Below are 57671 nucleotides of genomic sequence, written 5' to 3'. Positions count from 1 at the left end.
TTGTGGAAGCTCTATCTCGCCACACCGCTTGGGCTTAGCCTCTATGCTGCCGGCGAGAATCCGGTCGGCGCCTATCGCTCCGGCGTGCCGGTCGATGGCGCGCGCATCGCCGCCTACGCGATCAGCGGTCTGCTTTCCACAGGTGCCGGCCTGTTCGTCGCCGCGCAGACCGGTTCGGGCGACCCGGTCATCGGGGCAGCCTTCACGCTGAACTCCATTGCCGCGGCCGTGCTCGGCGGCATCGGCTTCCTTGGCGGCCAGGGCACGATGCGCGGCGCGCTTGCCGGTAGCCTGCTGCTCAGCCTGATGATCAGTGTCATGTTCTTCCTCGGCTTCACGCCGGTCGCCCAGTATGTCGCCCAAGGCCTCATCATCATCGGGGCGGTCGCCATCCCGCAATTCCGCAAGGTGCAGCAATGACAGCATGGAAAGACAGCGCACGCGGCAAACGCGCCTTGATGATCCTGCGCAGTCGGCCGTTCCTCACCGTCGCCATCGTTGCCGCCGTCTGGATCGTGGCGAGCGTCGCGTCACGCGGCTTCGGCGCCTACGGCCATTTGCGTTACCTGGTCGAACTCGGCGCCGTCATCGGCCTGGTTGCCGCGGGTCAGACCTTCGTGGTGATCGCCGGCGGTATCGACCTTTCCGTCGCGGCGATCGTCACGGTGAGTGCCGTCAGCCTGCCGCTGCTGTCATGGCAGGCGGATCCGACCGGTCTCACCGCCATCCTTGCCGTTCTTGCGCTGACGACGGCAATCGGTCTGGTCAACGGATTGGGCGTGGCGCTGCTGCGCGTTCATCCCATGATCATGACGCTGGCCATGGCGACATTCCTGCAGGGTCTGCTGATCATCATCGCTGGCGGCAGCGCCGTGACCGCCGAGAACCCGCTGGTTCACTGGCTCGGCAACGCGCGGCCGGCCGGCATTCCGGCAGGCGTGCTTTTGTGGGTGATCGTCTCCGTCATCGTGTTGACGACGATGCATGCCACATCGCTCGGTGCCCGGATCTTCGCCATGGGCGCCAATCCGCTCGCCGCGGCCTTGTCCGGCGTTCCGGTCACCTCGACGACGCTCGCGGTCTACGGCATCAGCGGCTTCTGTTCGGGGCTTGCCGGCATTTTGGTTCTCGGTATGAACGGACAAGGCTATGTCGGGATCGGCGATCCCTATTTGCTCGCCTCGATAGCCGCCGTGGTCCTCGGCGGCACCTCGATCCTCGGCGGGCTCGGCACCTATGCCGGCACCATCCCCGGCGCCATCCTGCTGGTCACCATCACCGCGCTGATCACCGTCGTCAACGCATCGCCCGGCTGGCGCAGCATCCTGTTCGGCTCGCTGATCCTGGGCCTGCTGCTTCTCTCAGGCCGGGAGCAGGCGCGCCGATGACACATCGTCCAGCCGATAGATGCGCCTTGCGTTGCCGAAGAACAGCGCCGTCTGCTCGTCCAAGGAAAAGCCTGCAGCAATGGCCTTGAAGCTGTCATACACCGCATTGAATGATGCATGCAGACCGGCGACCGGGAAGTCGCTGCCGAACATCGCGCGCCCGGTGCCGAAACAGTCGATGCAATGCAGGACGACTGGCCTCAAACTGTCGAGTGTCCAGTCATGATCGTAGGCGACCAGATCCGAGATCTTGATGGCGACGTTGTCGCGCTGAGACAGAAGCCGCAGCCCGTCGCGCCACGCCTGCATACCTTCGGGGTCACGGTCGATCGGGCTGCCGCAATGGTTGAGCACGAACTGTTGATCGGGGAAGGCAGCGGCAAGCCGAGCCGCGCCGGCGAGTTGGCGCGGAAACACCATCAGGTCGAAGACAAGCCGATGCTGGGCAAGCAGGGCAAGGCCGGCACGCCATGCCGGATAGTCCATGATGCCGTCGTGGGTCGCGAAGCGGCGGGCAGGATCGGGATCCCAGCTCAATATGTCGCGCACGCCGACGACACGGCCGAACGCCGCCTGCGTCTCGATCAAGGCCTGCGCCTGGCGGTCGGCGAGCGGCACGTGGACGACATAGCGAGCGGCGATGCCGCGCGATTTGTCGAGTGTCTCCAGCCATCGCGTTTCGCCGACGCAGTCGTCGCTCGCCCAACCGGCTTCGACATGGACGGTGGCGACGACATTGTGCCTGCTGGCGTCGCGCGCATAATCCTGCGGAAGATAGTTTTGGCGCAACGGGCCAAGCTCGCCCAGGCCGCCACGTTCGCTGGCCGTGGCGGCGAGCCAGGGATGCCGGCCGAGGCCGAGATCCCAGAGATGATGGTGGGCATCGATGATCGGTCCGGGGTAAGGCTTTGGCACGCATCTCTCTCATGTTGTGACCGGCATCGGCAATTGATCCAGGCTTCGTCCTGCCACGGCAAAAGGGGTAGCATCGGATGACCGAAAACTCACCGGTGTTGGGGCTCGCGGTGCGAGAAAATTTTCTACTCGACGACCGCATTCGCGGCGTGCCTCCCGGTACAACCGGACTGGACAGCAGCCTTGTCGCGGCCGAGCGCTGGCATCCGGCCGAGGGACGCATGTCGTTGCCGGTGCTGACCCTCGACGAGGCAGCCTTCGCCGCCAACCGCGACCTGTTCCTGCGCTACGCGCGCGAACAAGGTGCTGCGATCGCCCCGCATGCCAAGACACCGATGGCGCCCGACCTTGCCCGATCGCTGGTCGAAGCCGGAGCGTGGGGCACGACGGTCGCCGATATCAGGCAGGCCACGGTGATGCTCAAGGCTGGCCTGACCCGGCTGATCATCGCGAACGAAGTTGGCGGAGCAGGTGGCGCGAACCGGTTGGCGGCGCTTGCCGGCGCCTGGCCGAACGCCGAACTCTATATTTTCGCCGACTCGGTCGACGCCGTAGACGCGCTTGCCGGGGCTTGGCGTACTAATGCGGCGTTGCCGCCCTTGCGCGTTCTTATCGAACTTGGCGCGGGCAGGGCGGGCGCCCGCACCACCACGCAAGCCGAGGCAATCGCTGATGCGATCACGGCTGCCGATGGGCGACTGCTGATCGCCGGCGTCGCGACCTATGAAGGTGCCGCGGCGCAACCCGAGCCCGGCCGCACCGACGAGGTGATATCCGCCTTGCTGGCGATGACCGCCGACATGTTCCTGCGGCTTCGCGCCCGCGTCGGCGGCGATGCACCGCTGATCGTCACCGCTGGCGGCTCGATCTTCTTCGACAAGGTGATTGCCACGCTGTCACCCATCGTCTCCAGCGACGGCAATGCGACGCTGGTGCTGCGCAGCGGCGCCATCTTCTTCCACGACCATGGCACCTACGACCGATCGCTCGGCGCACTCGATGCCCGCAGGGGTTTTGCGATCGGCGGTATCAGCGCTTCGGCGCGACATTCGTTTCAACCCGCACTGCGCCTGTGGGCCGAAGTGCTGTCGCGGCCGGAACCCGGCCTGGCGATCTGTGGCATGGGCATGCGCGACGTGTCATTCGATCAGGGCTTTCCAACCCTGCTTACGGTCTTCCGTGCCGGCAAGCCACTGCCGATGCCGGCGGCGCACACCGAGGTCATCAAGCTCAACGACCAGCATGCCTTCCTGTCGATTGCGCCGAGCGACGACATCGCCGTCGGCGACGTCGTCGAATTCGGCATCTCGCACCCCTGCACCTGTCTTGATCGCTATCGCGTGATCTTCGGCGTCGACGCGACCGGGCGTGTCCGCCACGCCTTTCCCACCTGGTTCGGCTGACCAGATTCCCCAAAAAAGAGAACCTCGAAAGGATCCGATATGATCAAGTATTTTCAGTCCGGCTCGCGCATGTCGCAGGCGGTGGTCTATGGCGGCCTCGTGCACATAGCAGGCCAGGTGGCCAACGACCGCAAGGCCGGCATAGAGAGCCAGACGAGCGACGTGCTCGCCAAGGTCGAGGCGCTGCTGGTCGAGGCCGGCAGCAGCAAGTCGAAGCTGGTGGCGGTCAACATCTTCCTGCCGCAGATCGGCGACTTCGACGCCATGAACAGTGTCTACGACGCCTGGGTCGACCCTGCCCGCCTGCCGGCGCGCGCCTGCGTCGAGGCGCGTTTGGCCGATCCTGATCTGCGCATCGAAATCACCGCGGTCGCGGCGGTCTGATCCATGCACACCGGCCTCAGCCATACGCTCGACTTCGACCGGGAAGGCAAGACGCTTAGCCATCTCAGCATTCCGTTCTCGATCGACCGTTCGCCCTATTTCCAGGTCAAGGTGCCGATCTGCCTCATCCACAACGGCGAAGGCCCGTCCCTGCTGTTAATGGCCGGCAATCACGGCGACGAATATGAGGGCGAGTTGTCGCTGGCAAAGCTGGTGCGACGGCTTGACCCAAAGCGGATCAAGGGCCGCATCACCATTCTGCCGATGGCGAACGCGCCGGCGGTGATGGCCGCCAAACGCTGCTCGCCGCTCGACAGCGGCAACCTCAACCGCGCCTTTCCCGGCGATCCGTCGGGTACGCCGACAGGCCGGCTTGCCAATTTCCTCGAGACGGAACTGTTTGCCCGTCACGATGTCGTCTTCGACATTCATTCGGGCGGCACGTCGATGGAACATCTGCCGACCGCGCTGGTCGAGCGCAATGCCGATCCCGAACGCCACGTGCGTGGGGTGGAACTGATGCGGACGCTCGGCATGCCTTATGGGTTCGTTGCCGATAACGGTCAGGCCTCGCCGACCTCCATGGGCGCGGCCCGCCGGGCCGGCGCCATCGGCGTCAGCGGCGAGTTCGGCGGCGGTGGTACTGCCACGGTCGATACGATGGCGGTCACCGCCCGCGCGCTCGACAGCCTGATGGTTGCGTTGGGCGTGGTCCAAGCGCCGGTGCTTGGTGCGGAGTCAAAGCCTTCGGCACCGACGCGGCTGCTGTCGCTGTCCCGGCACAGCCAGGGTCTCTACGCCACCCGCCGCGGCTGGTTCGAGCCCGCCGTGAGGTTGGGCGACAGCGTTGGCGTCGGACAATTAGCCGGCTGGTACCACGACCTCGAACGGCTCGACCTTGCCGAGGAACCCTTGCATTTCGAAGAGAGCGGCATCGTGCTGTCGCGCCGGCTGCACACGATGTGCGAGGCAGGAGATTGCCTGATGCAGGTCGCCGAGCCGGTCGAGGGCTGACCATGAAGCCATCTCCGGCCATGCGCCGACATTAGGATCAGGACTGAGGATATTCCATGCAACAACTATCCATGTGGACCTATCCCTGGGACATCCAGGATATCGGGCTGGAGACGGTCGAACGCGATATTGTCGAGCGCGCCGGGCTCAGCATGATCAGTCTGGCAACGTCGTACCATGCCGGGCGCTTCCTGCAGCCGCGCAGCCCGCGTCGGAAAGCCTACTTCCCGGAAGACGGTACCATCTATTTCAAGCCAACCGCGGCACGCTGGGCCAGCCTCGCCATCCAGCCCAAAGTGGCGGACGTGATCACCGAGGGCGGCAACGTGCTCGGCGAGCTTGTCCGCAGGCGCGACGCGGGCGGGCTCGGAGTCTCGTGCTGGACAGTCTGCCTGCACAATACCCGCCTTGGGATGCTGCATCCGCAGGCCGTCACCCGCAACGCCTTCGGCGATCCCAACTACTACAATCTGTGCCCGTCGCATCCGGATGCGCGCGCCTATGTTCGTGCGCTGGTCGCCGATATCTCTCACAGCTACAGGCCGGACAGGATCGAGCTTGAAAGTCCGTCCTTCATGGGCTTCGCCCACGAGTATCACCACGAGAAGGATGGTGTCGGCCTGACGCCGGAAGACGATTTTCTTTTGTCGCTGTGCTTCTGTCCGTCCTGCCTCGCGCGTGCGGCTCGCGCCGGCGATGATGGCGAGGCGGCGCGTAAGCTTGTCAGTCAATGGATCGTCGAGACCTGCGAGCGCGCCGTGCCCGAACGGCGCTTTCCCGACTTTCCCGCCAGCGGCCTCGACGCCTTTGCGCCCTGGCCGGAGCTCCATGCCTATCTGCTATGGCGGTTCGAGCCGGTGACCAGCCTGGTCGCCGAGCTGCGCGAAGTCGCCGACCCCAGAACGCGTATTGTCATCATCGACCTGAAAGACGGCTGGCTCGGCGGCTGCGATCTCGCGGCACTCGGCAAGGTCTGCGACGGAGCGATCCTGTGTGCCTACGACATGCAGGCCGGCGATGTCGCCAGCCTGATGGCGGCCGGCCGCGCAGCGCTCGGAACGGAGAAATTCCTCGGCACCGGTTACCGGCTGTTCTATCCGGAAATGGCAGGTCCCGAGATCCTCGCCGCCAAGGTCAAACCGGCGACGGTGCCGGGTGTCGATGGCATCAATTTTTACAATTACGGCCTTGTCCCCGCGACGCGGCTCGATTGGGTAGGCGCGGCGCTCGGGCATTAGTCCCAGGGCGAAATCCGCTGGCTGGAAAGGGGAGACAAATCAGTTCCGCTTCCCTATCAATGTCGCCGCAATCAGGAAGAAGACCTTGCGCAAGATTGGTATCGGCATCATCGGCTGCGGCAACATTTCGGATGCCTATCTGAAGGCATCGCCCAAATTTCCGGTGCTTGAGATCGTTGGCGTCGCCGATATCAATCCGGCGGCAGCCGAAGCCAAGGCGGTAGCCTACGGCTTGGTGGCGATGACAGTCGATGCGCTGCTGGCCGAGCCGCGCGTCGAGATCGTGCTCAACCTGACGACGCCGCAACATCATGTGCCGGTCGGTCTGAAGGCCGTGGCGCAAGGCAAGCACGTCTATTCGGAAAAGCCGCTGGCAACGACGCTTGCTGACGCGGAGCGGCTCGTCGCGGCAGCGCGCGAACGAGGCGTTCGCGTCGGCTGCGCGCCAGATACCTTCCTTGGCGGCGCCCACCAGACGGCGCGCCGGCTTGTCGATGAGGGGATCATCGGAACGATCGTCGCCGGCTCGGCCTTCATGCAGGTGCCGGGCCACGAGCTCTGGCATCCAAACCCGGACTTCTACTACCAAGCGGGCGGCGGCCCGATGCTCGACATGGGCCCCTATTACCTCACTTGCCTGGTCAATCTTCTGGGACCGGTGAAATCGGTGACCGGACAGGCAAAGGCATCCTACGCCACCCGCACCATCGGCTCCGGACCGCGTGAGGGCCAGACGATCGATGTCGAGGTGCCGACCCATATTTCCGGCCTGCTGGCGTTCGAGAATGGCGCTGCAGTCTCGATCACCACCAGCTTCGACGTGTGGAAGCACGATCACAATCACATCGAGCTCTACGGCACGTCGGGCTCGATGATCGTCTCCGATCCAAACCAATTTCAGGGCGACATCAGGACCAGCCTGCGCAAGGGCGACTGGACGCTGGCCGATCAGGTCCATCCCTATGGCGACGGCAACTACCGCATCCTCGGCCTTGCCGACATGGCACAGGCGATCGTGTCCGGCCGGGAGCACCGCGCCAGTCTCGACCTTTCCCTGCATGTCCTGGAAATCATGGAATCGATCGTCAGTTCAGCGCAGACCGGGCAGCGCATCGACCTGAAGCACGGCTGCGTCAGGCCGGCGCCGATGCGCTCCGACCTGCCCTTCGGAATTCTGGAATAGGAACGACATCATGGGCAAGACGGCACTGATTTTCTGGGGCGGTTGGGAAGGTCACACTCCAGCCCGCAGCGCCGGCATCGTCAAGGAGATCTTGACCGGCCACGGCTTCGACGTTCGCCTGGAGCAAGGGACCTCGGCACTTGCCGATCCGCAGCTATCGCAGCTCGATCTCATCATCCCCATAGTCACCATGTCGACGATCGAGAAGCCGGAGCTGGAAAACCTCACCAGTGCCGTCAGGGGCGGAACCGGCCTTGCCGGTTTTCACGGCTCGATGTGCGACAGCTTTCGCAACGAGACGGAATATCAGTTCATGACCGGTGGTCAGTGGGTCGCCCATCCCGGCAACATCATCGACTATCACGTCGACATCACCAGGCCAGACGATCCGATCATGCAGGGCGTCAATGGTTTCGCCTATCGTTCGGAGCAGTATTACATGCATGTCGACCCGACCAACGAGGTGCTGGCGACGACGACTTTTACCGGCGAGCATCTCGACTTCATCGATGGCGTTGTCATGCCTGTGGTCTGGAAACGCCGTTACGGCAAGGGCCGCGTTTTCTACAGCGCGCTCGGCCACACTGCCGATGAGTTCGCCGTGCCGCAGATGCGCACGATCTTCGAGCGCGGCGCGCTTTGGGCCAGCCGGATTGTTGTTTGAGGAAAGCGCCGTCATGATCGTCGACACCCATCTGCACCTGATCGATCTTGCGGCGCTGCGCTATCCCTGGCTCGCCGGCGTGCCAGTGCTCAACCGCGACTACTCCTACGACGAATATGCAATCCAGGCCCGCCGTGCCGGTATCGAGGCCGCCTTGCATATGGAAGTCGATGTCGATCCTGCCGACATCGAGGCTGAAACCAGCCATGTGAAGACGCAGTCGCAACAGAAGGGCAGCTTGCTGCGCGGCGCCATCGCCTCCTGCCGTCCGGAGGAGCCGGGCTTTGCCGCCTATCTCGAACGCCAGCGGGCCGATCCCTTCGTCAAGGGGTTTCGCCGCGTGCTCCACGTCATGCCGGACGGCCTTTCGGAAGCCGCGCTGTTTCGCGAAAACATCAAGCGCCTTGCCGGCACCGGCCTGACCTTCGATCTCGTCGTTCTCCCGCATCAGATCCCCGCGGCGATCGCACTCGCGGATCTCGCACCGGACGTTCAGTTCGTGCTCGACCATTGCGGCGTGCCCGACATCAAGGGCAGCAATGAGCATCCGTGGCGCGAGCATATGGCCGAGATCGCACGGCGTCCCAATGTCATCGGCAAGATCTCCGGTGTCGTCGCCTATGCGGATACCGGATCCTGGACCGTCGAAACCTTGCGCCCCTATGTCGAACACGCCATCCGATGTTTCGGCTGGGACCGCGTGGTGTGGGGCAGCGACTGGCCGGTCTGCACGCTTGGCGGCGGACTTGCGACCTGGGTGGCGGCGACATATGCGCTGCTTGACGGTGCAAGTGCCGACGAACGCACGAAATTGCTCTCTGCCAACGCCAAGCGGATGTGGAGTTTGTAAAGAGATCGAACAGCGATCTCTATTGTCTTGCGCCAGGCATGGGCGCTACTCGCAAAGCAAAATCAGATGTTCTATGCTGACCAGCGACACTGCGTTCGACCGCCGTGATCGGAACTGAGGTCTGTTGTCACAAGACGGGGGCATCCATGTTCGGGTTCGTCGGATTCGTTCGGCAGGAAAGATCGATTTCAAAGAGCTGGCGCATAGCGGCCATCGGTCTGGTCGTCGCTGTGTTCGGGCTGTCGTTGCTCGGACCGGAGGCGGCGAATGCACAGCCGAACTGGACGCTCGACCCGGCAAACTCGACCCTCACCTACCAATCGGTGAAGAAGAACACCATCGTAGAGACCAACAAGATCAGGAACCTCTCCGGCACCCTCACATCAGACGGCGCCGCCAAGGTCAGCTTCGATCTCAACTCGGTCGACACCGGCATCGATCTTCGCAATGTCCGCATGCGTTTTCTCTTCTTCGAGACGTTCAAATACCCGACGGCGGAAGTGACCGCGAAGGTGGATCCTGCAGCTTTCGCCGATCTTGCAACCAAGCGCCGGATGACCGCGCATATTCCATTCCGACTCAGCCTGCATGGTGTCGACAAGGACCTTGAGGCCAACGTCGTCGTGACCATGATTACAGATAGCATGGTGTCGATCGCTTCGGACGCCCCGGTCGCGGTGCATGTCGAGGACTTTGGCCTGCTTCCCAACGTTGAGAAGCTTCAGCAAGCCGCCAATGTCAGCAGCATCGTGCCCACCGCGTCGGTCTCCTTCGACTTCGTCTTTAACGCTGACGGCGCAAAAGTCGCTCCGCCGCCAGCCGTTGCGGCAGCCACTGGCGCTGCAGCCGACGTCGGACCAGTCGCCACCGATGCCGCGAAAACGGCCTTCAGCGCGGATGAGTGCATGAACAGGTTTGCGGTGCTTTCCCGCACCGGAGCCATCTATTTCCGCCCGGCAAGCGCGCGGCTCGACGAAAAAAGCCGCCCGCTGTTGGCCGAGGTGGTCGACGTCGTCGGCAAATGCCCGAAACTGAAGGTCGAAGTGTCTGGCCATACCGATTCGGACGGCTCGCCGACGGCGAACAGAATTCTGTCTGAGCGGCGGGCTGAAGCAGTCGCCGAAGCGATCCTCGCTGCGGGAATTCCCTCGGCACAGATCACGGTTTCCGGCTACGGCGAAGACCGGCCGGTCGCTCCGAACGATACGGCAAAGGACAAGGCGCTGAACCGGCGCATTGAGTTTTCCGCCACGCCGCTCGTCAACTGAACAGGGGAGCCGGTGCGTTTCGATCCGATTGCGAGTTGCGGCGGCCTCATGCGGGGCCTCGGTCTGGCCGTGCTTGCGCTGGTTTTGACGGTGACCGTTGCCAATGCCGAACGCCGCATCGCCCTGGTGCTCGGCAATTCTCACTACCAGAACGCGCCGGTGCTGCCCAATCCAGTGAGCGACGCCCAGGCGATGTCCGATCGCCTGGAGAAGTTGAACTTTGAAGTCATCTCCGGTTTCGATCTCACCAAAGCGCAAACGCAGGAGAAAATCGGCCAATTTGCAAAACAGGTGCGCGGCGCCGATATCGCGCTTTTCTTCTATGCGGGCCACGGATTGCAGGTCTCTGGAAACAACTACCTGCTTCCCGTCGATGCGGCGCTGGAGGACGAAACCTCCCTCGACTTCGAAGCCGTGCAGGTGGATTTCATTTTGCGACAGATGTCGCGCGAAACCAGCATCCGGCTGGTGTTCCTTGACGCATGCCGTGACAATCCTCTCGCCGATGCGCTGGCCAAGGAGAGCGGCGGCATCAGCACGGCAAGCAGCGGCCTGGCCGAAATCCAGATAGAAAACGGCGGCGCCGGCACGCTCGTCGCCTTCGCCGCCGGCCCCAATCAGGTGGCCTATGACGGATCAGGCGAGCATTCGCCCTTCACGACAGCCCTGCTTGCGCATATCGGCCAGGCCAACGTTTCGATCACCGAAGCGATGAACCGGGTCACATCAGATGTGTTCAAGGCGACCGCCGGCCGTCAGAGGCCGTGGGCCAATGTGTCCCTGACAACCGATGTCGTCCTTCACAAGGTCAATCTCAATGCGCCGCTGATCGTCGGCGACTCCGACGCCGCATCGATCGAAGGCAATTCGCAAGCGCGCAGCAATGCAGCCGGCGCGGCTACCCCACCTGGCTCCGATGCCGGTGCGCAGGCAGCGCTCGACCAGCTGCGCCAGAAAATTCCGAAGCTGGAATCGGACGCTCCTGTCCTTTTCGATATTCCAATCGACTTCGGCGATCCTGCGATCGACGGCAAGAGCATCGCCCAGCTCATCCAGGGAAAGCCGCGCTTCAGTCCGGTCGAAGGCCTAGACAAGTCGGTCTGGGACAACCACTGCAGCGGCTGCCATCAATGGACCGAGGAGCGGCTGTGCGATCAGGCGCAGAACTATGTCACCAGTGATATTTCCGTGTTGCGCCTGGAGCATCCGTTGGGCACGCGGTTCAAGGTGGCGTTGGGCAAATGGGCCAAGAACGGCTGCAAGTGACGCAAGATTTTCCGCATTTGGGATGGATCATGCTCTGCGCAGCGCTTCGATCTCGGCCAGCTGGATGCCCATTTCAACAAAAGCAGTGAGCACGGAGAAACGGTCCGCAAGAGCCACCCGCGCCAATCCGGCCAAAATCCCGGCGTTGACGGCATGGGCGGCGGACAGCGGCCGCGGGATTGACCCGTTTGCCCGGTCCCCAGCCGAACCATTGACATGCCAGCTTACAGCCAAAGCAATCCAGCCGGCCGGGGTCCTCTGTTGCGGCGTCGCTGCCTCGTCCACTGCTGCGTGGCGGCCTGGATTATGCGGTTCGCTGACCCAGTCCTGAACAAGCGCCAGAAGCGCGAGATCCTTCTCTTCGAGCAGTTCGGTCAGGTGGCCCAGGCATTCGTGGCCCCACCAGATCGCAGCGCGGTCAGGCAAAAGGTAGGCGCAGAAGGTAATCGCTTCCTCAGGTGTCCGTCCCGCCAGGAGCAGACGGCAAAACTCAAGCGAAGGCTGGTCAGTGGGAATGGCCGTCATGTCCCCCGCGGCGGAGGAGTTCGCAGCGAAGAGATCGCGTGCGGTTGTGAATCGGAGCCCATTGGCCATGGCTGATATTTTTCCTCCCTGGAGCACTCAAGCCTCCGGCGAGGCGCTGGTCAAGTCTCTGTTCATGGCAAGGGTGCAACTGCCGACCCCCGCCATATGCCGTGACGTTGTTCACAGACAATTGCTTCGGAATTTGGTATGATCCACGGCTGGACCATGATCCCGGAACCGAAGGGCAGCGGGCTTTTGCTTCGCTGACCGTTGGTTCGGAAAAGGTCATGGTCAAACACTGAGATAGAGATCCATCTCGATCTGGGGGATGGATCAAGCTCTTGCGAAACCGATGCTCAAACGGGAGTTGCCGTTATGCAGTGGGACAGTTCAGTCTTTGTGGTGGCGGCCGTGCTTTTGTCGACCCACGCTTCCGCCGATCCTCTTCAGAAATCAGAAGACATCGTGAAGTTTTTTGCCGGCGAGACCGATCATGGCCCGCCGCGCGGAATCTGCGTCGGCACCGAAGACGAGTGCAAGAGCAAGGCAGACTCCGCGCCACCCGAAAAATCGGGCCTCGACATGCTGATCAATTTCGGGCTGGATTCGGCCGAACTCGACACGACTGCGCGCGCCGAACTCGGCGAGTTCGCCAAAGCGCTGAAGGACGACCGGCTGAGCACGCTCGAATTCGTCGTCGAAGGTTACACCGACGCTTCCGGCTCGGCGAATTACAATGCGGGACTGTCGGAACGAAGAGCGCAATCGGTGACAGCCTTCCTGACTTCCAACGGCGTCGAGCCTGCCCGCATCAAGGCGATCGGCATGGGCGAAACCCATCCGCGCAACCCTGACCCGTACGATCCAACCAACCGCCGGGTGGAAATGCGGGTAAGGGCGCAATAGAGCCTGACCCATCCCGATGGAATCGGGATGGGGTCCATCTTCATCTTCTTATTTTCGAAATCGGTTCCCGATTTTCGCTCGCGGCGGACTTTCAGTTCGGGTCATGCGATCGGAAAGGTGTGTCAGTTCTTGAGCACGCCGCCCACCGCCACACCGGTCCCGAAGATCAGCGCCTTGGTCAGGAAGTCGTTGTTGTTGTTCTCAGGCGGCGGTGAGTCTTCCCGCCCGACCAAGGTATCGCGGTTGGTGCGCTTCTTCTGAACGACCTGCTGTTGTTTCTTGCGCGGCTTCTGCGCCACCGGTTTTTGTGTGCGGGCCTTCTGCACAACCGGCTTTTTCGGCTGCGCCGCACGGACCTGATCGGCGGCGTGTTTGGCGCGCACGTTTTCCATCATCGGATCTGTCTGGATCACAAGGAACGCCAGTTGCTCGCGCGTCAGATAGGTGGTCTGCGGCAGACCGTTCTTCTCTTGCCAGATGCCGATCGCCTGGCGGGTCTTCGGACCTATGTTTCCGTCAATGCGACCAAGTTCGTTGCCCAACGCTTCGACGCGCAACTGCAGATCGATGCGGCCCTCGCGATCGAGACCGATCGCACTTTCCGTCAACTCGGTGCCGGGCGTTTGCTTAACCTCGTCCGAAACGCCGACCGAAGTGCGCACGGCAGAGCCGGAATTGGCGTTCGCTTCATCCTCATCGAGTGCTGCGACCTGCCGGTTTTCGGCTTTCGGATCCTTTAACTGGTCGATGTTCAGCCGCGCCACCGTGGCGAAGCGGCCGCTCGGGAACTGCTCGAGATAGGCTTCGTAGAACGGAACGGAATTGCGCTTCGAAGCTTCGTCCCAAAGGCGCTGTTCGACTTCCCAGGAAGGCGCTTCACCAACCACCAGGGCGGGAGCGGTATCTTTCGAAGCGTCGGCGACAGGCTTTTCCGCAGGCGCCGGTTTGGCGGCGGGTTCTCCGAGGAAGACCTCGCGCCCCAGCGAGGCGTTGTGCCAAGGCCTCTGGCGGCCTTGCGTGGTTTCGGTCACTTCGCCGCGCACACGCGTCAGCGCGCTCTGGATTTCAACACCGGGTTCAGTCAGGTGCCTGGCCAGCGCCGTGGAGTAGGGACTGTTGACACCATTGCCGTCGAAAGCGATGGCGCCAGGATCCGTCGCATAGGCAATGAGGATGCCGCCGGTTCCAACGCCGTCCGATTTTGCCTCGACTGGCGCCAGGCCGGAGCCCAACGAGGTCGAGCGGCTCTTCGGCATCGCAGCGGCCAGCGTCCTTGCCAGCGGATTGTCGCGGCAGGCATCGAGGATGATCACGCCAACCGCAGGGTCGGGCGGCAACGCAGCCATGAAGTCGTCGATCTGAATGGTGCGGGTCTTGAGATAGGCGGGCGATGTCAACTCGGCATCGACCGGGATCAGGAAATTCTTGCCATCGACCTGCATGCCGTGGCCGGCATAGTAGATGACGGCGAGGTCGGCGTCGTAGGATTGCTCGGTAAACCGGCTGATGAGACTATGCATGCCTGCATTGTCTTGATCCACGCCCTCGATCACCTCGAAGCCGGCATTGCGCAGCGTGGATGCGAGGAGATGCGCATCGTTGGCGGGATTGGGCAAGGCAACGGCATGGACGTATTTGCTGTTGCCAATGACCAGCGCGACGCGTTTGGCGTCGGTCGTGGCAGCCTGGGCGCCAAGCGCGGCCAGGACGAACAGGATAAATCCGCTCACAAGGACGACGAACGCTTTCATGGACCGGCCCTCCGCCCCAGCGGGGCGCGCTATTGATGTCTGCGCATGCCAACTTTCACCAGCGACATAGTCGCTTCTGCCAAAATGGCTCTTGGGCGTATGTGATCTCGACCACAGTTTTGGTTCACAAAGGGCCCGAAAAAAGTTTGCCATAATAACACTTGCCGACCGGAAAACCAATTGGCCTGTCGGGAGAGCGGGTGGCGCGTCCGCAAGCAACCATGCTCAAATCGCGTTCTGCACCGAACTTACGATCGCTGTAATCGCCTGCTTGTATTTCTCAAACTCAGGCGATGTCTGGCGGACTTCCATCGTGGTCGATACCGGCTGGCCTGCGCCAGTCGCCGGCGGGCTCAGCTTTCGGCCCATTTTCCTTTCGGCCCAGTCCACGACATAGCTGGCGGTCTTGCCGGTGAGGAACGGGTTGGCTTGAATGACGGCCGACCCGAGCACGGCGCTCAATTGCGCCGAGCCCGGCGCCGACAACACCTGATGGGCGCCCTCCATTCCCAGGAAATGACAGAGATAGAGCCGGCCAGCTGTGATCTGGTGGCCGCGCGCCCGAAGATAGGCTTCACCCTCGCGTGCCAGATTGCGCACCATCTCGCGCGAGATCGTGTAGTCGTAGCGCAGAGCAAGCAGATCGGCGTTTGAAAGTGTCCGCGCCAGTTCGGGGCGGTAGGTGTTCATCATCCTGATCCAGGTCTTCGATATGAATTGGCCGGCGCCAGTTGCCGAAGAAAGCGGGTTCTTGGCACGCGCGCTGCCGCCACTTTCGACGTGAACGATACGATCGGTCAGCGTTTCGACGGCGGGATCGTTCGTTGCGACTGCGGTGGTGACCGTGCCCAGGGGATCGATCGCCGCGCCATTCTGATAGAGTTCGAAATGCAAATGCGGCCCCGTCGAAAGGCCGGTGGTGCCGATGTATCCAATGATGTCACCGGCCTTCACCTTGGTGCCGACACCGTCCTTGATCGCGAATTTCTGCATATGCGCATAGCGCGTCTCGCGACCGTCTCCGTGCGAAATCTTCACCAGATTGCCGTAGCCCCCACCGTCGCCCTGAAAGGTGATTTCGCCATCGAAGGCCGCTGTGATCGGCGTGCCAGCGGGTGCCGCCCAGTCCACGCCCTTGTGGATGCGAACGATCCCGAGAATGGGATGCTTGCGTGGGCCGAAAGTGGAGGTCATGACGCCGTTGACCGGCGTGACCATGCCGTTGGTGACCGTCAGCGAGCGAACCTGATCATCGCCGCCAACGCAGGCAAATTGGCCGTCGCTCTGCTGGAAGACGAAACAGTCGAGGCTTTTTTCGGTGCCCTGGACGCCCACATACAAGACCCGTCCCGCAGTCTCGTCCTTGCCGCGCGGCGTTTGCGAATAGATCAGCACGAGCCGCTGGTCCTCGCTGGCAAAGGCATCCAGATCCTGTCCTCTCGAAAGGTACATGATCGCTTCGCCGATCACGCCGGTGGGGACATTGTTGCGTGCAGCCGTCGAGTAGATTGCATCGAGCAGGCGGTACTGCCTTTTGTGCGTGCCTTCCTCCTGCGCGCCCGAATAGTTGAACAGATCTTCACGGACCCACGGGTCGACCCCGGATACGAACGCGCCGGCGGCGTTGCGCGTCAGCGTGCCGACAAACACGTTCTTGGCGTAGATCGAGACCTGCATGAGGGACATCGTTGTCGTTTCGCGCGTCGGCCTGAAACCGCGCATGGCGACGACATAACCCGGTGCCAGACTGTCCCGGTTGAAAAGCGCCTTCAGGGCTTCGCCTGCCAGCTTGGCATCCCCGTCGGAGAAATGCGCATCAAGGGCGACGCTGTCCAGACTGCGGTCGTTGAGGATCTTGACGAACGTGTCTTCGGTCGCCTCGAACCGCTGATATTCATTGGTGACGGTTGCGACGCTGGTGTTGTTTTCGATCTGGGTCTTCTGGAACGCAGGCAGGGCCGCCTCGCCGGCATCGATAGTTTCACCCCAGCCGGCTTCGGGATCGTCGGCTTCCACCTGCGCGTCCGGAGCCGCCGGCGCCTCGTCCGCAGTGGGCGATGGCTGAAGCTCGTTTTGCAGATCGCCGGACGGCGGTTCAGGCGGCGCAGCGGCGGTCTTTCGCTGCGCCTGGAAGAAGGCGAAATCTTCCTGCGTCGACGGGATCGTGGTCATGAATTTTTCGCTGGCGCTCAGCATCACGTCGGACAGGATTTCGATCTCGGGGGAAACGCCGGCCTGATCGAGCTCTGCCGGGCGCGGGATCGAGCGGCCCTTGGTGGCGGCGCCGGCGTTGGGTGCAAGGGTGATCCACATCGGGTCTCCTGCAAGATCGATAATGGCGGGCACATAGACCGATGCGTCGGCCGGAACATCGTCCGATCCTTCGACCGCGTGCAGATCCTCGTCTTCATCACCGAACGACCAGTAGTCGGCGGTGAGGTAGAAGCCGGCGGCGATCGAAAACAGCACAACCACGGCCAGACCGACAACCAGCCCACGCCAAAGATTGCGCCGGCGAAGGGCGGCGCGCGCCTGCTTTTTGGCCTTGAAGCTGGTGTCGATACTGTGCGTCACGGATTGCTTCCGGTCAGGAAAAAGGTCCACCGCACCTGTTCGAGCGTATCGACTTCGAGAAATCGTGCGGCGATATGGCCGCGCTGCCAGCATTCATCGATGCCGCGTATCGAAAAACGCCGCCGCTCGATGCACATGTCGGTCGACCCGGTCAGGATCGCGTGACCAAAAACGTCCGTCGCATAGATGTAGATGTAGCGGTTCGTCAGTTCCTCGCGGATGACGTTGACGCATTGATTGGCGCCGATGGTCCACCAGCCGTCGGTCTGGTCCGCATCGTCGATCTTCTGGCCGACGGCGAGATTGACGACGTCGAGCGTCTGATTGCAGACGGTGAATTCGGCGCGCGCTTCGCGCGATGACAGCAGCGCCAGCAGTGCCGCGCCTGCGATCACGACAAGCTTCATGCGAGCCACCAGGGCAAACAGGGCGTGAACCAGATCACGCTGCTTTTTGGGCGGGACTGCGGACGGGCAGGACGAGCGCGGGCGGCGGAGTTCCATCGGCGTCCATGCTATCCGCCGAGACGGAAATACTTGGCGGTCGCGGAGAAGCCGGATCCCTCCGCTCCGATCTCATCGAGGATTCTGGGCAGCAGCGCCGAGGCCCGCACAGGCGTGGAAAACGCCGCTGCCTGAACATCCCGAGGGCCGGTGATCACCAGTATGATCTGCGGTACGGCCTTGCCCGCTGCCCTGTCGGCGGCGCCGAGACCAATCGGGATGCTGAAGGTAGCCTTGTCCGCTTGTGCGACGACACGGTCATCGAGGTTGAATGCCATACCCTTGTGATCGATCAGGAGCACACTGGAAATGAGCCCGCCACGCGTCACCAGCGTGCCACCGATCGGCGAACCGTTTGGCACCGATGTTCGGTCGAGCTCAAGCTGCGGCCTGTCGGCCGCGCTCGTGCTCATGAAACGCAGAAAGTTGGTGACTTCGCATTGGGTTGGCTCGATGAGCCGGACACTGATGTCTGGCTCGACATGGAATCTTGCCTGGAAATCGCCCAGCAATTGCTGGAAAGGCTGGACTGCCGTTGCAAATCCTTCGATCGCAGCAGCCTTGTCGGTGGCCGACGTCACGGCTGCATAGAAACAGTCGCCGCCGCTGAAGTCGCGAACCCAGGCAACCCGTTGCGCGATATCGTCGACCGGACCTGCCGGCGGAGTTTCCGGCTTCGGCACATTCAAGGTGATGACGGTGTCGGCCGGTTTGCTCGCCGGCAGGTCTGTCTGCTGGCCCTGTCCGTTCTCGACATTGGGCTGGCTTGCCTGGGGGGCGGGCACCTGCGCGGTGGGTTCGGGCGTAGTCGCCTTGGCCTCTGGCGGCGGGATCGCCGGCTCCGGCTGCTTAGGCGGTTGGCTCTCGACGACGTCCGGTTGCGCCGCAGGCTGCGCTGGAGCTTTCTCGGCCGGCGCCTCGACGGCCTTCTCGACCGGCGGGGCAGGCTTTTGGTTGTCGCTGGTCGCCCTATCCGGCTGAATTGCCCGCGGAGCTTCCTCGGCTGGCGGCTGCGCCTCGACGGCCGACGGCTCAGGGGCTTTCTCAGGTGGCGGCGGGGCTTCGATGGGCTGGGTCGGCTCCGGCTTTTGATCGGCCGTGGCATTGGCCTGATTTTCAGCCGGTGGCTCAGTTGGCGGCTGCGCGGGGGGGGCCACCTTTGCCGGCGGGTTGTCCGGGGCATTGGCCTGATTTTCGGCCGCTGGCTCTGTTTGCGGCTGTGCGGGTGGGACAACCTTTGCCGGCGGATTGTCCGGGGCAACCTTATCCACGGCGGTCGGCTTTGACAGGTCGGGTTGCAGCGGCGGCGTCGTGCCAGAATCGGTGGCTGGAGGCGGACTTCCGAAATCCAGGAAACCAGCCGCATAGAGACCCGCACCGGATGCAACGACAACCGCTGTCAGCGCTGCAATCGTCAGGTTCCGGGTTGTTGCCGGAGGCTTCTTTGGCGGGGCCGCCCGAGTCGGGGCAACTGGCGGCGCTTTCGGCTGCGACAGGAGCGCCGGCCGGATGTGCGGGACGAAGCGCTGCTGACCCGGGTCCGTCACAGGTGGCACGCCGTGTCCCTGGACATTCGAAGGTTGGACCTTGGAACCGGGTGCTGCGGTTCCCCCCGTTCGCGGCAAGCCCTGCCGGTCGCGAGGTGCTAGGGATGCCGGGGCCAACGTCCCTTCCATGTCCGAGTCGTCGCGTGTCATCCTGGCGATGTCCGCCATGCTGATCGGCCGGTCCCGCGGATCCGGTTGCAGCATCGCTTCGACAATGTCCCTGAAATCGGCATCGATGTCGGACAGATCCGGTACCGTCCGGCGCTTTTCCACGATCTCGAATTGGGAGCCGCCCATATCGATGGGTTTCCCGCGCAGAGCCGCGGCCAGCACCAATCCCAGGCTGTAGATGTCGGACTGCTCGCTGACATCGCCGCCGTACAGCCCGAGTTGCTCGGGAGAAACGTAGTTGTATTTTCCCGCGAACTTTCCACCGATCAGGGTTTCCCCGCCCACGGTCGCCGATCGCGCGATACCGAAATCGATGATCTTTGCGCGCTCTACCTTGCCCCCTGGCAGGATGATGTTATCCGGGGAGAGGTCGCGATGTATTGCTCCCGCCTGGTGGACGGCGCTCAGGCCGGACGCGAGGCGGTGGCAAAGCTTGCGCACATCTTGCGTCGCCATCGCGCCGCGACGCATGACATCGTACAGGGACTCGCCATCCACGAATTCCATGGCGAGATAGGGTCGCCCAATCCCGGTATCGATGGTGAAGACGTGATACCGCACAACCGCGTCATGCGACAAATGGTTGAGGATCGACGCTTCCTTGCGGAACAGGGACAGAATTGTCTGATCGCGGGCGAATTCCGGCAGGACGATCTTGATCGCGACGTGATCGCCGGTCTGGATGTTGTGACCGCGATAAACCTCGCCCATTCCACCGGACGCGATACGTTCGTCGAGTTCGTAGATACCGCTGAGCTGGGTGCCGACGGTGGTGTCTGCCAGGTTGGGCAATATTCGTGTCTTGTCGTCAGCACTCATTGGCCCCGGCTTTCCGCTCTAGACAGGTCCAAACCACCATTCCCTCTGTCTCTGATCTTGACCAGCACGATGGTGACGTTGTCGGTTCCGCCACGCGCGAGAACCGTTGCCAAAAGGTTCTCGCATGCCGCCTGGGGTGCTGCCGAGACCACGGCTGCCGCGATCTCCGCATCGCTGACATGTGCTGTCAGACCGTCTGTGCTCAGGACAAAGATGTCTCCCGCCAGGATTTCCCCTTGTTGGAAATCTATGTCGATTTCGTCGCTGACGCCGATCGCACGCGTAATGACGTTGCGGCGCGGCCATGTTTGCGCTTCGGCCTCGCTGATCATGCCGCTGTCGAGAAGTTCCTGAACTTCGGTGTGGTCGCGCGAAATCTGCGAGATCACGGATTTGCGGACCAGATAGACGCGGCTGTCACCCGACCACAGGCAGGCAAACCTGCCGTCCATGGCCAGCAAAGCAGCAACGGTGGAGCCTATGGTCGCGCCGCGCGATTTGGAAATCCTGCGGATTTCGGCATGAGCCCGGCTTAGCCGATCTTCAAAGCGCGCACGAAGATCCGGTGCCGAACTGGCGATGCCGACCGTTGCCAGGTGCTCGACGATGCTTGCCGAAGCCACTTCTCCGGCCTCATGTCCGCCCATGCCGTCCGCGACGACCCAGAGACCGATTTGCGGCTCAAGCAAGTAATTGTCTTCATTGTGATCGCGCACGCAGCCCTTGTGGCTCACGCCGTAGCTTTCAAAGGCGGCATCGTTCACTTGCCTACTAGCGCTTTCCAAGCGCTCCTCCGCAACGCGTTGTTGAGCGTGCATGGGCAGTCTGCCACACGCTCACCCATTAGAATATCGAAATCTAAGCCGGCTGCGGCAGCAGGCGGGATGGTGCTGCTCGAGGCAGATCGGCTTATTTCCATGTGATCTCCACTAGAACGCCTTCGGGCAGCTGAACCCGGAGAGCGCCGGCAGCGTGAATGGATTGCTGTCTGCGTTGCTCTGGATTGTGTAGGCCACATCGCGTCCGCCGATGACGAAACGCACCTGGAGATTGGCGCCGTCGCCGGTAGTCGACCCCTTGTCCAGCAATCGTTTCAACGCCCAGGGGCCGTCGAATTTGAGTGCTGACTCGCGGCCGGGAAGTTCGGGCGTCAAGCTCAGACCGGCCGATCCCAAAGACGCTTGGCCCGGCCAGGTCACCATGCCCGGTGTGTTGCCGGCCTGGGTGGCCTGCAGAACCTGACCATCGATATCGAGCAGCGCCATGTCGGCGTCACCGTGCAGAGAAAGCGGCGTGAAGGTGATGTTCAGTGACGGAACCGGGCCGCCCAGCGGAAAGAAGGCGCCGCGAATTTGCGCCGCAAGCTGGAAGTTCTTCAATGTCGATTTCGAGAGGTTGCGGCCGAACCGGGTGTCCTGTTTCCAATCCCAATCCTGAGTGCTCATGTCGACCAGGGATGCGAGGTTTTGCGCAAAAAACCTGTCCAGCACTCCGCCCGGGGCGAACAGTCTGGCAAAGTCCGCGATCGGGACGTCATCGGTCGCGCCAGCGGCAAACGGAAAGCGGCCAGCAATGATCTCCTCACAGGGCAGGGTAACCGTCTTGTCGAGCGTTTCATTCAGATTTGCGATCGATGTTTCGGCGACATTGCCCTCAAAATCGTTCGCCGCGGCACTGACCATTCTGGCGAGCGCCTTCGGCAGGCGAGAGGCATTGGCGCGAAGGGTCGATATCTGCAGCTGCAGATTGGCGTTGACCTGTTCGGTCTGGGACGGAACATCGGCCGCCAGACGCACGCTTTGGTAGATTTCCCGGAAATTCTGGGTCAAGGCGTCAATCGGGCGTTGACCAGGGGGACCGGCCACCAAAGCCTGGAATGACCTGAATTGCGCTTCGATGCTCGCTCCCGGATCCTGGCCCGGAGCATTGACGAATGCCGCACCGGCTCGAGCCTGTGATTTGCGCCCTGCAAGCTCGATGCCGATGCGTGCGAGGCCCTTGGCGCGATCCGCCGCATCCTGCGCTCCACCAGCCCCAGGATTCTCGGAGTCCGGGTCACGCGTCAAAGCTGTTTCGCGGGCGATTGCCTCAAACAGCTGCATCATCGGCGAGGTTGGCGACCCGACCGCGGAAAGCGCGAGATATTGTGGCTTGTCTGCCGCCATCGCCTTGAACCTCAACTTGTCCAGAACCTCGTTCCACGCAGATGCAAAGCCCTTGCCGTAGCGATCGAGAAGCTCGGGACCGAGCTTGAGCAACTCCTGGTCGAAGCCGCCTTGCTCGCCACCACCCCCGACCACCCATTGGTCGTCGACAAGTGCCTGCGCAATCTTGGCGAGCTGCGCGAGATAGAAGTTGAAGCCGGCATATGTGTAAAAACCGGGGACGCGAAGGCTCGATAGATCGCTCCCATCGTTGGGCTCGAAGAGTAGCGATGCTTCCAGGCCTGCTCGCGCAGACACCGAAAAATCGCCAAGCTCCGCGGCATAGGTAGCTGACTTGATAAGCGCGGTTGCGCGATCGGCAAGCGTCATGCGTCCGAGCGAGCGCTGAGCGGATTCGACCAGCGTCCGGTTCAGCTCGAAAAGCGGATCATACGCGTCGTCGAGTGCGAGCATGGCGCGCAGGTGCTTCTCGAGTTCGGCACGCCCGTCGCGGTTGTGCGCCCCCGGATAGCGGTTTTGCTCCCAGTCCCGCTTCATCCAGGTGACGACCAGTTCGTCGTCCACCTTTGGTGCCTTGCCGCCAAGCATGAGGTAGATCTTCAACGGCTCGTAGAGCGCCATCGGATCAGCCATCTTGGCCTCGATTGTCCGTTCGAGCTGCAGCAGCAGACGCGAGCGGAACATGCGCTCCAGTGCCTGCCGGTATGCGGTCTCGGACGCTGAGAGTATCCTTTCCCGCTGACTGAGACCGAACGTAGCCTGGGCTGGCGTCGGTTGGTCCTTGGTTTCATAGCCTGCCGGCAAACCACGCAGCGCATCCAGCGCGCCAATGACGGTTTCGAGATCGACGTCGGACACCGTCGTGCTTTTGAGCAGCGGGGCGGCTGTCTCGCGGTACTGGCTGACGGCCTGGCTGGTCGAAGCGATCAAGGATCGGTTGGTTGCGAAGCTTAAACCCAAAGCGCCAAGTCCGGCAGCCGCGATTGCCGCGATCATCGCCAGACCGCTGTAGCGGGCGATCGCGGCCCGCCCATCGGCCGCCCTGTCGTACGAGACCCATCCGGACTCGGCGAAAATGACGCGGCTCAGCAGATCATGCAGAAAGAAGCTCTTGCCGGTGCCGGAAAGATGCGCGTGGGCGCTGCTGCCGAAACTGCGGCCGATGCTGCCCAGCAGCTGGTCGATCGGCGTGCCCTCCTGGGTGCCGGACGAAAAGTACAGGCCGCGCAGGTTCGCATTCATCTGTTTGCGGGTCGGCTCGAAGACGCTGTTGAGGAAATGAACAATTCGCCCCTTCAGCGCGCCCAACTGTGCCGCAAAGCCAAAGATGGCAATGCGCGCGACCGGATCGGCCTCCTCCTGGAGGCGGTCCGTCATCTCCGCGGTCAGGCGTTTTATCAGCGCATCGAATTCGGCTGGAGCCGCGCCGACCATGTTCAAGCCGCGATCCGCAGTCTGGAACGTCGCACCCCATACCTTGCGTCGGCGTGCCTCATCGAAACTGCCGAAATACTCCATGAAACCGGAGACCAGATCGGCCTTGGTGAAAAGCACATAAACGGGGAACTGGATCTTCAAGACGGCGTGGATTTCCTGCAGACGGCTGCGGATTTCGATGACATGGGCATCAGGCTCCTGGCCGGCGTGAGCCATCAGATCGGCAAGGCTGATAGCCAGGATAACGCCGTTTATCGGCTGCCTCGCTCGATGTTTCTTGAGCAGCGACAGAAATGCGAGCCAGCTCTTCTGATTTGTCTGCGCACTGGAATCCTGCGTCGTGTAGCGCCCGGCCGTATCGATCAGCACGGCTTCGTCGGTGAACCACCAGTCGCAATTGCGTGTACCGCCCACGCCTGCGACCGGCTGCGCCTGGCTCGATCCGGCCAGCGGAAACTTCAGGCCGGAATTGACCAGCGCCGTGGTTTTGCCGGCGCCCGGCGGGCCTATGACGATGTACCAGGGGATTTCATAGAGGAAGTTGCGCTTGCCGCTCGACCGCCTGAGTGTCGCGATAGCCTCGTTCATGCCGGCCGCGAGCACGTTTGCATCGCTGTCGTTTTCACCCGCACTCGCTATGGCGGCTTCCAGCGCCTTCTGCGCCTTGCGTCTTTGCCAGAACCGGACCCCATACCAGACCACTGCTATTGCCACGACGATACCGATGATCACTGCCCGCAGCCAGACCGGTTCCAGCGGTCGGGCATCGGCAAAGCGGATCAAAGGGCCCGCGAACCAGACCGCAGCGGCAAAGCCGGCCAGTGCGAGCGTGCTGAAGATCCGCAAAAGCCAGATCGTCATGGGCGCTTCCAGCCGATCCCGGTCACAACGTCTCCTCCCGTGGGATCATCACATCGACACGGCGGTTCTTGGCACGGCCTTCCGGCGTTGCGTTGTCGGCAATCGGTTCGTCCTCGCCCTTGCCTTCCACGGCGGTTCTGGATGGGTCGCCGAAGTGCGGCGCCATCATCTTTTCGACAGACTGGGCCCGGGCAACGGAAAGGTCGAAATTCGATTTGAACGCGCTCGACTTCTTCGGTTTGACGTTGTCCGTGTGGCCAACGATCTTGATCGGTCCTCGTTCAGTGTTGAGAGCGGATGCGATGCGAACCGCAACGGGTTCGAACTCGGGCTTGACGTCGGCTCTTCCGGACTGGAACAGCAAGACATTGTTGATTTCCACGACGATGAAATCGCCCTTGGTGCCGACGCTGACGCCGCCGGTTTCGATCTCTTTGCCCAGCGCGGCGCGGATGCGGTCGACTTGTGAGATGGTCGGAGCAGCTGAGATGGTCGGAGCAGCGACCTTTACCTCCTCGATGAGCGGTACAAAGCTCGCGCGTTCGATGGTGATCGGCACCGTCGGGTTGAGGGCCAGCAATTCATCGGCAACAGCGTCGCCTTCGTTGGTGATGAAAACCCGCAGCGCGAAAAACGCTGCGGTCAAAAGGGCTGACGTAGCGGCCGCAACGACCCAGAGCGGGACCCGCCTCGATCTCTGTGCGGCTGTCGTCGACAAGCCTTGCCAATGTGGCGAGATCTCTTCGTCGCCGCCCTCCCTGAAGTAGGCAATCGTCTCGTAGACGTCGCGACGAACGCGTTCGAGGCCGCTGTCTTCGCGCGAGCCGCGATACTGGCCTTCGAATCCCAGCGACAGGCAGACATGCATCAGCTCGATCAGATCGCAGTGGGTCTCCGGCGTAGCCAATATCGTGTTCAGCGCCTGGAAAAAGCCCGCACCGGTGGGTTTGACCTGAAAGAACTGCGACAGCATGCTGTGCCGCGCCCATATGTCCTGGTCGACACCGGGCAGGTTTGCGATGATGTCGTCAGCTGCTTCGCAAAGGGCAAACTTTGCGATGCGCGCATCCTCTTCGGCGATGTCGGTTTTCGCGATCTTTCGGTCGAATTCCTCGATCAGGTCGGTGACATGGGCCGCCAGCGGCTCGGTCTGTCTCTCGACAGCCATCAGCCGGAGATGACCAAACAGCATCAGCAGCGGCGCGGCAGCACTGATGATCGGGTTTGCAGAGCCATAGTCGACGCCATCGCTGGCATTGAGGAGGGCATCCTGAGAGATTTCTCGTGCCGTCTCGGCCAAACCTCGAAGTGATGGGCTGGCGGCATCGGGAGAGCCGGCCCGCACCGCAGCGTCTTCCGCGAAGGGCACACCTTGATAGATCACCGTTCCGGTTGCCTGCGGTGTCTGTTGACCGACGCCGGGATCGAACACAGTTGAACCCTGGATCTCGGCAGGAGCCAGCTTGGTGTGGTCGGGGCTCGGCTTGTCCCGGGCGAGAGCCGCTTTTTGCTTGCGGCCGGGATTCAGGCGGATGATGGTTTTATCCGCCGGGCCGGAAGGATCATCGTTCGAACTCATCGTCGATGTTCCGTCGGCGCATATGCGCGTTGGCTGCGGATATAAACGAAACGGCGCCTGATCGGCTGCGATAAAGTGTGCTGGCCCTGCAGATAAGGGCCGGAGGAACGCGGACTACAAAACGCTATCTCTCCGTGACATGACATTTGCCGCAGACCCCCAGGTCAATCAGCCGTACCCGCTTGGCGAACTGTCGTATGTGATCGTAATCTCAGAAGTTGCCGATTGGAACCGGATGCGTGCGGGCGAAGAGGTTTTTCTTCGCTAACCAGCGCATGACCGAGGATTATGCGCAAAATCAAAGGTCTACGGCGTCCTTTGCGCGTCCAGAAGGACGCGTTGCGCTGCAGCTGCACCCTCAACGACGTCAGGGCTTCCCGGTCTGTTTCTGTTTGGCGGCCTTGGCATAGGCTTCGCTGAAATAGGCCAGGAAAATGTCCAGCATGCCGTTCTCGTGGGCTTCCTCCTTGGCCCGCCATGTCGCAACGAAGGCGTCCCAGGCACGGGGCTTCTTCGAGGCAAAGGACGACGGAGGAAGCTTTTTGGCGATCGCTTCGGGTGACAGGTCGTCGAGAAGCCGTGAAAGAGCCGCCTGCATGGCGGCGAAGGTGGCAAATTCGTGGGTCTTGAGGTCGTGGAAGGCGTCTTCGATGCTGTGCCTAGCATCGAGATAGCCGGCCCTGCGCCGTGCGAACATGATGTCGAGGATTTCGTCCGTCCCCGGGACGAACTTCAGGGGATTGTTGTCGACCGAATTGATCATCGTGCGATCGCTGGTCTTGGCCAATACTTTTGCAGCCGCTCGCGCCTTCAGCAGCAAAACCAGTTCGTCGACCACGACACGCAGTACCGCACCGATTTCACCGGCCACTTCATGCGGCGGTCGCAGCAGCAGCACCTCCGGCGGGATGCCGGCTCCGGCCGCTATTTTTCGCAGTATGTCTTCCGCTTCGTTTGCCCGACCGGAGGCCGCAGGAACGGGCATGATTTGCGAAGGTGGCGATATGGAGCGCTCTGGACCGTGCCCGACACCGGTGGGCATTTGCCGTTGCGTCGAGCCGTGGCTGCCCCCGGCATGGTCCGTCGTGGCGAACGCTGCCCGCTCGTCATCGATCGATATCGAAACGACATAGCGGCCGATCCGAAGCCGGTCGCCTTGAGCAAGCCGATGCGGGCCAACCAGGCGCTGGTTCGATCCATTGACGAAGGTTCCGTTGCGCGAGACGTCGTGCAGCCAGAACGCGCCGCCTTCGTAGCGAACCTGACAGTGCCGGCCGGAGATGAACTTGTCCGGATCGGGCAAGGTCCAGGCGCAATTCTCACGCCCGATTTCGAAGCTGCGATCACGCGATCGGTAGCCGAGCGGGAGACCGGCGGGCAGGACATCGACATTGTTGATCTGCAGACTGATGAACATCCTGAATCGCCCGATCGACAGGCCGACATTCTAGCAGCTTGCGAGCCCGCCAGTACAACAGCGTTTCAAGCTGATGATTGGCTAGGGCGGGGGTTCCGTCGCCGCCGGTCCTCTTTGGCCAGCGGGAAAACATGTGATAGGCTCAACATGGCCTAGTGTGATGAATACGAAAAGTTCCTGAACGTGATGTTGTTAACATAACAGGAGCTTCAAGTCCGCCACGCTGGCGGCCGCGTCCAGGAGGGGCACGACCCATGCCGAACGAACGTGCCGCGGTTGTGCAGACACCGGTCGGCGCCGAGTTGTTGACCTTCACGCATCTCATCGGGCGCGATGAGATCAGCCGGTGCTTTGCCTACACTGTGGGGTTTGTCAGCACCAACGCGGACATTGATCCACTGAAGATGCTGGGCGGCGCCGTCTCGATCGAAGGCGAATCCGATCCGAAACGTTGGTTCAGCGGCCTCGTCTCGGAGTTTCGCCTCACCCGCATCGAGGATCGGCAGGCCCACTACCAGGCGGTCGTCAGGCCGTGGCTATGGTTTTTGGGAAATACCACCGACTGCCGCATCTTTCAGGAAAAGAGCGTCATCGAAATCGTCGAGGAAATCTTCTCCAAATACAGCGCGGCCAAGTTCGAAAAACGGCTGCAGGGGTCGTATCCTTCCCGTGAATATTGCGTGCAGTACGACGAGACCGACCTCGATTTTGTGCAGCGGCTGCTCGAGCACGAAGGCATCCTGTACTTCTTCGAGCACGGTGATGGCGAGCACACGCTGGTCCTGGCCGATGCCATGAGCAAGCTGAAGCCGGCACCGGGCTACAAGACGGTGCCCTATCATTTCGAGGGGCAGGGCTCGCGCCGCGACGTCGAATACATCACCGAGTGGATTCCGGGCAGTTCCGTGCGGCCGGGCGCCTATGTCCATACCGACTACGACTTCAAGAAGCCGGGTGCCGACCTGATGGCCAAGTCGGACCAGGCGTTCAGCCACAAGCTGGCCGCCGGCGAGAACTACCGCCAGCCTGGCGCCCATCTGGAGGTCGGCCGCGGCGACACCTTGGCGGGGATTCGGCGCGAGGAACTTCAGGCAGTGCACCAGCGCATCGCCGCTGTGGGAACCGTGCGCGGCCTGTTCTCCGGCTGCACCTTCACGCTCGAAGGCTTTCCCCGCGAAGACCAGAACCAGGAATATCTGGTGGTCAGCGCCGAATACAGGCTGTTCGATCCGGGCTACCGGGCCGGCGTCGACACCGATGGCGAGAATTTCAAGGTGGTCCTCGGCGTCGCGCCAACCGCCTTGCCCTATCGCCCGCCACGCATCACGCCGCGGCCGATCATGCGCGGGCCGCAGACGGCGACGGTTGTCGGACCTTCCGGCGAAGAGATATTCACCGACAAGTATGCGCGGGTGAAGGTGCAGTTCCACTGGGACCGGCTGGGCAAGAAGGACCAGAACAGCTCCTGCTTCGTGCGTGTTTCGCAGACCTGGGCCGGCAGCAGCTGGGGCTTCATCCAGATCCCGCGCATCGGCCAGGAAGTGATCGTCGACTTCATCGAAGGCGACCCGGACCTGCCGATCATCACCGGCCGTGTCTACAACGCTTCGCAGATGCCGCCCTACGGGCTGCCGGGCAGCGCCACGCAATCCGGCTGGAAGTCGGACTCCTCCAAAGGCGGCGGCGGCTACAACGAGCTGATGTTCGAGGACAAGGCCGGCTCCGAACTGGTCAATTTCCAGGCCCAGAAGGACCACAACCTTCTGATCAAGAACGACCGCACAAAGCTGGTTCAGCACGACCAGTCCGACCGCATCGACCACGACGCCAAGCACTCCGTCGGCCACAACCTCGACGAGGACGTCGGCAACAACAAGACGGTCAAGGTCGGCGTCGACCAAACCACGGACATCGGCAACAACGACACCGAGACGGTGGGTGTCAATCGCTCGCTGACGGTGGGGTCGAATGAGACAATAGGCATTGGGTCGAATTCGACGGAGACGATCGGCATTGCGCATACACAGACGGTGGGCGCGGTGCAAACGATCACTGTCGGCGCGGCTAGGGTCGACAGTGTCGGAGCATCCGAGACCCGAACCGTGGGCGGCCCGCAAGCGAATACAATCGGTGCGACACGATCGGTGAAGGTGGGCGCAGCGCAGAGCCATGAAATAGGGGCGGCGGACAGCTGGAAGATCGCCTCGAACCAGAGCGTGCAGATAGGCGGCGGCCAGACGTTCAAAATTGCAAAGGATCAGGGGACTGATATCGGGGCTGGGCGCTCTGCCAAGATTGCCAAGGATGACACGACCGAGGTCGGGGGCTCCCGGGCGCTCAAGATAGCCAAGGGCAGCGCGGTCGAGGTAGGCGAGGATGGGCTCATCAAAATCGGCAAGGATTTGATCATCGAGGCAGGCGACTCGATCGTGATCAAATGCGGCTCGGCGGCAATAGCCATGAAAAAGGATGGCACCATTACAATTGAGGGCAAGGATATTTCGGTAATTGCCTCAGGTGAATTCAAGGGCAAAGCTTCAAAGGAAGTCTCTTGGAAGGGCAGCAAGATCAACCACAACTGAGGGCGTTATGGCAGAAGTGTTAGAACGGATCGAGGGCGTCGTGATCGGGATGTTGATCGGCTTTGACGCGGGTTTGCCACTCGTAGTCTTTCCTGGCAATCCGCAAGAAACGGCGGTTTCCGCTCGCAGCCTGGCCGAACTGAACTCGGCGATGATAGGTGCAGAAGTTGCACTGCTCTTTCAGGAGGGCAATCCACTGCGGCCGTTGATTGTTGGTAGGATAGTGGAGCCGGTCCGCAGGTCATCGACGCCACATGTGGTCCGCGACGGTGAGATGGTTCGAATCGTGGGCGAAGAACGAATAGAATTGCGTTGCGGTAAAGCGACGATCATCATGGAGAAAGATGGTCATATCACCATTCGCGGCACCTACCTAACCAGCCACGCCAGTGCTGCGAACCGAATCCGCGGCGGCTCGATAAATCTAAACTGATGCCGCCGCTGATGCTTCGGGAGATTGTGCGCCAGCATGCCGAGCAAGCAGCGTTCTTGTGGATGGTTTACGACCGCCATCTGCTGAATCCGCAAGAGAATCCGGAGCTCGACGTCGTGCGGCTTGCGCGACTGATAGAACAACTAGAAGCCCATCTCGACGGGTTGCGCGTTGCGGGAAGCGTCGGACGCGAGATCGCAGAAGAACGCTACCGAGAATACTCCGAGGCGGGTGAGCTTTTTGTGGTCAGAATGCTGAGCCATAAATCGTCGATGCGAATCGTCGATCTCGATTTGGACAAAGTGAGATCATACTTGGCCAAGACTTTGCCGACGCGATAGTATCGCGAACGTCGTATTTTGCCTGCGGGCCTATCGTCACAACCTATTTGAATGACTTTCTATACCAGCCATTTCCATCAAACCGAAAAAATGCGTTGTGCCCACATGACCAAAGGTTATCGCCAGCGGATAAGCGCTGGCCAAAGACGTTTGGCTTGAATGGAATGACCTCTTGCCCTTGGAGAATATCCACGCCTTGCCCTGACGCGCCAAAGTAGATGTTGTCACGAAAACGAACCACGCTTGTATACCTACGGGGCTGCGTTACAAAGGTGACGATCGATCCCGACTCGTAGCGAAAGCAGATGCCGTTTTCGCCGCAAACATAGACTCTGCCGGGGCCGTCGACGTACACGCCCAGAAGATTCGCATTCGTATTGATGTCGATCTGCGTCCAGATGTCGCCCGTCAATTGCCAGAAAGCACCTCGTTCGCCGACTGCGAATATTTCCTTGCTCGAAAGTCCGTGGATGTTCGAGAGACGAACTGTATCCGGTATCGAGATTTGTTCCCAGGCCTCACCGCGAGAACGCAGGACGAGACCCTCCTCGCCGAGGACAAATACAGTTGCCTCGTCAAGCCCCCAAACCTTGAAGATCATCCGGTCAGACAAGCGCTGTTGGGTGAACTGGTTGTTGGATCCTCGCCACAGGCTGAATCCGTCACATGCATAGATTGTTCGCGACGGAGCTACCCAGAAGGAGCTGATCCATGTGTGGGTGTCGAGAAGTATTACCGGCTCCACATCGGCGGCAGACGGCGTATGGAAGATTTGACTCCGCTTTTCTTCGCGGCCTTCGTCCATCTGAACAATCAGATTCCAGACGCCGGTACCTTTATCCGCTTGAACCAAGGTGCAGTCGACGGTGAACCCTTCCGGGCTGATATAGCGTTCGGTATCGTCGGTCATACTCCAACTTCTCCAATATCTGGCGTGGACGTCCTCGGTATCTTGTCGCCGCCCGGCACGCGGCATTGTTGTTCGGCAATCTCTTCCTTTTTTTTGCCGGTGCAGCGCTCCAGATAGTCGTAGATCACGGCTTCGAGACAGGTCATTACGTCGTCTTGCTTTTTCTTGTCTTCGATCTTGCTGATTGTCTCGTCAAACTCTCGAATGGAGCTTAATTCCGAAGCAACAGCATCCTTCACCTTCGGACGCTTTTCGCCAACCTTGTTGCCCGCCGCGTCGCGAATAATGCAGGACTCGGCGAACTTCTCCTGCCTGCGGGTTTTCTTGCCATGCGGCGTATCGTCATCGGCTGCCGGGCCTTTCATGCAAAGGCACGGAGCGCCGCCCGCGCTGTAGTTACCCATTCCCTCGATGGACCGTGGCGCGCCGCCCCGCTTGTTTTGCGCCAGCGCGTTCTGAAACATGTGTTCAGATTCGTTCTGGTTTTCCTTCGTCCACCCGCAGTTTTCTGACTTCTCGGAATGCTTGTGAAGCGTGATCTTGAATTCGTTGAGCAACGACTGGCAGTCGATGTTGTTCGGCTTTATCTGGGCGATATGCGGCCAGGTGACCGTGTTCCCGGGTGGCGATGCGTGATTGTTTGTAGCGAGATCGGTCATTCTAATGACCGGCTCGCCGTCAAACTTCACATCGCCTGACCAAGAGTTGAAATACTCCTTGCCCGTATTCTTTGAGGTGATGACGCCTTTCTTGGCGGCGCAACCTGCTTCGGTTCCCGACGTTTTTGACAGGTCGGACTTGTTCTTGATATTGACTGTCTTGCCGCCGATAAAAACGGTGCCTGTTCCTTGCTCGGTGTCGGAAGCCATGCCGAAGCTGGGATAAGGGATTGGGACGCCGGGTGGTGTCGCTGGATTCTCAGGCGGGGTGAAGCAAACATCGGGAAAGGCGGCAATCGTCTTTGCATCGACTGACTTGCCAGAGATTTCCAACCCATTTGCGAACACGTTCGCCATCAAGCTGCCCTTGTAGCAAGCACCGCCGCTCCACAGGCGCCCGCGTCATTAGATGCTTCAATCAGCACAGAATTGCCGGCGGCATAACCTTTCTGTGCGGCCATCTTGGCCATCCCAAGCATCAACGGCCCCACAGCTGCGCCGACATTGCCCAACGATTCACCTGGTGACCAAACGTCCTGAAAATCGCGTCCGTTTCTGACCAACCGCAAATTGGCAAGCGCGCTCTGCTTGAACCAGTATTGCTCGCCAATAAAATCGGCAATGCGATAACCGAGGCGATTCAGTTCGATCCCGGTCTCCCGCAATGCCGCGTGATAGGCCACGGTCATTCCATCGCCGCGCAGTGGTAGGTCTTGGCTATTGTAAATTGTCGCATTTTCCCGCGAAAGACCAACCCCAAACAACCGCAGCCCTTGGCTGCCGGTTCGGCTGCAGAGAACCGCAGCGGCGGCCTCGCCCGGAATGAATCCGTTTGGATTTCCGGGAGTGAGGATGCGGTTATTATTGAGGTAATGGGCGACCGATTGCGAGGTCAGATAGCTGTCTACCCCCGCAATCATCACATAAGGGACCTCTTCCGAGGCAAGAAGCCGCCGTGCATGATCAAGCGCGACGTGTCCGGAGGGACGACCATGTGCGACGACACGCGATCGTGCGTGAGGCTTGACCTCCACGATTTCAGCAATGCGGGCGAGCAGGGCTGCTGGATTGGTAACCGGTCGGCCTGGCCTGTTCTCCTCTGCCAGGCAGAGGATCAGCGCCGTTTGGCCGCGCGCCTCTGGAACCGCGTCGAACGCCTCGGCGATGGACCCGGCGGCGAGGTGAGCCATCCGCTTTTCGCCGATCCAATTCCGCGGCAAAGGCACAGGGGCTCCGATCAGACGGCCGTCGTTCGGCAACACAAAACGAGTCTCCTGAAATCCATCCAACCTGGCCCGCATCGCCGCACATGCCGATAACGCATCAAGGCCGACGGCTGTGACCATGCCGATCGAGATGATATCAAGGCTGGCGCTCATGCCTCCGCCCCCTCCGTTTCCGGCGCGGTGCCGTTGGCGCGGATATACATCCGTCCGGTGGCCCGCGCCCGTAGCATCGATTCTGTTGGCGGGCCGACCCAACATTCGCTGAAATCGAGGATGGTTTTGTGAATGCGCTTAGACACGCGCCACACCAATGAGAAGCGCCGGTTTTCCGGATCGAAAAGGATCGTGTCGGCGACAATTTTTCCCTCAAACGCTTTCTCGCGACCCTTGAACAGCGTCATCGGCAGCGCGGTGTCCGGCAACCTGAAACTCACCCGCCCCTCGGGCGTCAGATTAACCAGTTGCACCTCCTCGCCGCCGCGCGGCAGGTCGATCTGCTGATCGGCTGGCGCCATCTGGAAATAACGTTCGTCGAAGTCCGGCGGCAGGAACGGAAAGATGTTCTTCACCCAGTTGTCGTCATAGGTGCCACCATACTCAATCCGGCCGGGCCAGCCGCGGCCCATCGGCCCGAAACTCATCGGCTTGTAGTCGCCGAAGGGCGAGCGGACTTCGTCGCCAACCGCCTGGGTGTTGGGCAGGCGCAGGCCTGGGATTAGCCTCTGGTTCCTGGTGCGCGACCAGCCGGTGCCGACCGGGTTGTATTTGTAACTTCCCGGCAGCTTGTCTTCCGGATCCAGTCTGTCGACGCCACCCCACGCGACGTCATAGGAGATCGGCAGGCGCAGGAAAGGCTGTGGCGCCGTGGCGGTAAACATTGGCCCGATGGCGCGCCATTCGCGGTGGCCGACGACCTCGAACAGTTTCGACCAATTGCCGACCTTGATGCCGACCGGCACGCGCTCGGCTGGTCTGCCATTTGGCGCGTAGGCAAAGCCATTGGCGATGACGTCACAACGCGGTTTGCGGAAGGCAAAATCGGTTTCCCACAATGTGGCGGAATAGCCGGGTTCACCGGTCTGTGTGTCGGCCATGACCAGCGGTACCTGCTCCGCTGATTTTTGCACCGGTCCGCCGGGCGTCGCGGGAAAGTCGAATGTGCCTTTGACCACCACGACGATCCACTCATGGCCGGACTTGTCCATGCCCATGGTGAATTGGTGCGGATAGCCCATCTGGTTCCAGATCTGCATCAGCTGGTCTCCCAGCTGGCGGCGAGGATTTGTTCCACCGTCGCTTGCGGCGACTGCGGATCGATATCGAAAATGTCGGAGTACGCAGTCCACATCACCATGTCGCTGATCAGCTCTTCACCCGGCTCGATAGTCGGCACCGGCAGTGTGGTAAGTGCGGCGTCCAGATCGTCCGGCGTCAGTTCGCCGTGCTGGGCGGCGATGGCCGCTTCCTCGATGCTGGAAAACCACGCCTCGGCGTAGGCCAGCTTGACGGGTGCTTCAGGAAGCTGTGCGACGACGCTCAAGGGGAATTGCCGGCCAACTCTGTCGGCACTCTGCAGGATGATGCCTGCCGACGCACCGAAGGAATTCGGACCGGCCAGAAAGCGCAGCGCGGTGGCGGGCGGCCAGAATTTCTGGCCGAACAGCGGGACGATATGCTCCGCCAGCCAGCGGTCCCAGATGCGCACGAAGTCTCCTGGCAGCCGCCGCGTGACGAAATCGCCGGTGGCGGGCATTTTGCCGTAGAAGCCAGGCAGGATCATATCTGCGGCGGACATGAGAACTTCTTGAACATCTGGAGGTTGTAGGGATTCTCGACGCTTGCGGCGCGCAACTGGAAATCGGCGTAAAGGCCCTTCGTCCCCAATCGCAGGCTGAAGACATCGGTGAGCGAAGTGCCGGTGAAACGACCGCCGCGCAACATCCTCAGCCAGGCCCAGCTGCCGGTCTCGTTGAGCATGACTTCGGGTGAGCCGTCGATCGGCTGGAAGGCGAGCGAGATGACGCCGGTGCCGTCCTTGCCGGGCCAGGTCATCGGCTGCGGCCGCGTCGCGTTGTTGAAGTAGACGAGGTTCTGGCCATCCAGATTGAGCGTCACGCGCGTGACGTTCGGAGACAGGTCCTTCGGTTCGAGCGTAAAGCTCATCACCGGGCCGGTACCGCCGGGAAACAGATCGTCGCGGATCCGCCTGGCCTGCTCGAAGGCGGCAAGCGCGGACGGGTCCAGACCGAAATCGGCGCGCCATTTCCACGGCTGGGCCGAGGTGTCAACATAGCTGATCAGGTTGGTCGTTAATGAAGGAGTCGATCATCCCGGCCGGTCCGAACAGGCGGGCGAAGTCGCGGACATTGACGTCGACGGCGCTGTCGGGACTGAACGGATAGCGGTCGTTGAGCGCTGCCTGGCAGAAGGGCAGGATGTCGGCGCGCCAGATGGCGTTGAGCTCGGAGGCTACTGCCTTCTGCGTCAGGCCGCTGGTGTCGCCGGCGATGCCGCCCAGCCAGTCGTCGATCGGATCGGGCAATATCTGCGCCTGTCGTGCAACGGCTCCCGTCAGTTCGGCAAGGCCGCCCTGTTTCTTGATGGCGTCCTGAGGGTCGGGGTTGGCGGTGACAGTCTGCAACACATTGGACAGCGCCGTCAGCGCCACGACCGCGGCGTCCAGCGCCGGCGGCTGACCGTCGACCTCGGCGATAGCGCCCTTGAGCGGTTTGAAGTGTTCGGCCACCAGAGTGCCGGTAAGGTCCACTGCGTCGGCGCCGCCGGCGCGCGGTAACAGTTTTGCGCCTGTTTTTACCAGCTTGCCGACCTTGCCAAGCTTGCTGAGCAGCTTCGACCCGCCCTTTTTCTTGGCCTTGTCGTCACCTTCAGGCTCCTCATCCGATCGGGTAAGCTCCGTCTCCTGAACGACTGCCGTCACCAGCCGCTTCAGCGCGGAATCGGCGCTGGAAAGGTCCTTCAGGTTCTCGCTTGCAACGTTGAGGTCGCTCAGTGGCGCCAGCCTCATGTCGCGCAGGAAGCTGTCCCACTGCGCGATGTAGTCCTCGTAATAAAGTTTCAGAATATCCTCGGAGAGCGCCGGGACCGAGGTCTCGGAATTTTCCGAACAGCCGCCGGCAAAGACCGCGCGGTCGAGTGCTGCCTGGGCGGCGACATCCTCGACCCGGTCGAGGATGGCGTCGTGGAAACCAGCATAGGTGAACGCACCGGAGATTCCGGTGCGCAGCGTCTTGTCGGATTGCCGGGCAAACACCTTGGAGCCGTTCGGACCGGCGAAATTCGCGGGGACCCACTCCTTCAACTCGGCGACCGCCGGGTCGGCGAGCAGTTGCTTGTAGGCGCGCGCCGGCAGGGAAATCGTGCAAACCGTTTTCAACGCTTCGGCAACCAGCGCCTGGTCAGGCGCTGTGTAGCTGTCATCGACCGCCATGCGGCGGATCGCGGCAAGCTGATGCTCCTCCGCGTCGGCGGTTGGAAATGGTGCCGCCGGCGCGAATTCGGGCAGATCGTTCACCCACCAATTCTGCACGAAATCGGGATCCATCTGCGACAGGCCCGTCATCATGCGGTAGGTCTTGAGTGCGCCGAGCATGAAGTCCGGATCGCGGATCTGCCGCCACATGGTTGCCTCGAGCAGCGCAACCATGCGCGGCTCGAGCACGTTGCGCAGCGCGCGGTCATAGGTATCGGCCTGCGACCGCAGGAGTTCCGCCGAGGCCGATGGCCCAAGCAGATCCTGCCCACTGCTCGGCGGTGCCGTTCTGGCATTTGCGACCTCGGCCATCGCCGTGAGAGCGCCGTCGATCGCAGGCTGCTCCACCGACGCCGGATTTGCGGCTGCCGCGGTCAGCGGTGCCTGCAACTCCACGAACTGGCTTGCCTGGGCTGTGATCGCATTGCGGTTGTCAAAGTAAGACCAGGTGAACACCGCGCCGGCCAATACGGCAGCCGTGGCACATGCCGCCGCCGCACCACGCCAGATCCAGGCGCGGCGACGCTGCGCCAGCGGGTCGAACGTACCAAGTCCCGCCTCCTTGAAAATCACCTCGGTCAAAAGGTTCTTCAGGAAGAAACTGCGTTTTTCGAAGCGCTGCGCGGGCATCGACCGTCGCGCCGGCAGTCCGAAGGAAGAGGCGAGTGCCGCGGTCAGCCGGTCGATCGGCGCGCCTTCCTGGGTCGCCGAGGTCAGATAGAGGCCGCGCAGCCAGGCGGCCTCCTCGTAGCGGCTCTCGCCGAACATCGCCTCTACCAGCACCTGGATCGGTTCGGACAGGCTTTGCAACTGAGCCGGAAATCGGAATATCTCGGCGCGTTCGGCAAGCTTGTCTTCATCCTCCAGCCGCGGCACCAGCCGTCGTTCGAGTTCGGTCGAAAGGGTCGAGATTTCGCGAGCAATCGTCGCGGCGTCGACACGCGCGTCGAGCGCGAAGGTCGTACCCCATACCTGTTCGCGCGCGGTCGTCGACAGACCGCCGAAGAAGGCTTCGAACCCCTTGATGAGGTCAGCCTTGGTCAGCATCAGATAGACCGGCAGGCGGATTTCGAGCCGCTCCTCGAGTTCGGCCAGCCGCCTGCGGATCTTGCGGCCATGTGCCTTGATGGCTTCGTCGCCCTCGGACAAGGCATCGATCGAAAGCGCGACGATGACGCCGTTGAGCGCGCGGCGGCCTCGATGCTTCTTCAACAGGTCGAGAAAGCCCAGCCATTCTGCGGCGTCGACGTCCGGCTGGCTCTCCTGCTGGACATAGCGGCCCGCAGTGTCGATCAGCACCGCGTGTTCGGAGAAGAACCAGTCGCAGTTGCGCGTACCGCCGACACCCTGGAGATCGTCGGTCAAGTCGATGGGAAAGTTGAGCCCGGATTGCCGCAATGCCGTCGTCTTGCCCGTGGCCGGCGGACCGACGATCACATACCACGGCATTTCGCGCAGGAATTTGCGTCCGCCGAGTTTGCGACGCTTCAGTTCGACCATCACGTCCTGGAATTTGGCGCCGACCGCGGCGACGTTCTCCTCGCCGGGGCTGAGCCGCTTTTCCTCTACCGGGGCGGAGATTTCAGCGACGAACATCCGGTTGGCGCGGATTGCCCGGCGCTGCGCGACGATCAGCCAGATCAGCCAGAAGATGACCAGCAGCGCAATAATGACGATGCGCACCGTCTCCGATGCAAAGGGCTCGGAGGCGCCGACCCTGACGATCGGACCGAACACCCAGATGATCAGCGAAAGCAGCGTCAGGCCGATCAGCGTCCACAGGAAGCGAGATGTCAGAACCGCCCAGAGGAAGCGCAGGATGAACATGTCACAGCCTCTTCTCGACCAGCACTTCGACGCGGCGGTTCAATGCCCGGCCTTCGCGCGTGCCGTCGTCGGCTACCGGATCGGTGGCGGCCCGACCTTCGGATCGGACGCGGTCCTGCGGCACGCCGTTCTGGATCAGAAGATCGGCGATGGCAGCAGCGCGGGCTTCCGACAATCGCTGATTGGTGGACAGTGGATTGGTCCTTTGCAGGGGAATGCCGTCGGTATGACCGACCACCGTGATGTTGCCGATCAGCTCCTGGTTATCGAGGATCACCTTGGCGATCGAAGCGATGAGCGGCTCGAACCCTTCCGTCAGCTGCGCGCGCGACGATTGGAAAAGTTCCGGGTTGGAGGCCTGAACGAACAATTTGGCCAGCGAGACGCTCTCGGTGCCCTTGAGAGCTTGCCGCAGATGGGAAGGTGCGGCCGCCTGGAATTCCGGCAGCAGTGCGAAATCCACGGTTTCGGGTGGTGTTTGAAGTGGTGCCGGCTCCGCCTTCGGCGCGGCGCGGGTGATCTCGGCGCGATTGGGCGGCGGCAATGCGCGTACCAGCGCCGAAAGCTCCACCGCCTGGCTGCTCAGGCCCATCGACAGCCCGATGTGGATTGCGGTGGCGATCACCACCGCGGCCACCGCCATCACCCAGATCGGAACGATGAAGCGCTGCGGTTCGTCGGAGGCGATCACGCCCTTCCAGTTTGGCGACAGCGGCGCCCCTTCCGCGTCGGTATCGCGCAGGAAACGTGCTGCCGCCACGCGAACGGCATTGAGCGAGCGGTCGCCGGAACGGCCGGGTACGCGATATTTGCCGCGAAAGCCGAGCGCCAAGCAATGGTACTGCAACTCCAGCATCTCGCGATCCCGGTTCGGATGACGCTCCAGCTCTTCGAGACGCGCGAAGAACTGCGCACCGGCATCGACGTCGCCGCGCAGCATGACCACCAGCGGCTGGCGCGGCCATGCGCTGGCGCCGCCCCAGGGTGTATTCAGCGCAAGGTCATCGAGAAGTGCGGCCACCAGCCAGGCCGCCTGGTCGGCTCGTTCAAGCGAGCAGCCCGCTGCCATGGTGGCGTCGCGGCATCGCACAAGCTCGGAGAGCAACCTTGTACGCAGCGCTTCCGGGTTCTCCGGTTGCTGCGCGTTTTCCATTTCGGGCGCAAATTCCAGCAAAGGCGAGAAAGCGTTGACAAGCACGTTCGGGTGCGCGCGCGAGCGTTTCGCAAAAGCGCCCGACGGCGGCAGCGGCATCGCCCGCGGCGTCGGCGCTCCGCTGAGGCGTATGCGCGTACGCTCGCGATCCTCGGACAGTCCGAAAGGATCGTCGCGGCTCATCATGTCACCTGTTGACCGAGTAGCAATCGACCTGCGGTTCGCTCGGCAAGATACCCGAAACGCCGATCACAAAACCGGGCGCTTCGAGAAGCGAGGCCCAGTGCTCGCTTTTCTGGTCGAGTTCAAGGCAAAGCCGGTCGCCATCATAGGGAATTTCGCGTGGTTGCGAGTGCAGTGGCTTCAGCGGGATGCCAGGCAGACGCGACTTCCACAGCCCCTCGAATTCGCTGGCCGAGCCGACGGTCGCCTGGTTGACGAATATCTTGCGCAACGCATCCTCCGACAGCTCGGATCCGATCCGCACGACGATCCGGCTGGCCACCAGGAGCTTGGGGTTGTCGATGCGGATCTTCCAGACATTGGTGGCATGCCGCATGACCGGCAAGGCGCGGGACTTCGGCTCGATGTAGCGCAGGCTGAGGATCAGCGAGCGCAGCGCATCCGCCAGCGCCGAATAGGCAGGGCCCGGCGCCATATGATCGTAGGCAGGCAATTCACCCAGGCGCCGCGCGCTCGAGCCATAGGTCGCCATCGAACCGGCGAGACCGGCAAGCTCCATATAGAGCTCGGACGGATGGTAGACGTCCTGCGCGAGCATGTGAGCCAGCCGCGGCCGCGCGCCATTGACCAGATTGAGTATCAGCAGGTCTTCGACACTGCGTCCCGGGCCGCCCAGCACCATCTTGCCATGCGCCTCGGCGATCTGATCGAGACCGGTGACCACTTCCTGAAGCAGCCGGCTGTACCAGGACGCCGCACCGATGACCAAGGTCGGCGGCAGGAACGTGTCGTCGAGCGCAACACCGCCATCGGCGCGAACGCCCTTGATCTCGGCGACAGGCAGCGCGGTGTAGCCGCCAACCGTTTTGCCGGGCGCCAGCAATTGTGCTTGCGGCCGCGCAATCTCGATCTCCTCGGGATCGGAGCCGCCATGCACGGCATCGCGGACCGACACGATCCGTCCGCGATAGCGTGCGCCCGACGGCTCGGCATGGGCGGGGTCGAAACCGACGCCTTCGGGAGGCTCAAGCGGCAGGGCGATTAGCACCGGTCCCTCGCCCATGTCAGGCGTTATGGCAAGCGGCCGGGGAGCGTCCATCGTGTCGGGGATCGCGAACGGAGTTCCATCGGGAAAGATACCGCGCGCAGTCAGCACGGAGATCTGGCCGGCGTCGAGCAATGCCGGGTCCAGCGTCAGTGTTCGAAAGCCGAACGTATGCAGCTGCCCGGCCTGCAACGCGCCGCGTACTGTCGCTTCGAAAAAGCGATCCTGTTGCTGGAAATGCTGGGTCCGGAGGAACAGGCCCTCCGACCACAGCACTCTGTTTGCATCGCTCATGCCGCCACTCTTTGCATCGTATCCCTCGCTTCGGCCGCGCTAGGCGGAAATGCCGCCGCTGCCAAGCGTCACATTGACGGTGAATGTCGATCCCGCCGAAACCGACTTGGTCGTGCGCCAGCTTCGTCCGCCGGGCTCCCGGATCAGGGCAACGAAGCCAAGCGCTGTTGCTTCCGGTTCAACTGTGATGGTCTTCGACGCGCTCTTGCCGGGCGCGACGGCGACCTGGTCGGATCCGATGAGATCGCCGCCAAGCGCCGAGCCGGCATCCCCTTGCAGGGCGAAGTAGTCCGCCGAATTGAACTTGCCGGTGCTTTTCAGTCGCATGATGAGGACCGTCACCGGCCTGTCGCCGCCGTCCGGTCCGGGATTCATGCCCGCCCCGCCGGCCACGTTGACCGTAATCACGGACGGTTTTGGCGGGCCGCTTTGGCAGGCTGAAACCAGTCCTGTTGCGCCCAGGGCGATGATGAATTCGCGTCTATGGATCATATCTCACTCCTCCTCATATGCATCTCGGAAATCAGTGCCGATTTCACCCAGGAAGCGCGTTTCGGCGCTTTGGGCGATTTCGCGGTGCCGTTTTTGGTAGAGTTCCCAGAGCTTGGCCCCGCGTCCGCCGGTCAGCAACGTGCCGATCGCCGAACTCGATTTCAGCTCCTCCTCGATCGCCGCTGGGTCAAAGCGGTCGATCATCCGTCGTAGCGCCCCCTGCACACCGCGCCAGGCGCGAACATGATGTTGCGCGAGATCGCGCACAGCGTCCGCGATCGCCGCTTCGGCGCCAAGAAATCCGGGGCTGCGATCCGCCAGGATGGTCACCAGGGCATCGTCGACCGACGGCAGGAATTTGAGCGGATTGACGTCGGATGCGCCAACCACGGTTTGCGCGACGCGCGCATTGCCCTTCTCTTCGGCGCGTTTGCGCAGAAGCTGCATCAGGCCTTCCATCATCATGCGATATTCGCGACCGAACTTCTCCATCTCGGTCACCGGATCGCGGCCCGGAAAGTCGGCTTCGTCGATACCCATCCCGCGCAGGAATGCCGCGCGCAGCGCCGCATCGGATTGTCCCGCCGGCGGTCGCGCCGCACCGGGTTTGGCAGCGGCGCGTTGCGGTGGCAAAGGAGGCGGTTCGACCTTGCGGTCGGGCAAATCCCAAGGTGCGGGAGAGGGCGCCTCGGTGGCGATTTCGCCCTTCCCGGCGGCATCAGTGCGCTTGGCTGGGGCAGGTGCTTCGGCAGGACCGAAGCCAAAACCGTCATCGAATGCCGGCGGCTTGTCGGGGGCAGGTCTGCCCACCGCCTTCGACTCTGGAGTGGCGTGATCGAAGCCGAAAGGATCGTCGAAGACCGGCTTGCCGCGACCGCCGTCGTCAATGTTTGCATTGGCGGCAGGCGTTGCCACCGGGTCGAGGCTGAATGGATCGTCGAACGCCGGCGAACTGCGTTCGTCGGACCGCGCGCGTTCAAACGCGCCGGGAATGGGCTGCTCGAACGGATTGGGCAGGTCGGCGGGGCGCGGACGCCCAGGCTCTTCTTCGGTCGCTACCGAAAAGAAATCGTCGCGGCCGATACTGATCGGCGCCCGTGACGCCGCCGGCATTTCCGCGGCCGATGGTTTGGATGCTGACGGTTGGACCGCTGCTGTTTGCAGATCGACCCAGACGACATAGTCGCCCAGTTTCAGCCGCATGCCGCTTCGCAAGCGCGCCGAATTTCCTGCCCCAAGCGGACTGTCGGAATCGTCTATGAACAGCCCGCTGCTCGAGGTGTCGGTGACGAAATATCCATCCTGCTTGCAAGTGATCTTGCAGTGGGCGCGTGAAACGAACATGTCGGGGTCGTTGATCTGCCAATCCGCGTCGGAGCTGCGGCCGATCACCAACTCACCCTCGTCCAGCCGAGCTTCTCGCATCGCTTGCGCGCGCGGTCCTTGCTCGAGCGTCAGTAGCAAGCTCATGCCGCCACTCCCGCCGTTTCCGGCCGCCAACCGACGATGGTCCGCAGCCGCATATCGTCAGCATCGCCCCTTTCAGCGGGCCGCGCAAGCCAGGTTGTACGGGCAAGCTGTACCGTTCCGATCCTGGCCGGCGGCACGGCCTCGCCGGCGAGCACGATCCGCAGATCGACGTCGAGCGTTTCTCCAACCAGGTCGCGCACGGCCTGCTTCAACAGCTTCAAGCGCTCGCCACCCGGCAGGAAAGCCTTGTAGTCCTTGTATCCGAGCGGGCCGATGCGAAGTTCGATCCTGCTTTGCCGGGTGAAGCTTCTTGGGCCGATCGTCGCGCTGCGGCCAAGTGAGGCGTAAGCCCCCGCGAGACGGGTCTGCAGTGCCACGGGTACGGTCATCCAGGCTGCGACGAACTCCTTGAGCGCGACCGGCACCTTGAAGGCTTCCGCCAGGAACAGGGTCAGCCGTTCGGGACCGTCGACCTGGCTGGCAAGCGATGCGGCCTGGCGAAGCTTCACCACGTCAAGCTCGGCATTCTGGGTGCCTGGAAGTCCGATGCCGGCCATGGCCTCCAGCATGGAGCGGACGCGGCCGCCGACCGCGCGTTCGACCTGGACCGCCGGATGGGCATCCGCCCAGGCGCGATAGAACAGCGCGATCATGCGGTGCTGAAGGATATTGACGAAGTCGACGAATGTCGTGTCGCTCGTCTGCAGGGCATCGGCACCCGCATACCATCGTTGCGACAGGCGATCGAGCACCCAGCGTGTCAGATGCAGCGGCATCGGGCCTTCGGGCCCCAGCAGGCCAAGATTCGCAACCGTGACCCGGGCCGGCGCCTTGTCCGTCGGTTCAAGGAATTCAACCACGTCCTGGACGGAAAAGGCCAGACGCACATGCTGGCCGAGCCTTGCCGGTTCGCGATCCGGCCGGCCGGAATGGCCGAACTGGCCGCCCCGCCGTTCGAGCTGGCGCATCAGTTCGAAAAAGTCGAACGCTGCGGACAGCGCTTCGGCTTTCTCTAGATCAGGTAGCGATTGCCGGGCGTCATCGGCCATGGCACATCCTCCTGTTTCTGGAGCAAGCGCGTGCGGGTCCGCACGAACCCGTTTATTCCGGCATGGCGGGCAAACAGCCGCGCGAGCAAGCCGGAAAGCAGCAATGTGCTTTGCCCGGCCAGCACCGACTGGTCCACATGCAGTGTCACCTCCGTACCGCGCCCGAAGCACATCGGCCCCTCGATCGCCAGCCTTTCGATCACCGCCCGCGAGTCGATGCGCACGATCGAGCGCACATTGCGCGCGAGCCCGGGATCGCCGCGATCGGCATAGAGATCGAGCAGCGCGTGCAGCGGATCGACGCCGCGACCCTCCTTGGCAAGGCTGAGGAAGTTGAGCGCCAGCTGCGATACCAGCCGCCAGGCCAGATCGTCGGCGCGGGACTCGCCCTCGGCACTCGCCGGCAGCGCCGCCGGGATGGCCGGCTGGGGCGGACGCAACGCGCCAAGAAGCCTGATCGAATCCACCGGATCGCCTGCCTCCAGCGTCAAGGTCGGCGCGTCGTCGAGTATAGGCAGGTCACGATTGGTGCAAAGCGCGATGATGTCGACGCGCTTGAGCGGTCGGCTTGCGTTGCTGCCAACCGGTCGCGAAACGGCAAGGAACACGTCGTCGCCGGTGTATGAGGTGCGGGTCACGCCCTGGCGTCGTTCATCCTCCGTCGGACGGCGCGGACGCCGTTCCGTCGAATACACCCAGCCGCTGCCGCGGTTTTGTCCGAGGCTGAAGAGTTCCGGTATCTCGGCGTCGGGACCTTCGGCGTCGGCGTCCTCGACACGGATGACTCGGTAGATTTCAAAGTCTCGCGCCCGCGTGCGATCGGCGTGCAGCACTTGCCGCGTCTTGCGCGGATCGAGCTCGATGATATTGCACTCACGCTCGAAGAGATTGATGATCGGCGTCGCGAAAAGTTCGAAATCCGCCGGCGTCAGGTCGGAAAGTTCCGGCACGGGACGCCGGAACAAAAAGACGATTTCGAGCCCGGCCTGGCATTTGCGCACGACCGGCTGCAGGCCCAGAACGCGCACATAGTGGAAGCGCTCGGGCATCATGAAATATTCGCGCAGCAGGCGGTAGCCTTCGAATGTCGGACGCGTGCGCGGCATCAGCGCCTCGGCATCGCTGATGCCGACCATTTCGGGCGCCGGCAAAGGCGACAGTGGATTGGTCTTGCCTTCCGCTCGTGCGCCGAGCGCCGAGCAGGCGCCGAAAATCGCGTCGAACAAAAGCGGCGCTTTGGTGCGATTGGCGAAATACAGATCGAGCCGATCGAGCCCCACTTCGTCAAGCTTGCCTTTTCCGGTTCGCGCCAGCGTGATGCGCAACGCCGCCTCGCCGCCCTGCTTTCCGATCGGGCCTATTCCGGCGGCGGCAAGCGCGCTGCGGTCCTGGAAATAGCTGACCGAGGTGATCGCTATCGGCCACAGCGTCACCTCCTGGGCGGTGGTGAATGTACAGCGTGTCGACAGGCCGGCTTGCAGGCTGGAAACCAGCCGCGTGTCGCGTTTGACGACATGACCGGCAAGCATCGTTTGGACCTGCTGTCCCGGCTTCAGCACCGCCATCGCTGTCGCTGGCGCCGGCGTGACCAGATCGGGATAGAGGACATCCAGGATGCTGCGTGAAAACCGCGAGCGCTCGGCATCCACCTTCTGCCGCGTGCGAGCGGCGAGGAAAGCGACGCCGTCGAGCAGCCGCTCGACATAGGGATCCGGACACGGCACCGTATCGAGCGACAGGTTGCGCGCCACCGCCGGATGCATGTCGGCAAACTCGGCCGCGAGTCCGCGGATGTGGGTCAGTTCCTCCTCGTAATATTCGACGAAGACCCGATCCATCTCAGGCTTCCCTGAACTCGGTTCGCGCCATGCCGTTGTCGAGATTGATCATGGTGCGAAGCCGCATGCGTTCGGGCGTCGGCGTCATGATCAGCACGGCGTCGATCTCGATCTTCAGGCCCAGTTTGTCGCCAAGGTTGACGGTGACCTTTGTCGCGCTCTCCTTGAGGCGTGGCTCGAACGTGGCGAGCACGGCGCGGATCTCGCGCGCCAGGGTGTCGCGATCGAAGTCGCGGGATGAACGGCCCGAGAAGGACGGCACCCCATAGTTGACGACGCTTCGGCGCACCTCCGGAAAATCGGCGAGCGACGGCGGATTGTCGCCAATCTGTTCGCTTTCAAGGTCGGAAAGCAGTGGCACGGCTTCGAAGCGCTCAGTGTTGAAGAGCGCCTCGATGTCGCGCCGCACCGCCTCGCGAAGCACGCTGGCCGATACCACGATCCCACGGCTTTCGAGCTCGCCGCGGTGCCGGTTCTGGAACGCCAGCCGATGCAACCGCCGCTTCTGATCGGCGGTCAGCACGGCGTCGGCATCGATCAGCCGTGAACCGTTCGTCAGCAACTCTTCCAGACGGTCTTCGCCAAGCTCCTCCTGCAGAGCCCGCTTCAACCCGTCTATCTCCGAACTCAGGCCCGGCAGATCGTTGACGAGGCGATCCCAAAGGGAAGGCTGGACCGCCTCGCTCCTTGCCCGTGAACTGCCACCGGCCGGTATCTTTTCCGTGCCGGGACGCTTAGCCCGCGTCTCACTTGCCGACATAGACATCCATTTCGGCTTCATCATTGCCGTCATAGACGAACTTGATCTTCTTGTAGGCGAAGCTGACCTCCTCCTGGATCAAGTCTTCCTCATCCTCGGCCTGCGACATGTCGTATTCCATGATCGAGGCGTCGGTCAGGGTAACGACCAGGTAATCGCTGGTCTCGCCATCGATGGTCCGGCGTGCCGAGAACACCACCTCGTCAAGAGCCTTGTTGTCGAACAGCGCCTTTTTCAGATAGGGCGAGGCCTTGTCATAGTGTTTGGTGAACTTGATCATGCCCATGGACACGCGACCGCGGCGTGACAGCGAATTTGGGTCATAGGGTGCGACCATCTTGTAGTCGACGCCATGGATTTCGATCTCGTCCTCATGGCCGTCGCGAGTGCTTGGACCCGTGATATCCGGAACCTTGAGAAAACCGTCAATTTTCACTGCCATTGTCTTTCTCCACCGCTATCAAAAAAACCAATTGTCATTGCTGCAAATCAAGTCTTCACGGATGGTAGTTCCGACACCAGCCGGAGCGACGCATTGATGCCCTCCAGCTGGTAGTGCGGGCGCAGATAGAAGCGTGCATTGTAATAGCCCGGCCGGCCCTCCACGCTGTCGACCTGAACCTCCGCGGCGGCAAGCGGGCGCTTGGCGCGCGCCTTGTCGTCGGCGAAGGCCGGGTTGGCCAGCACGTACCGGTTGATCCACTCGGTCAACCAGATCTGCATGTCGGACCGCTCCTTGAACGAGCCGACCTTGTCGCGCGCAATCGCCTTGAGGTAGTGCGCGAAGCGCGAGACCGGGAACAGATAGGGCAGGTTGGCGCTCAGCCGTTCGTTGGACTGGGCATCAGGATCGACCAACCGGCCCGCCCGCGTCTCGTCATCCTGCAGCGAGTGTGCGCCGATGAAGGCCGCGAGATCGGTATTCTTCCGGTGCAGGATCGGCATCAGGCCGAGCTTGGCCAGTTCCGCCTCGCGCCGGTCGTCGATGGCGACTTCGGTCGGACACTTCATGGCGATCGACCCGTCGTCGGTCGGGAAGCTGTGCACCGGCAGGTTGAGGACCGTGCCGCCATTCTCGACGCCGCGGATCTGGGTGCCCCAGCCATAGAGCTTGTGGCTGCGGTTTATGTTAACGCCCATCGGGAAGGCGGCATTCATCCAGACGTATTTGTGGTGGTCGCCCTGCACTTCTTCTTCGAAGGAGAAGCCCTTGACCGGGACGGTATCGGCGCCATAGGGCAGCCGTGCCAGAACGCGTGGCATGGTCAGCCCGATGTAGCGCGCATCTTCGCTCTCGCGCAGCGACTGCCACGAGGCATAGGCCGGGTTTGAGACGATCTGCTGCAGGTCTTGCGGGTTCGGCAATTCCTGCCAGCTGTCCATGCGGAAAAGGCGCGGCGAGGCGGCGGCGATAAACGGCGTGTGCGCCGAGGCGCAGATGCCGGAAACGTTGCGCAGCAGGCCGACGTCACGCGGGTGGTTCGAGAATTCGTAGGCGCCGATCACGCAGCCGATCGGTTCGCCGCCGAGCATCGAATACTCGTCGGTGTAGACCTTCTTGAAGATCGGGCTCTGATCCCACATCTGGCCTTCATAGTCTTCGAGCGTATCGGCCAGCTGCTCCTTGGAAATGTTCATGACCCGGATCTTCAGCTTCTGATCCGTCTCGGTGTTGTTGATGAGATACCAGAGGCCGCGCCACGTGCCTTCCATTTCCCGCACTTCCGGCGCGTGCATGATCTCGTTGACCTGGGTCGTCAGCATCTTGTCGATGCCGGCGATCAGCGACTTGATCGACTTGATCGAGTTGGACGAAATCGTCGTCGTCTCGGAGCGCGATTGTGCTGCCAGCGCAAGGTTGCGCACCAATTGCTGCAGCTTCTCGCTGTCGTCTTTCTTGACCTTGAAGTCCTTCTCCAGCAGTTGGCTGAATTCTCCGAGGTCGACGGCTTCGGCCTCGGCGACCCCTGCTACTGCGGTCTTTTGCTGTTCGGCCATGGCTTATTCCTCACCCTTGTCGTCGGCCAGCGCCTGGCTGGCGATCTGGCCGAGCAGCGGCTGGTTGTTCAGCAGTTGGGCGATGCGTTTTTCGGCATCGACCCGCCCGTCCATGAAGCCGAGCAACTCCTCCAGCTGGCGCCGCATCTTGAGGATCTCGGCCAGCTGCGGAACCTGCTCGGCGATCTTGTCGGGTGCGAAATCGCCCATCTTGGTGAAGGTGAGATCGAGCGCCAGTTCTTCGTCGCGCTCAGCACCTTCTGCCTGCGGCAGCGTGTTTTTCACGCGCGCCTTCACTCGGGGTCCGAGCGCCTCCATGAACTTGGGGAACCGGTTGGCGTCGGTCTCGACGAAGGAGCGGTCCAGAACCGTCTTCGACGCTTCCTTGGTCTGCGATGCGCCGGACAGGTCGGCCATCACGCCCATGACAAACGGCAGTTCGATCGTCGTCGGGCTGCCGTAGGTTTCGACATCGTAGGCGATCTGCACACGCGGTGCGCGATTTCGCTCGATGACCTTTGCTTTGCTTTCGGCTGGCATGTGTTGCTACCTTTCATCCTTCTGGGCGGTCTTCTTGGCGTCGGGAACGCCGGCAAGCAGCCGGAACTCCTTCAGCCCCGACGGGGCGAGATCTTCCATCAGTTCAACGAAATCCATATGCACCATCCGCCGCACCCGGCGGGCGAGATGCGGGATCGGGCTCGACGGCTCGGTGCGGTCATAGAACGCCACCACAAGGTCGAGGCATTTCACAACGTCGTCGCGCGAGGAGATCCTGTCGGGGAGCCCCGCACTCGGTTCCGCGTAGCTTGCCATTGTCTCGGCTCCATGACCGTTTCGGACCGGAGGTCCCGGATCTGCCGGGGTGGGCACCGGCTTCGCTTCGCCATTCGTCGCTGCCTCGGCTGCGGAATACCGTTCGAGGGTCGTCAGCAAACGCTGCAGAAACCGCATCAATTCCGGAACAGTGGCGCCGCTGCCTTCAAGACGAACGTTCAGCGCTGTATCGACGGCGTCGAGCGCCGTGACGGCGGCTTGGGCATCGCCGATGAGCGCCGTCATTTCTGCGTTGGCCTGATCCGCCTGTGCCGCACAAGCGGTGCGCACCCGGTTCAAAAGCTGCCCGTGCGCACTGACCAGCGCTGCCTTCTCGGCGTTGTTCAATCCCGACGCGGCTTCCTGCAGCATGACCCGGTCGTCCAGCGCGCCCTGTTCCAGATCGCGTCCGCTGATCGGGCCGATCGGGCGCGGTGCAAAGAAAATCATTTGCCGCAGGTTCGCCAACAAACCGTCCTGGCCATTCTGCAGGTCGAGCAACGCGTTGATGCGGCGCAAGGCGGCTTCGCGCGGCGCAGCGTTGGGCCGCAGCGCCGGGTGCATGGTCTCCCAGTGCGCATCGAAGGTCTGAGCAATAAGGGTCAGGCCCTGGGCGAGCCCCGCGAGCCCCTGCTCATTGGCCAGCGCACGGGTGACAATGACAAGCAGGCGCAGGTCCCGGCCATGCGAACGCAACTCCTCCGCCTTGTCGAGGACGGCGGGCCAGTCGACCGGAGTGACAGTTTGCGAGGCAGGCTTGTTGCGCCCGTCGTGGACGACCTTGAGCTGCGGCTCGGTCAGGCGCTCCAGCTCGTGGAAGGCCGGATCGTTGCGCAAATCCTCCCCTGACGGGTTTTCACCGTCCAGCGGATTCAGCCAGAGTGCGAGATCAATCACACCTACCCCCAGCGACCGGCCCTTGGCCGCGCATGACCAACTTTTATCACACAGATTCAACTTATCACAAAATCAGATGCTGCTCAAAATTAACGGAAGGTTTGCAAAGTGGGTTTGCTCGCCGAAATCCGTGCAGCGATTGCCAGATCCTGTATGTGAAATGCATCGCATAGAAGTGCGCAATTCCGTGGTTCTTTCCGGCCAGCGGCGCGGGGTGGTCCATGAAGCGGAAGAGTATCGGCTGCATCGGGCATCGAGACCGCCCTATCCAACGCACGCTTTGTCAAGTCGCTGCTTATGTGGCAGGTTGTTAACAGGCAGCCCTGATTACAGGAGCAAGTTCTATGGAGCAGCGCCGGTCATCGCAGAGTTTCAAACGCAAGGAACTGGTCGGTAAGCTCAATCCTGTCTGTGTGCGCGCCTTCAAGGCGGCAGCCGACGCCGCCAAGCTGCGCGGCAATCCTTACGTCGAACTCGTCCACTTCATCGAACAACTGGTGCTTTCCGATCGCTCGGATGTGCAGCTGATGCTTGCTGATGCCGGGGTGGACGCGGGTCGGCTCACCGCCGATATGACCCGCGCCGTCGATAAGCTGCCCTATGGCGCCACGTCGATCGAGGAGTTTTCCGACCATATCTTTCACGCCATCCAGGAAGCCTGGAACCTGGCAACGCTGGAATTCGGCGTCGAGGAAGTCCGCAGCGCGCATGTTTTGCTTGCCTGCCTGAAGACGCCGGTTCTGGAAGGCCTGGTGTCGAAAATCAGCGGCGAGTTCGACAAGATCGATGCGGACGCGGTTGTCAGCCGGTTCGAGGAGGTGGTGGAAGGCTCACTCGAAGGCGGGGCCTCCACCAGCGCGGTTCCCGCCGCCGAGACGCCGCGGCGGGCTCCGGGCGGGGATTCGGCGCTGGCCAAATATGCCACCGACCTGACCCAGCGTGCCCGCGACGGCAAGATCGACCCGGTCGTCGGCCGCGACCCGGAGATCAGGCAGATCATCGATATCCTGATGCGGCGCCGGCAGAACAACCCGATCCTGACCGGCGAGGCCGGGGTGGGCAAGACCGCTGTTGTCGAGGGCTTTGCCTTGCGCATCGCCGAGGGGGATGTGCCGCCGACGCTGCAAGGCATCAGCGTGCGCATGCTCGACGTCGGCCTGATGCAGGCGGGCGCCAGCGTCAAGGGCGAGTTCGAAAAGCGCCTGAAGGCGGTCATCGACGAGGTTCAATCCTCTGAAACGCCGGTCATCCTGTTCATCGATGAAGCTCATACCTTGATCGGGGCGGGGGGTGCTGCGGGAACAGGCGATGCCGCCAATCTTTTGAAACCGGCGCTGGCGCGGGGCGAACTGCGCACAATCGCAGCGACCACCTGGGCCGAATACAAGCAGTACATCGAGAAGGACCCGGCACTTACCCGCCGCTTCCAGGTGGTCAAGATCGACGAGCCGTCGGAAGTGGTGGCTGTTCTCATGCTGCGCGGTGTCGCCGGCGTTCTGGAGCAGCACCACAAGGTCCAGATACTGGATGAGGCGATCGAGGCGGCGGTCAGCCTGTCGCATCGCTACATCCCGGCGCGGCAATTGCCGGACAAGGCGGTGAGCCTTCTCGACACCGCGTGCGCCAGGGTCGCGATATCGCAGCACGCCACGCCCGCCGAAGTCGAAGACATTCTGCGCCGCCGGCAGGCGCTGGAGGTCGAGCAAGGCATCATTGGCCGCGAGGCTGCGATCGGCATCGAGGTGGACGACCGAAAGACAAGGGTCGACACCGGGCTCGCTGAAACCGAAGTCACGCTCGCCGCCGCGCAGGAGCGCTGGGACCGGGAAAAGACGCTGGTTGCCGAAATCCTCGAATTGCGCGCCAGGCTGCGCGGCGAGGGTGTGCCGCTCGATACGGTGGAGACACAAGAGGCGGATACCGAAACAGCAGCAGTGGACGCAGAAAAGACCAAGGTGCCCAAGGCTGAGCCGCCCCAGACTGAAACAGCCGAGATTGAAACAGCCAAAACCAAGGCGACGAAAGCCAAGGACGAGGCCAAGGCGCCGGCGGATGCCGATCCTGCGCCCTCGGATCCGGCCGCCGATCTTGCGCGGCTGCGCGAACTGATGGCCGAACTGGCCGAGGCGCAAGGCGAGACGCCGCTGATCCTGCCGTCGGTCGACCGCAACGCCGTGGCTGCCGTGGTCCAGGACTGGACCGGCATCCCGACCGGGCGGATGCTGTCGAGCCAGACCGAGAAGGCGCTGCGGCTTGCCTCGGTACTCTCCGAGCGCGTCGTTGGCCAGGATCATGCCATGGAGATGATCGCCAAGCGCGTACAGACCAGCCGCGCCGGGCTCGGCGCGCCGGAAAAGCCGGTGGGCGTGTTCCTGCTTTGCGGCCCTTCGGGGGTCGGCAAGACCGAGACCGCGCTGGCGCTGGCCGAGACGCTCTATGGCGGCGAGCAGAACCTGATCTCGATCAACATGTCCGAGTTCCAGGAAGCCCACACCGTCTCTACGCTGAAGGGAGCGCCGCCCGGATATGTCGGCTACGGCAAGGGCGGTATTCTCACCGAGGCCGTGCGTCGCAAGCCTTATTCGGTGATCCTGCTCGACGAGGTCGAGAAGGCCCACCCCGACGTGCATGAGATTTTCTTCCAGGTCTTCGACAAGGGGATGATGGACGACAGCGAGGGCCGGCGGATCGATTTCAAGAACACGCTGATCCTGCTGACCTCGAATGTCGGTTCCGAGGTCATCATGGACCGGACGGGAAACGGCACGGTGCGGGCCGGGCTCGACGACCTCGACACGGCACTGCGTGGCCCGCTTCTGAAGGTCTTCCCGGCGGCCTTCCTCGGCCGCGTGGTGACCATACCCTATTATCCGCTCTCGGATTCGATGATCGAGGCCATCACACGTCACCAGTTTGCCAAGATCGCACGGCGACTGCGCGCCAGTCACGACGCCGAGCTAGTGATCGGCGACGGTGTCATGGACCTGGTCAAGGCGCGCTGCACCGAGATCGAGTCCGGCGGCCGGATGATCGACGCCATCCTGACCAACACGCTGCTGCCGGAACTGAGCCGCGGCGTGCTGAACCGCTCACTCGACGGGGAAAAGATGACCAGGGTGACCGTCAGCGCATCCGACCAGGGGTTTGCCTATTCGTTTGAATAGCCAACACTCTCATTCGGGTGTCTCGGCCTCGGCGCGAACCAGCTTGATGTCGGCCCCTGCCGCCCAGGCGCCGATGCCTTCGCGGCGCAAGGCCGTCGCCATCATGTCTGGAAACAGGTCCGGCGTGCAGGCGAAAACCGGAACGCCGAGGGCTGCGACCGAACCGGCCATCGCCGGGTCATAGCCGGGCCGGCCCTGATCGGTGAGCGCCAGCAGCACGACGACGTTGACGCCGGATCGAACCAGCCCCGCCAGCCGCCGCAGCAACTCCTGGCCGTTGCCGCCTTCGTAGAGGTCGGTGATCAGCACGAAATGGGACTTGGTCGGTCGCTCGATGCGCTCGGCACAATAGGCGACCGCCTGGTTGATGTCGGTACCGCCGCCAAGCTGGACGCCAAACAGCACTTCGACGGGATCGCTGAGCTCGTCGGTCAGGTCGACGATGGCAGTGTCGAAGCAGACAAGCTTGGTGCGCACAACCGGCAGCGAGGCCATCACCGCGGCGAAGATCGAGGCATAGATCACCGAGCTTGCCATCGAACCGGACTGGTCGACGCACAGCACGACTTCATCCAGATCGACCAGCCGGCGTTGCTTGCGCATGAAGCCAACCAGCTTTTCCGGCACGATGGTTTTGTGCTCGGGCTGATAGTGGCGCAGGTTTGCCGAGATGGTGCGCGGCCAGTCGATATCGCGTTGGCGCGGACGGTTGGTGCGTCTCGACCGGTCGAGCGCACCGCGTATCGCCTCCGCGGTTTTCTGCTCCAGCCGCTGCATCAGCTTGGCGACGATATCGGCGATGATGGTGCGGGCGATGTCCTTGGTCTTGGCCGGCATCACCGAGCGAAGCGAAATCAGGTCGGCAACCAGATTGACGTCCGCCTCGATCGCTTTGAGGAATTCCGGCTCCATCAGCATCTGCTTCAGGTCCAGCCGTTCGAAGGCGTCCTTCTGGACGATCTGGACGACCTGCGCGGGAAAGAAGGAGCGGATGTCCCCCATCCATTGCGCAACGCGCGGCGCCGACCGGCCGAGACCGCCACGCCGCTTGCGTGGATCGGCGGCAGCATCGCTGGCGCCATTGCCATAGAGCGCGTCGAGCGCTGTCGAAAGCCGTCTGTCGTCGTCGGAAAGGGCTGGCGAGGTCTCGTCGGCGACGCCGATCGCCAGGCGCCAGCGACGCTCCCTTGCATCGTCGGGCGTGAGTGCGCCAGGCTCGTTCATTTCGGCCTCGTTATCCATTGCCATCCCCCATCAGCAATGGACCAAGCCGTTCCAGATGCCGGCGCCATGCCTCGCCACCGCCCGGCGCCGGCGTCAGGCCAGCCGGCAAGCGCGCGGCGCGCCCGAGAACCGCCTCGATCAACCGCCGGCGCTCCATCGAGTCCAGATTGGAAAAGACGCGGCGCAGCAGCGGCAGATGCGCGATGAAAGCGTCTTCATCAAGGGATTTGAGCCACGCATCGACAGCGCTGCGCAGCCCTTCGTCGTAGATGAGCCGTTGACCGGCGGTGCTGAAGAATCCCTCGAAAAACCCTGCCGCCGCCGTGACCGGCGTCCCCGGCGACAGCCGTCGCCCAAGCAGCCCGGCTGCGGCTTCGGCGGAAAGGCGGCCGGCTTCGTAGAGCAGGTGCGCGGCGCATCCGGCCAGCAGCGCCGTCGACCGTGCCCCCTCCAGCACGGCGGCCAGCCCGTTGCGCCATCCATCCAGCACGTCATCACCGGGCTCGACCAGCCTGATGGCTTCATCGGCCTTGCGCATCGCGCCAACCAGTGTCGCGGCGGCTTGCTCGTCCAGGTCGCGTGCGGCATAGGGGAGCGCGATCGCGGCTTCGATGATCAGCCGCTCCATGAGGCCGGACAGCCGCTTCGTCTCGGTTTTGCGGGCCTCGCCATAACGAATGATATCGGCGAGTGGCGGCACCGAGGCGAGGATCTCCAGGCATTCGCTGCTGCGCGCCGCGCGCGCCTCTAGCGCCGCGAGCCCGGCCGTCGACGCTTCCGACAGGTCTGCGGTGATAGCGCTCTGGACCAGTGCTGCGAGCGTATCGAGGGTCGCCGCCGTCTCGATCATCTGGACCAGGCGTCCGTTGGCGGCCTTTTCGATGGTCGGCCCGTAAATCAGGTTCTCGACCAGGCGAACGGCATATTCCGGCTCCCAGGCCAGGGTCCACCGCTCGCGAAAGGTGCCACGGCTGCGAGCGGCGTCCGTCAATTTGCCCCAATGCACGCCAAGCACGTTCAACCGATGCAGCAATGTCGAGCGAAACAGCCCGCTTTCGCTGCGCAGGTCGACGGAAAGTTCCCGCTCCAGCGCCTCGGGCTTCAGCCGCGCCGTCTTCTGGTTGCGCTGCAGATCCTCGATCAATGGCGCCAGCGGCGTGTCGGGCGGAATTTCACCGACATCCGCACCCAGAAGCAACTCGGCCTCGACCAGCGCCCATAGCAGCGCCTCGCCGTTGAACAGGGCTGCGATAGCGGCGTCGCGCAATTCCTCAAAACCGGGTTTCGGCCGTTCGCGAATGGCGGCGAGCGTGCGGGCAAGCCGCTCCGCTTCGATCAGCGAAGCGGTCGACACCAGATGGCCCTTCACCCGCAGCACCGCGGCGATCATCGCCAGCCACAGGGTTGCCGCATCGCGCCGGCCGCGCGTGCGCCACAGATGCTTGCACCAGCCGGGTGCGACGACGCCTGCGCCATAGCCGTAGCCCAGCGCCAGACGCGGCCCTGTCCACGGCGCCCAGGTCATCGTGCTCTTGCGCCGGGCAATGCCCTTGAGCAGAGCGAGATCGTTTTTCTGTGAATGTGCTGCTTGCAGCGCCGGCACATGCCATGCCCCGCAGACGACGGCTATCGGCCCGTCGAATTCCTTGCGCGCGGCGGCGATTTCGCGCCGCATATGGGCTTCGCGTTTGGCTTCGAACGGCGCGATCATGCCTTCGCCATCGCGCAGAGTCGTCATCGCATCGGCGATTGCCGCGAAGATCGGGCCGGGCTGTGGGTTCTGCTCGATAATGTCGGCCCACCAGCTTTCGCCATCCTCATAGCCGGCGGCCTGCGCCAGAGTGCCGATCGGATCACGCCGATGCGAAGCCGTCTCGCCCTCCTCGTCGGCTTCGTCCTTGGGCTCGGTTTCGTCGCCCTCTTCGGTCTTGTCGTCGGCGTTTGCTCGTGCTGCGAACCGCGCCGATGACGGCAGGTCGATGAACCGCAGGG

44 protein-coding genes and 1 pseudogene (2 of these 45 cut by a window edge) are annotated in these 57671 nt (G+C 62.5%); 16 read left to right on the top strand and 29 right to left on the bottom strand.

Annotated features, from left to right (window positions below):
* Together LHFGNBLO_RS31940 and LHFGNBLO_RS31935 are read left to right on the top strand one after the other, a co-directional pair.
* A protein-coding gene (locus LHFGNBLO_RS31940) for an ABC transporter permease (RefSeq protein ID WP_258603998.1) crosses the window boundary here: on the top strand, positions 1-420 show its 3' end. Its footprint begins 546 nt before the window's first position; 420 of the gene's 966 nt are visible here — the last part of the coding sequence; its start codon lies beyond the left edge, outside the window; it ends in the stop codon at positions 418-420.
* Positions 417-1388, top strand: a complete 972-nt coding sequence (locus tag LHFGNBLO_RS31935) for an ABC transporter permease (RefSeq protein ID WP_258603996.1) — start codon at positions 417-419, stop codon at positions 1386-1388. Before LHFGNBLO_RS31940 ends, LHFGNBLO_RS31935 begins: the two co-directional genes overlap by 4 nt.
* On the opposite strand, the gene LHFGNBLO_RS31930 is transcribed toward LHFGNBLO_RS31935, so the two are convergent.
* Positions 1362-2303 carry an amidohydrolase family protein gene (locus LHFGNBLO_RS31930; RefSeq protein WP_258603995.1) on the bottom strand — a complete coding sequence of 314 codons (942 nt, stop codon included), beginning with the start codon at positions 2301-2303 and terminating at the stop codon, positions 1362-1364. The genes LHFGNBLO_RS31935 and LHFGNBLO_RS31930 overlap by 27 nt on opposite strands.
* A gap of 77 nt (positions 2304-2380) precedes the next feature.
* On the opposite strand from LHFGNBLO_RS31930, the gene LHFGNBLO_RS31925 reads away from it, so the two are divergent.
* The 9 genes from LHFGNBLO_RS31925 (at position 2381) to LHFGNBLO_RS31885 (ending at position 11573) form a co-directional block, all read left to right on the top strand.
* Positions 2381-3706, top strand: coding sequence for an alanine racemase (locus LHFGNBLO_RS31925; protein ID WP_258603993.1), 1326 nt, complete (start codon positions 2381-2383; stop codon positions 3704-3706).
* Between the two features lie 39 nt (positions 3707-3745).
* Positions 3746-4090, top strand: coding sequence for a RidA family protein (locus tag LHFGNBLO_RS31920; protein WP_258603991.1), 345 nt, complete (start codon positions 3746-3748; stop codon positions 4088-4090).
* Positions 4091-4093: 3 nt separating this feature from the next.
* Entirely contained in the window at positions 4094-5104 is a 1011-nt protein-coding gene (locus LHFGNBLO_RS31915) for a succinylglutamate desuccinylase/aspartoacylase family protein (RefSeq protein ID WP_258603990.1), read from the top strand.
* A gap of 56 nt (positions 5105-5160) precedes the next feature.
* On the top strand, positions 5161-6342 hold the full coding sequence (locus tag LHFGNBLO_RS31910; RefSeq protein ID WP_258603988.1) for a hypothetical protein: 1182 nt from the start codon (positions 5161-5163) through the stop codon (positions 6340-6342).
* An 85-nt stretch (positions 6343-6427) separates the two neighbouring features.
* The gene (locus LHFGNBLO_RS31905) at positions 6428-7525 is read left to right on the top strand and encodes a Gfo/Idh/MocA family protein (protein ID WP_258603986.1); all 1098 of its coding nucleotides are present in this window, start codon (positions 6428-6430) and stop codon (positions 7523-7525) included.
* Between the two features lie 10 nt (positions 7526-7535).
* The gene (locus tag LHFGNBLO_RS31900) at positions 7536-8189 is read left to right on the top strand and encodes a ThuA domain-containing protein (RefSeq protein WP_258603984.1); all 654 of its coding nucleotides are present in this window, start codon (positions 7536-7538) and stop codon (positions 8187-8189) included.
* Positions 8190-8202: 13 nt separating this feature from the next.
* On the top strand, positions 8203-9039 hold the full coding sequence (locus LHFGNBLO_RS31895) for an amidohydrolase family protein (RefSeq protein WP_258603982.1): 837 nt from the start codon (positions 8203-8205) through the stop codon (positions 9037-9039).
* Between the two features lie 146 nt (positions 9040-9185).
* Positions 9186-10307, top strand: coding sequence for an OmpA family protein (locus LHFGNBLO_RS31890; RefSeq protein ID WP_258603981.1), 1122 nt, complete (start codon positions 9186-9188; stop codon positions 10305-10307).
* 48 nt (positions 10308-10355) lie between these two features.
* A complete protein-coding gene (locus LHFGNBLO_RS31885; RefSeq protein WP_258603979.1) occupies positions 10356-11573 on the top strand; it encodes a caspase family protein in 1218 nt (405 codons plus the stop codon).
* Positions 11574-11600: 27 nt separating this feature from the next.
* On the opposite strand, the gene LHFGNBLO_RS31880 is transcribed toward LHFGNBLO_RS31885, so the two are convergent.
* Positions 11601-12167 (bottom strand): DUF6931 family protein, encoded by a 567-nt coding sequence (locus LHFGNBLO_RS31880; RefSeq protein ID WP_258603978.1) that lies wholly within the window; start codon positions 12165-12167, stop codon positions 11601-11603.
* Positions 12168-12473: 306 nt separating this feature from the next.
* On the opposite strand from LHFGNBLO_RS31880, the gene LHFGNBLO_RS31875 reads away from it, so the two are divergent.
* Positions 12474-13004, top strand: coding sequence for an OmpA family protein (locus LHFGNBLO_RS31875; RefSeq protein WP_258603976.1), 531 nt, complete (start codon positions 12474-12476; stop codon positions 13002-13004).
* A gap of 122 nt (positions 13005-13126) precedes the next feature.
* On the opposite strand, the gene LHFGNBLO_RS31870 is transcribed toward LHFGNBLO_RS31875, so the two are convergent.
* The 8 genes from LHFGNBLO_RS31870 to tagH (LHFGNBLO_RS31835) form a co-directional block, all read right to left on the bottom strand.
* Entirely contained in the window at positions 13127-14755 is a 1629-nt protein-coding gene (locus LHFGNBLO_RS31870; RefSeq protein ID WP_258603975.1) for a caspase family protein, read from the bottom strand.
* Positions 14756-14980: 225 nt separating this feature from the next.
* Complete coding sequence (locus LHFGNBLO_RS31865; RefSeq protein ID WP_258603974.1) at positions 14981-17329, bottom strand: M23 family metallopeptidase; 2349 nt, start codon at positions 17327-17329, stop codon at positions 14981-14983.
* The gene (locus tag LHFGNBLO_RS31860; protein ID WP_258603973.1) at positions 17326-17736 is read right to left on the bottom strand and encodes a DUF1036 domain-containing protein; all 411 of its coding nucleotides are present in this window, start codon (positions 17734-17736) and stop codon (positions 17326-17328) included. Before LHFGNBLO_RS31860 ends, LHFGNBLO_RS31865 begins: the two co-directional genes overlap by 4 nt.
* Positions 17737-17843: 107 nt before the next feature.
* Positions 17844-20369: a serine/threonine-protein kinase gene (locus LHFGNBLO_RS31855; RefSeq protein WP_258603972.1), complete on the bottom strand. Its 2526-nt coding sequence runs from the start codon at positions 20367-20369 to the stop codon at positions 17844-17846.
* Positions 20366-21154: a PP2C family protein-serine/threonine phosphatase gene (locus LHFGNBLO_RS31850; RefSeq protein ID WP_413774660.1), complete on the bottom strand. Its 789-nt coding sequence runs from the start codon at positions 21152-21154 to the stop codon at positions 20366-20368. Before LHFGNBLO_RS31850 ends, LHFGNBLO_RS31855 begins: the two co-directional genes overlap by 4 nt.
* Positions 21155-21298: 144 nt before the next feature.
* Positions 21299-24832: a type VI secretion system membrane subunit TssM gene (tssM, locus tag LHFGNBLO_RS31845; RefSeq protein ID WP_258603970.1), complete on the bottom strand. Its 3534-nt coding sequence runs from the start codon at positions 24830-24832 to the stop codon at positions 21299-21301.
* Between the two features lie 22 nt (positions 24833-24854).
* Positions 24855-26411, bottom strand: coding sequence for a type VI secretion system protein TssL, long form (gene tssL, locus LHFGNBLO_RS31840; RefSeq protein WP_258603968.1), 1557 nt, complete (start codon positions 26409-26411; stop codon positions 24855-24857).
* A gap of 367 nt (positions 26412-26778) precedes the next feature.
* A complete protein-coding gene (tagH, locus tag LHFGNBLO_RS31835; protein WP_258603966.1) occupies positions 26779-27828 on the bottom strand; it encodes a type VI secretion system-associated FHA domain protein TagH in 1050 nt (349 codons plus the stop codon).
* 254 nt (positions 27829-28082) lie between these two features.
* Here tagH (LHFGNBLO_RS31835) and LHFGNBLO_RS31830 point away from each other — a divergent pair, with 254 nt between their 5' ends.
* The 3 genes from LHFGNBLO_RS31830 to LHFGNBLO_RS31820 are packed head-to-tail and all read left to right on the top strand — an operon-like array spanning position 28083 to position 31184.
* The gene (locus tag LHFGNBLO_RS31830; RefSeq protein WP_258603963.1) at positions 28083-30410 is read left to right on the top strand and encodes a type VI secretion system Vgr family protein; all 2328 of its coding nucleotides are present in this window, start codon (positions 28083-28085) and stop codon (positions 30408-30410) included.
* A 7-nt stretch (positions 30411-30417) separates the two neighbouring features.
* Entirely contained in the window at positions 30418-30843 is a 426-nt protein-coding gene (locus tag LHFGNBLO_RS31825; RefSeq protein WP_258603961.1) for a DUF6484 domain-containing protein, read from the top strand.
* A complete protein-coding gene (locus tag LHFGNBLO_RS31820; RefSeq protein ID WP_258603960.1) occupies positions 30843-31184 on the top strand; it encodes a hypothetical protein in 342 nt (113 codons plus the stop codon). Before LHFGNBLO_RS31825 ends, LHFGNBLO_RS31820 begins: the two co-directional genes overlap by 1 nt.
* A gap of 43 nt (positions 31185-31227) precedes the next feature.
* Here LHFGNBLO_RS31820 and LHFGNBLO_RS31815 read toward each other — a convergent pair whose 3' ends face one another.
* The 17 genes and pseudogenes from LHFGNBLO_RS31815 to tssA form a co-directional block, all read right to left on the bottom strand.
* On the bottom strand, positions 31228-32094 hold the full coding sequence (locus LHFGNBLO_RS31815; protein WP_258603959.1) for a WD40/YVTN/BNR-like repeat-containing protein: 867 nt from the start codon (positions 32092-32094) through the stop codon (positions 31228-31230).
* Positions 32091-33110 carry a DUF4150 domain-containing protein gene (locus LHFGNBLO_RS31810; RefSeq protein ID WP_258603957.1) on the bottom strand — a complete coding sequence of 340 codons (1020 nt, stop codon included), beginning with the start codon at positions 33108-33110 and terminating at the stop codon, positions 32091-32093. The genes LHFGNBLO_RS31815 and LHFGNBLO_RS31810 overlap by 4 nt, the downstream gene beginning before the upstream one ends.
* The gene (locus LHFGNBLO_RS31805; protein WP_258603955.1) at positions 33110-34132 is read right to left on the bottom strand and encodes a 3-oxoacyl-ACP synthase; all 1023 of its coding nucleotides are present in this window, start codon (positions 34130-34132) and stop codon (positions 33110-33112) included. Before LHFGNBLO_RS31805 ends, LHFGNBLO_RS31810 begins: the two co-directional genes overlap by 1 nt.
* Positions 34129-35232 carry a DUF2169 domain-containing protein gene (locus LHFGNBLO_RS31800; RefSeq protein ID WP_258603951.1) on the bottom strand — a complete coding sequence of 368 codons (1104 nt, stop codon included), beginning with the start codon at positions 35230-35232 and terminating at the stop codon, positions 34129-34131. Before LHFGNBLO_RS31800 ends, LHFGNBLO_RS31805 begins: the two co-directional genes overlap by 4 nt.
* On the bottom strand, positions 35232-35774 hold the full coding sequence (gene tagF, locus LHFGNBLO_RS31795) for a type VI secretion system-associated protein TagF (RefSeq protein WP_258603950.1): 543 nt from the start codon (positions 35772-35774) through the stop codon (positions 35232-35234). Before tagF ends, LHFGNBLO_RS31800 begins: the two co-directional genes overlap by 1 nt.
* Positions 35756-39296 (bottom strand): annotated as a pseudogene (tssM, locus tag LHFGNBLO_RS31790) (type VI secretion system membrane subunit TssM). Before tssM (LHFGNBLO_RS31790) ends, tagF begins: the two are co-directional and overlap by 19 nt.
* 1 nt (position 39297) lies before the next feature.
* Entirely contained in the window at positions 39298-40632 is a 1335-nt protein-coding gene (icmH, locus tag LHFGNBLO_RS31785; RefSeq protein WP_258603948.1) for a type IVB secretion system protein IcmH/DotU, read from the bottom strand.
* A 4-nt stretch (positions 40633-40636) separates the two neighbouring features.
* Positions 40637-41971, bottom strand: a complete 1335-nt coding sequence (gene tssK, locus LHFGNBLO_RS31780; protein WP_258603946.1) for a type VI secretion system baseplate subunit TssK — start codon at positions 41969-41971, stop codon at positions 40637-40639.
* A 39-nt stretch (positions 41972-42010) separates the two neighbouring features.
* Positions 42011-42463 carry a type VI secretion system lipoprotein TssJ gene (tssJ, locus tag LHFGNBLO_RS31775; RefSeq protein WP_258603944.1) on the bottom strand — a complete coding sequence of 151 codons (453 nt, stop codon included), beginning with the start codon at positions 42461-42463 and terminating at the stop codon, positions 42011-42013.
* Between the two features lie 3 nt (positions 42464-42466).
* The gene (gene tagH / locus LHFGNBLO_RS31770) at positions 42467-43933 is read right to left on the bottom strand and encodes a type VI secretion system-associated FHA domain protein TagH (RefSeq protein ID WP_258603938.1); all 1467 of its coding nucleotides are present in this window, start codon (positions 43931-43933) and stop codon (positions 42467-42469) included.
* A complete protein-coding gene (gene tssG / locus LHFGNBLO_RS31765; RefSeq protein ID WP_258603937.1) occupies positions 43930-44982 on the bottom strand; it encodes a type VI secretion system baseplate subunit TssG in 1053 nt (350 codons plus the stop codon). The genes tagH (LHFGNBLO_RS31770) and tssG overlap by 4 nt, the downstream gene beginning before the upstream one ends.
* Positions 44946-46820, bottom strand: a complete 1875-nt coding sequence (gene tssF, locus LHFGNBLO_RS31760; protein WP_258603936.1) for a type VI secretion system baseplate subunit TssF — start codon at positions 46818-46820, stop codon at positions 44946-44948. The genes tssG and tssF overlap by 37 nt, the downstream gene beginning before the upstream one ends.
* A 1-nt stretch (position 46821) precedes the next feature.
* Positions 46822-47580 carry a type VI secretion system baseplate subunit TssE gene (gene tssE, locus LHFGNBLO_RS31755; protein ID WP_258609996.1) on the bottom strand — a complete coding sequence of 253 codons (759 nt, stop codon included), beginning with the start codon at positions 47578-47580 and terminating at the stop codon, positions 46822-46824.
* On the bottom strand, positions 47567-48022 hold the full coding sequence (locus LHFGNBLO_RS31750; protein ID WP_258603934.1) for an Hcp family type VI secretion system effector: 456 nt from the start codon (positions 48020-48022) through the stop codon (positions 47567-47569). Before LHFGNBLO_RS31750 ends, tssE begins: the two co-directional genes overlap by 14 nt.
* A 47-nt stretch (positions 48023-48069) precedes the next feature.
* Positions 48070-49578: a type VI secretion system contractile sheath large subunit gene (gene tssC, locus LHFGNBLO_RS31745; protein ID WP_258603932.1), complete on the bottom strand. Its 1509-nt coding sequence runs from the start codon at positions 49576-49578 to the stop codon at positions 48070-48072.
* Between the two features lie 3 nt (positions 49579-49581).
* Entirely contained in the window at positions 49582-50118 is a 537-nt protein-coding gene (gene tssB, locus LHFGNBLO_RS31740; protein WP_258603930.1) for a type VI secretion system contractile sheath small subunit, read from the bottom strand.
* Between the two features lie 6 nt (positions 50119-50124).
* Positions 50125-51291, bottom strand: a complete 1167-nt coding sequence (gene tssA, locus LHFGNBLO_RS31735; RefSeq protein ID WP_258609994.1) for a type VI secretion system protein TssA — start codon at positions 51289-51291, stop codon at positions 50125-50127.
* A gap of 344 nt (positions 51292-51635) precedes the next feature.
* Here tssA and tssH point away from each other — a divergent pair, with 344 nt between their 5' ends.
* Positions 51636-54455, top strand: coding sequence for a type VI secretion system ATPase TssH (tssH, locus tag LHFGNBLO_RS31730; RefSeq protein ID WP_258603929.1), 2820 nt, complete (start codon positions 51636-51638; stop codon positions 54453-54455).
* A gap of 9 nt (positions 54456-54464) precedes the next feature.
* On the opposite strand, the gene LHFGNBLO_RS31725 is transcribed toward tssH, so the two are convergent.
* On the bottom strand, positions 54465-55697 hold the full coding sequence (locus LHFGNBLO_RS31725) for a VWA domain-containing protein (RefSeq protein WP_413774659.1): 1233 nt from the start codon (positions 55695-55697) through the stop codon (positions 54465-54467).
* A protein-coding gene (locus tag LHFGNBLO_RS31720; RefSeq protein ID WP_258603925.1) for a DUF5682 family protein crosses the window boundary here: on the bottom strand, positions 55690-57671 show its 3' portion. It continues 283 nt past the right edge of the window; the window shows 1982 of its 2265 coding nt (coding positions 284-2265); its start codon lies beyond the right edge, outside the window; it ends in the stop codon at positions 55690-55692. Before LHFGNBLO_RS31720 ends, LHFGNBLO_RS31725 begins: the two co-directional genes overlap by 8 nt.

This window comes from Mesorhizobium sp. AR10, from assembly GCF_024746795.1.
In the GTDB taxonomy this organism is placed as follows: Bacteria; Pseudomonadota; Alphaproteobacteria; order Rhizobiales; family Rhizobiaceae; genus Mesorhizobium.
The sequence above is the reverse complement of the archived record's forward strand: the minus strand, read 5'-3'. Positions and strand labels throughout refer to the sequence as shown.

Bases quoted from the DNA above. Each gene is read 5' to 3' on its own strand.
- tssL (WP_258603968.1), bottom strand. From the start codon at position 26,411: ATGAGTTCGAACGATGATCCTTCCGGCCCGGCGGATAAAACCATCATC.
- LHFGNBLO_RS31875 (WP_258603976.1), top strand. From the start codon at position 12,474: ATGCAGTGGGACAGTTCAGTCTTTGTGGTGGCGGCCGTGCTTTTGTCG.
- LHFGNBLO_RS31915 (WP_258603990.1), top strand. From the start codon at position 4,094: ATGCACACCGGCCTCAGCCATACGCTCGACTTCGACCGGGAAGGCAAG.
- tssJ (WP_258603944.1), bottom strand. From the start codon at position 42,463: ATGATCCATAGACGCGAATTCATCATCGCCCTGGGCGCAACAGGACTG.
- LHFGNBLO_RS31910 (WP_258603988.1), top strand. From the start codon at position 5,161: ATGCAACAACTATCCATGTGGACCTATCCCTGGGACATCCAGGATATC.
- LHFGNBLO_RS31750 (WP_258603934.1), bottom strand. From the start codon at position 48,022: ATGGCAGTGAAAATTGACGGTTTTCTCAAGGTTCCGGATATCACGGGT.
- tagH (WP_258603966.1), bottom strand. From the start codon at position 27,828: ATGTTCATCAGTCTGCAGATCAACAATGTCGATGTCCTGCCCGCCGGT.
- LHFGNBLO_RS31810 (WP_258603957.1), bottom strand. From the start codon at position 33,110: ATGGCGAACGTGTTCGCAAATGGGTTGGAAATCTCTGGCAAGTCAGTC.
- tssE (WP_258609996.1), bottom strand. From the start codon at position 47,580: ATGTCGGCAAGTGAGACGCGGGCTAAGCGTCCCGGCACGGAAAAGATA.
- tssK (WP_258603946.1), bottom strand. From the start codon at position 41,971: ATGAGCGATGCAAACAGAGTGCTGTGGTCGGAGGGCCTGTTCCTCCGG.
- tagF (WP_258603950.1), bottom strand. From the start codon at position 35,774: ATGTCCGCCGCAGATATGATCCTGCCTGGCTTCTACGGCAAAATGCCC.
- tssC (WP_258603932.1), bottom strand. From the start codon at position 49,578: ATGGCCGAACAGCAAAAGACCGCAGTAGCAGGGGTCGCCGAGGCCGAA.
- LHFGNBLO_RS31815 (WP_258603959.1), bottom strand. From the start codon at position 32,094: ATGACCGACGATACCGAACGCTATATCAGCCCGGAAGGGTTCACCGTC.
- LHFGNBLO_RS31885 (WP_258603979.1), top strand. From the start codon at position 10,356: ATGCGGGGCCTCGGTCTGGCCGTGCTTGCGCTGGTTTTGACGGTGACC.
- LHFGNBLO_RS31820 (WP_258603960.1), top strand. From the start codon at position 30,843: ATGCCGCCGCTGATGCTTCGGGAGATTGTGCGCCAGCATGCCGAGCAA.
- LHFGNBLO_RS31860 (WP_258603973.1), bottom strand. From the start codon at position 17,736: ATGAAGCTTGTCGTGATCGCAGGCGCGGCACTGCTGGCGCTGCTGTCA.
- LHFGNBLO_RS31920 (WP_258603991.1), top strand. From the start codon at position 3,746: ATGATCAAGTATTTTCAGTCCGGCTCGCGCATGTCGCAGGCGGTGGTC.
- icmH (WP_258603948.1), bottom strand. From the start codon at position 40,632: ATGAGCCGCGACGATCCTTTCGGACTGTCCGAGGATCGCGAGCGTACG.
- tssG (WP_258603937.1), bottom strand. From the start codon at position 44,982: ATGGCCGATGACGCCCGGCAATCGCTACCTGATCTAGAGAAAGCCGAA.
- tssM (WP_258603970.1), bottom strand. From the start codon at position 24,832: ATGACGATCTGGCTTTTGCGGATCTTCAGCACGCTCGCACTGGCCGGC.
- LHFGNBLO_RS31880 (WP_258603978.1), bottom strand. From the start codon at position 12,167: ATGGCCAATGGGCTCCGATTCACAACCGCACGCGATCTCTTCGCTGCG.
- LHFGNBLO_RS31925 (WP_258603993.1), top strand. From the start codon at position 2,381: ATGACCGAAAACTCACCGGTGTTGGGGCTCGCGGTGCGAGAAAATTTT.
- tssB (WP_258603930.1), bottom strand. From the start codon at position 50,118: ATGCCAGCCGAAAGCAAAGCAAAGGTCATCGAGCGAAATCGCGCACCG.
- LHFGNBLO_RS31855 (WP_258603972.1), bottom strand. From the start codon at position 20,369: ATGAGTGCTGACGACAAGACACGAATATTGCCCAACCTGGCAGACACC.
- LHFGNBLO_RS31805 (WP_258603955.1), bottom strand. From the start codon at position 34,132: ATGAGCGCCAGCCTTGATATCATCTCGATCGGCATGGTCACAGCCGTC.
- tagH (WP_258603938.1), bottom strand. From the start codon at position 43,933: ATGAGCTTGCTACTGACGCTCGAGCAAGGACCGCGCGCGCAAGCGATG.
- tssH (WP_258603929.1), top strand. From the start codon at position 51,636: ATGGAGCAGCGCCGGTCATCGCAGAGTTTCAAACGCAAGGAACTGGTC.
- LHFGNBLO_RS31725 (WP_413774659.1), bottom strand. From the start codon at position 55,697: ATGGATAACGAGGCCGAAATGAACGAGCCTGGCGCACTCACGCCCGAC.
- LHFGNBLO_RS31935 (WP_258603996.1), top strand. From the start codon at position 417: ATGACAGCATGGAAAGACAGCGCACGCGGCAAACGCGCCTTGATGATC.
- tssF (WP_258603936.1), bottom strand. From the start codon at position 46,820: ATGGATCGGGTCTTCGTCGAATATTACGAGGAGGAACTGACCCACATC.
- LHFGNBLO_RS31900 (WP_258603984.1), top strand. From the start codon at position 7,536: ATGGGCAAGACGGCACTGATTTTCTGGGGCGGTTGGGAAGGTCACACT.
- LHFGNBLO_RS31825 (WP_258603961.1), top strand. From the start codon at position 30,418: ATGGCAGAAGTGTTAGAACGGATCGAGGGCGTCGTGATCGGGATGTTG.
- LHFGNBLO_RS31890 (WP_258603981.1), top strand. From the start codon at position 9,186: ATGTTCGGGTTCGTCGGATTCGTTCGGCAGGAAAGATCGATTTCAAAG.
- LHFGNBLO_RS31895 (WP_258603982.1), top strand. From the start codon at position 8,203: ATGATCGTCGACACCCATCTGCACCTGATCGATCTTGCGGCGCTGCGC.
- LHFGNBLO_RS31830 (WP_258603963.1), top strand. From the start codon at position 28,083: ATGCCGAACGAACGTGCCGCGGTTGTGCAGACACCGGTCGGCGCCGAG.
- LHFGNBLO_RS31870 (WP_258603975.1), bottom strand. From the start codon at position 14,755: ATGAAAGCGTTCGTCGTCCTTGTGAGCGGATTTATCCTGTTCGTCCTG.
- LHFGNBLO_RS31800 (WP_258603951.1), bottom strand. From the start codon at position 35,232: ATGCAGATCTGGAACCAGATGGGCTATCCGCACCAATTCACCATGGGC.